The sequence below is a fragment of the Streptomyces sp. AK02-01A genome (assembly GCF_033795305.1).
Taxonomy (GTDB): domain Bacteria; phylum Actinomycetota; class Actinomycetes; order Streptomycetales; family Streptomycetaceae; genus Streptomyces.
Genome location: NZ_JARBAE010000010.1, coordinates 1 through 56,194, shown reverse-complemented (window position 1 = coordinate 56,194; position 56,194 = coordinate 1). Strand labels below are relative to the sequence as shown.

At 70.2% G+C, this 56,194-nt stretch carries 57 protein-coding genes and 1 riboswitch (1 of these 58 cut by a window edge); of the genes, 33 read left to right on the top strand and 24 right to left on the bottom strand.

Going from position 1 to position 56,194, the window contains the following annotated elements:
* A protein-coding gene (locus tag PV679_RS12815; RefSeq protein ID WP_319680284.1) for a ZIP family metal transporter crosses the window boundary here: on the top strand, window positions 1–282 show its final stretch. 450 nt of this gene lie to the left of the window's left edge; only the last 282 of its 732 coding nucleotides appear in the window; the start codon falls outside the window, past its left edge; the stop codon is at window positions 280–282.
* Window positions 283–331: 49 nt separating this feature from the next.
* On the opposite strand, the gene PV679_RS12810 is transcribed toward PV679_RS12815, so the two are convergent.
* The 7 genes from PV679_RS12810 to PV679_RS12780 all read right to left on the bottom strand — a co-directional run bounded on the left by PV679_RS12810 (window position 332) and on the right by PV679_RS12780 (window position 8,962).
* Window positions 332–1,714, bottom strand: a complete 1,383-nt coding sequence (locus PV679_RS12810) for a cobyrinate a,c-diamide synthase (protein WP_319680283.1) — start codon at window positions 1,712–1,714, stop codon at window positions 332–334.
* Entirely contained in the window at window positions 1,708–2,307 is a 600-nt protein-coding gene (gene cobO, locus PV679_RS12805; protein WP_319680282.1) for a cob(I)yrinic acid a,c-diamide adenosyltransferase, read from the bottom strand. The genes PV679_RS12810 and cobO overlap by 7 nt, the downstream gene beginning before the upstream one ends.
* The gene (locus PV679_RS12800; RefSeq protein WP_319680281.1) at window positions 2,307–4,388 is read right to left on the bottom strand and encodes a putative cobaltochelatase; all 2,082 of its coding nucleotides are present in this window, start codon (window positions 4,386–4,388) and stop codon (window positions 2,307–2,309) included. Before PV679_RS12800 ends, cobO begins: the two co-directional genes overlap by 1 nt.
* An 88-nt stretch (window positions 4,389–4,476) precedes the next feature.
* Window positions 4,477–6,075, bottom strand: a complete 1,599-nt coding sequence (locus tag PV679_RS12795) for a cobyric acid synthase (RefSeq protein WP_319680280.1) — start codon at window positions 6,073–6,075, stop codon at window positions 4,477–4,479.
* Complete coding sequence (locus PV679_RS12790; RefSeq protein WP_319680279.1) at window positions 6,072–7,082, bottom strand: cobalamin biosynthesis protein; 1,011 nt, start codon at window positions 7,080–7,082, stop codon at window positions 6,072–6,074. Before PV679_RS12790 ends, PV679_RS12795 begins: the two co-directional genes overlap by 4 nt.
* 35 nt (window positions 7,083–7,117) lie before the next feature.
* A riboswitch (cobalamin riboswitch) is annotated at window positions 7,118–7,251 on the bottom strand.
* A gap of 150 nt (window positions 7,252–7,401) precedes the next feature.
* Window positions 7,402–7,629 carry a hypothetical protein gene (locus PV679_RS12785; RefSeq protein ID WP_319680278.1) on the bottom strand — a complete coding sequence of 76 codons (228 nt, stop codon included), beginning with the start codon at window positions 7,627–7,629 and terminating at the stop codon, window positions 7,402–7,404.
* 97 nt (window positions 7,630–7,726) lie between these two features.
* Complete coding sequence (locus PV679_RS12780; protein ID WP_319680277.1) at window positions 7,727–8,962, bottom strand: inorganic phosphate transporter; 1,236 nt, start codon at window positions 8,960–8,962, stop codon at window positions 7,727–7,729.
* 173 nt (window positions 8,963–9,135) lie between these two features.
* On the opposite strand from PV679_RS12780, the gene PV679_RS12775 reads away from it, so the two are divergent.
* The 11 genes from PV679_RS12775 (at window position 9,136) to amaP (ending at window position 18,820) form a co-directional block, all read left to right on the top strand.
* Window positions 9,136–9,825 (top strand): class II aldolase/adducin family protein, encoded by a 690-nt coding sequence (locus tag PV679_RS12775; RefSeq protein WP_319680276.1) that lies wholly within the window; start codon window positions 9,136–9,138, stop codon window positions 9,823–9,825.
* A 103-nt stretch (window positions 9,826–9,928) separates the two neighbouring features.
* The gene (locus PV679_RS12770) at window positions 9,929–11,056 is read left to right on the top strand and encodes an alpha/beta hydrolase (protein ID WP_319680275.1); all 1,128 of its coding nucleotides are present in this window, start codon (window positions 9,929–9,931) and stop codon (window positions 11,054–11,056) included.
* 486 nt (window positions 11,057–11,542) lie between these two features.
* Complete coding sequence (locus tag PV679_RS12765) at window positions 11,543–12,850, top strand: hypothetical protein (RefSeq protein WP_319680274.1); 1,308 nt, start codon at window positions 11,543–11,545, stop codon at window positions 12,848–12,850.
* Between the two features lie 259 nt (window positions 12,851–13,109).
* Window positions 13,110–14,708 carry an ABC-F family ATP-binding cassette domain-containing protein gene (locus PV679_RS12760; protein ID WP_319680273.1) on the top strand — a complete coding sequence of 533 codons (1,599 nt, stop codon included), beginning with the start codon at window positions 13,110–13,112 and terminating at the stop codon, window positions 14,706–14,708.
* Between the two features lie 377 nt (window positions 14,709–15,085).
* A complete protein-coding gene (locus PV679_RS12755) occupies window positions 15,086–15,307 on the top strand; it encodes a helix-turn-helix domain-containing protein (protein ID WP_030753304.1) in 222 nt (73 codons plus the stop codon).
* 127 nt (window positions 15,308–15,434) lie between these two features.
* The gene (locus PV679_RS12750; RefSeq protein WP_319680272.1) at window positions 15,435–16,226 is read left to right on the top strand and encodes an enoyl-CoA hydratase/isomerase family protein; all 792 of its coding nucleotides are present in this window, start codon (window positions 15,435–15,437) and stop codon (window positions 16,224–16,226) included.
* Between the two features lie 263 nt (window positions 16,227–16,489).
* Complete coding sequence (locus PV679_RS12745; protein WP_416069708.1) at window positions 16,490–16,984, top strand: Asp23/Gls24 family envelope stress response protein; 495 nt, start codon at window positions 16,490–16,492, stop codon at window positions 16,982–16,984.
* A 39-nt stretch (window positions 16,985–17,023) separates the two neighbouring features.
* On the top strand, window positions 17,024–17,215 hold the full coding sequence (locus tag PV679_RS12740) for a hypothetical protein (RefSeq protein ID WP_319680271.1): 192 nt from the start codon (window positions 17,024–17,026) through the stop codon (window positions 17,213–17,215).
* 21 nt (window positions 17,216–17,236) lie between these two features.
* Window positions 17,237–17,569, top strand: coding sequence for an Asp23/Gls24 family envelope stress response protein (locus PV679_RS12735; RefSeq protein ID WP_319680386.1), 333 nt, complete (start codon window positions 17,237–17,239; stop codon window positions 17,567–17,569).
* Window positions 17,566–18,237 (top strand): DUF6286 domain-containing protein, encoded by a 672-nt coding sequence (locus PV679_RS12730; RefSeq protein WP_319680270.1) that lies wholly within the window; start codon window positions 17,566–17,568, stop codon window positions 18,235–18,237. The genes PV679_RS12735 and PV679_RS12730 overlap by 4 nt, the downstream gene beginning before the upstream one ends.
* Window positions 18,238–18,241: 4 nt before the next feature.
* Window positions 18,242–18,820 carry an alkaline shock response membrane anchor protein AmaP gene (amaP, locus tag PV679_RS12725; RefSeq protein WP_319680269.1) on the top strand — a complete coding sequence of 193 codons (579 nt, stop codon included), beginning with the start codon at window positions 18,242–18,244 and terminating at the stop codon, window positions 18,818–18,820.
* A 55-nt stretch (window positions 18,821–18,875) separates the two neighbouring features.
* Here amaP and PV679_RS12720 read toward each other — a convergent pair whose 3' ends face one another.
* The 6 genes from PV679_RS12720 to PV679_RS12695 form a co-directional block, all read right to left on the bottom strand.
* Window positions 18,876–19,631, bottom strand: a complete 756-nt coding sequence (locus PV679_RS12720; RefSeq protein WP_319680268.1) for an SDR family oxidoreductase — start codon at window positions 19,629–19,631, stop codon at window positions 18,876–18,878.
* A 4-nt stretch (window positions 19,632–19,635) separates the two neighbouring features.
* The gene (locus PV679_RS12715) at window positions 19,636–21,420 is read right to left on the bottom strand and encodes a glycoside hydrolase family 15 protein (protein ID WP_319680267.1); all 1,785 of its coding nucleotides are present in this window, start codon (window positions 21,418–21,420) and stop codon (window positions 19,636–19,638) included.
* A gap of 40 nt (window positions 21,421–21,460) precedes the next feature.
* The gene (locus PV679_RS12710) at window positions 21,461–22,261 is read right to left on the bottom strand and encodes an SURF1 family protein (protein ID WP_319680266.1); all 801 of its coding nucleotides are present in this window, start codon (window positions 22,259–22,261) and stop codon (window positions 21,461–21,463) included.
* A 162-nt stretch (window positions 22,262–22,423) separates the two neighbouring features.
* Window positions 22,424–22,657: a hypothetical protein gene (locus PV679_RS12705; RefSeq protein WP_319680265.1), complete on the bottom strand. Its 234-nt coding sequence runs from the start codon at window positions 22,655–22,657 to the stop codon at window positions 22,424–22,426.
* A gap of 63 nt (window positions 22,658–22,720) precedes the next feature.
* The gene (locus PV679_RS12700; RefSeq protein WP_319680264.1) at window positions 22,721–23,803 is read right to left on the bottom strand and encodes a DEDDh family exonuclease; all 1,083 of its coding nucleotides are present in this window, start codon (window positions 23,801–23,803) and stop codon (window positions 22,721–22,723) included.
* 174 nt (window positions 23,804–23,977) lie between these two features.
* On the bottom strand, window positions 23,978–25,510 hold the full coding sequence (locus PV679_RS12695; RefSeq protein WP_319680263.1) for a S8 family peptidase: 1,533 nt from the start codon (window positions 25,508–25,510) through the stop codon (window positions 23,978–23,980).
* A gap of 238 nt (window positions 25,511–25,748) precedes the next feature.
* On the opposite strand from PV679_RS12695, the gene PV679_RS12690 reads away from it, so the two are divergent.
* From PV679_RS12690 to moaA, 3 genes are all read left to right on the top strand, one after another.
* Window positions 25,749–26,138 carry a DUF485 domain-containing protein gene (locus PV679_RS12690; RefSeq protein ID WP_319680262.1) on the top strand — a complete coding sequence of 130 codons (390 nt, stop codon included), beginning with the start codon at window positions 25,749–25,751 and terminating at the stop codon, window positions 26,136–26,138.
* On the top strand, window positions 26,135–27,766 hold the full coding sequence (locus PV679_RS12685; RefSeq protein WP_319680261.1) for a cation acetate symporter: 1,632 nt from the start codon (window positions 26,135–26,137) through the stop codon (window positions 27,764–27,766). The genes PV679_RS12690 and PV679_RS12685 overlap by 4 nt, the downstream gene beginning before the upstream one ends.
* 175 nt (window positions 27,767–27,941) lie before the next feature.
* Entirely contained in the window at window positions 27,942–28,931 is a 990-nt protein-coding gene (gene moaA / locus PV679_RS12680; RefSeq protein ID WP_319680260.1) for a GTP 3',8-cyclase MoaA, read from the top strand.
* Here moaA and PV679_RS12675 read toward each other — a convergent pair.
* Together PV679_RS12675 and PV679_RS12670 are read right to left on the bottom strand one after the other, a co-directional pair.
* Window positions 28,914–29,225 carry a hypothetical protein gene (locus tag PV679_RS12675; protein WP_319680259.1) on the bottom strand — a complete coding sequence of 104 codons (312 nt, stop codon included), beginning with the start codon at window positions 29,223–29,225 and terminating at the stop codon, window positions 28,914–28,916. The two genes, moaA and PV679_RS12675, sit on opposite strands and share 18 nt — an antisense overlap.
* 241 nt (window positions 29,226–29,466) lie before the next feature.
* Window positions 29,467–29,853, bottom strand: coding sequence for a DUF3099 domain-containing protein (locus PV679_RS12670; RefSeq protein WP_416069707.1), 387 nt, complete (start codon window positions 29,851–29,853; stop codon window positions 29,467–29,469).
* Window positions 29,854–30,054: 201 nt separating this feature from the next.
* Between PV679_RS12670 and PV679_RS12665 the strand changes: the two genes are divergently transcribed.
* Complete coding sequence (locus PV679_RS12665) at window positions 30,055–30,333, top strand: GlsB/YeaQ/YmgE family stress response membrane protein (RefSeq protein WP_319680258.1); 279 nt, start codon at window positions 30,055–30,057, stop codon at window positions 30,331–30,333.
* Between the two features lie 79 nt (window positions 30,334–30,412).
* On the opposite strand, the gene tyrS is transcribed toward PV679_RS12665, so the two are convergent.
* From tyrS to PV679_RS12650, 3 genes are all read right to left on the bottom strand, one after another.
* Window positions 30,413–31,681 (bottom strand): tyrosine--tRNA ligase, encoded by a 1,269-nt coding sequence (tyrS, locus tag PV679_RS12660; RefSeq protein WP_319680257.1) that lies wholly within the window; start codon window positions 31,679–31,681, stop codon window positions 30,413–30,415.
* Window positions 31,682–31,744: 63 nt separating this feature from the next.
* Entirely contained in the window at window positions 31,745–33,151 is a 1,407-nt protein-coding gene (locus PV679_RS12655) for a metallopeptidase TldD-related protein (RefSeq protein ID WP_319680256.1), read from the bottom strand.
* Window positions 33,152–33,233: 82 nt separating this feature from the next.
* A complete protein-coding gene (locus tag PV679_RS12650; RefSeq protein WP_319680255.1) occupies window positions 33,234–34,757 on the bottom strand; it encodes a TldD/PmbA family protein in 1,524 nt (507 codons plus the stop codon).
* Window positions 34,758–35,076: 319 nt separating this feature from the next.
* Between PV679_RS12650 and fabG the strand changes: the two genes are divergently transcribed.
* From fabG to PV679_RS12635, 3 genes are all read left to right on the top strand, one after another.
* Window positions 35,077–35,796 carry a 3-oxoacyl-[acyl-carrier-protein] reductase gene (fabG, locus tag PV679_RS12645; protein WP_319680253.1) on the top strand — a complete coding sequence of 240 codons (720 nt, stop codon included), beginning with the start codon at window positions 35,077–35,079 and terminating at the stop codon, window positions 35,794–35,796.
* A 4-nt stretch (window positions 35,797–35,800) separates the two neighbouring features.
* A complete protein-coding gene (gene fabI / locus PV679_RS12640; RefSeq protein ID WP_319680252.1) occupies window positions 35,801–36,571 on the top strand; it encodes an enoyl-ACP reductase FabI in 771 nt (256 codons plus the stop codon).
* Window positions 36,572–36,732: 161 nt separating this feature from the next.
* The gene (locus tag PV679_RS12635; RefSeq protein WP_319680251.1) at window positions 36,733–37,137 is read left to right on the top strand and encodes a hypothetical protein; all 405 of its coding nucleotides are present in this window, start codon (window positions 36,733–36,735) and stop codon (window positions 37,135–37,137) included.
* Between the two features lie 22 nt (window positions 37,138–37,159).
* On the opposite strand, the gene PV679_RS12630 is transcribed toward PV679_RS12635, so the two are convergent.
* Window positions 37,160–37,834, bottom strand: a complete 675-nt coding sequence (locus PV679_RS12630; RefSeq protein ID WP_319680250.1) for a FadR/GntR family transcriptional regulator — start codon at window positions 37,832–37,834, stop codon at window positions 37,160–37,162.
* Between the two features lie 102 nt (window positions 37,835–37,936).
* Here PV679_RS12630 and PV679_RS12625 point away from each other — a divergent pair, with 102 nt between their 5' ends.
* From PV679_RS12625 to PV679_RS12610, 4 genes are all read left to right on the top strand, one after another.
* Window positions 37,937–39,268, top strand: a complete 1,332-nt coding sequence (locus PV679_RS12625; protein WP_319680249.1) for a CynX/NimT family MFS transporter — start codon at window positions 37,937–37,939, stop codon at window positions 39,266–39,268.
* A 4-nt stretch (window positions 39,269–39,272) separates the two neighbouring features.
* A complete protein-coding gene (locus PV679_RS12620; protein WP_319680248.1) occupies window positions 39,273–39,389 on the top strand; it encodes an SGM_5486 family transporter-associated protein in 117 nt (38 codons plus the stop codon).
* A gap of 517 nt (window positions 39,390–39,906) precedes the next feature.
* A complete protein-coding gene (locus PV679_RS12615; protein WP_319680247.1) occupies window positions 39,907–40,116 on the top strand; it encodes a hypothetical protein in 210 nt (69 codons plus the stop codon).
* A gap of 231 nt (window positions 40,117–40,347) precedes the next feature.
* Window positions 40,348–40,866 (top strand): histidine phosphatase family protein, encoded by a 519-nt coding sequence (locus PV679_RS12610; RefSeq protein WP_319680246.1) that lies wholly within the window; start codon window positions 40,348–40,350, stop codon window positions 40,864–40,866.
* Window positions 40,867–40,961: 95 nt separating this feature from the next.
* Here PV679_RS12610 and serB read toward each other — a convergent pair whose 3' ends face one another.
* Window positions 40,962–42,218, bottom strand: coding sequence for a phosphoserine phosphatase SerB (gene serB / locus PV679_RS12605; RefSeq protein ID WP_319680245.1), 1,257 nt, complete (start codon window positions 42,216–42,218; stop codon window positions 40,962–40,964).
* Window positions 42,219–42,637: 419 nt separating this feature from the next.
* On the opposite strand from serB, the gene PV679_RS12600 reads away from it, so the two are divergent.
* Window positions 42,638–45,145, top strand: coding sequence for an FHA domain-containing protein (locus PV679_RS12600; RefSeq protein WP_319680244.1), 2,508 nt, complete (start codon window positions 42,638–42,640; stop codon window positions 45,143–45,145).
* Window positions 45,146–45,253: 108 nt separating this feature from the next.
* On the opposite strand, the gene PV679_RS12595 is transcribed toward PV679_RS12600, so the two are convergent.
* Window positions 45,254–46,057 carry a transglycosylase SLT domain-containing protein gene (locus PV679_RS12595; protein WP_319680243.1) on the bottom strand — a complete coding sequence of 268 codons (804 nt, stop codon included), beginning with the start codon at window positions 46,055–46,057 and terminating at the stop codon, window positions 45,254–45,256.
* Window positions 46,058–46,616: 559 nt separating this feature from the next.
* On the opposite strand from PV679_RS12595, the gene PV679_RS12590 reads away from it, so the two are divergent.
* The 4 genes from PV679_RS12590 to PV679_RS12575 all read left to right on the top strand — a co-directional run bounded on the left by PV679_RS12590 (window position 46,617) and on the right by PV679_RS12575 (window position 49,125).
* Window positions 46,617–47,762, top strand: a complete 1,146-nt coding sequence (locus tag PV679_RS12590) for a GAF domain-containing sensor histidine kinase (protein WP_319680242.1) — start codon at window positions 46,617–46,619, stop codon at window positions 47,760–47,762.
* On the top strand, window positions 47,755–48,399 hold the full coding sequence (locus tag PV679_RS12585; RefSeq protein ID WP_319680241.1) for a response regulator transcription factor: 645 nt from the start codon (window positions 47,755–47,757) through the stop codon (window positions 48,397–48,399). Before PV679_RS12590 ends, PV679_RS12585 begins: the two co-directional genes overlap by 8 nt.
* A 138-nt stretch (window positions 48,400–48,537) precedes the next feature.
* The gene (locus PV679_RS12580; RefSeq protein ID WP_319680240.1) at window positions 48,538–48,783 is read left to right on the top strand and encodes a chaplin; all 246 of its coding nucleotides are present in this window, start codon (window positions 48,538–48,540) and stop codon (window positions 48,781–48,783) included.
* Between the two features lie 93 nt (window positions 48,784–48,876).
* Window positions 48,877–49,125 (top strand): chaplin, encoded by a 249-nt coding sequence (locus PV679_RS12575; RefSeq protein WP_319680239.1) that lies wholly within the window; start codon window positions 48,877–48,879, stop codon window positions 49,123–49,125.
* Between the two features lie 176 nt (window positions 49,126–49,301).
* On the opposite strand, the gene PV679_RS12570 is transcribed toward PV679_RS12575, so the two are convergent.
* Entirely contained in the window at window positions 49,302–50,099 is a 798-nt protein-coding gene (locus PV679_RS12570; protein WP_319680238.1) for a hypothetical protein, read from the bottom strand.
* 127 nt (window positions 50,100–50,226) lie between these two features.
* On the opposite strand from PV679_RS12570, the gene PV679_RS12565 reads away from it, so the two are divergent.
* The 4 genes from PV679_RS12565 (at window position 50,227) to PV679_RS12550 (ending at window position 53,353) form a co-directional block, all read left to right on the top strand.
* Complete coding sequence (locus tag PV679_RS12565) at window positions 50,227–51,018, top strand: ABC transporter ATP-binding protein (protein ID WP_319680237.1); 792 nt, start codon at window positions 50,227–50,229, stop codon at window positions 51,016–51,018.
* Window positions 51,019–51,068: 50 nt separating this feature from the next.
* Entirely contained in the window at window positions 51,069–51,497 is a 429-nt protein-coding gene (locus PV679_RS12560) for an NfeD family protein (protein WP_319680236.1), read from the top strand.
* A gap of 90 nt (window positions 51,498–51,587) precedes the next feature.
* Window positions 51,588–52,517, top strand: coding sequence for an SPFH domain-containing protein (locus PV679_RS12555; protein WP_319680235.1), 930 nt, complete (start codon window positions 51,588–51,590; stop codon window positions 52,515–52,517).
* Window positions 52,518–52,576: 59 nt separating this feature from the next.
* Complete coding sequence (locus PV679_RS12550) at window positions 52,577–53,353, top strand: sulfite exporter TauE/SafE family protein (RefSeq protein WP_319680234.1); 777 nt, start codon at window positions 52,577–52,579, stop codon at window positions 53,351–53,353.
* Window positions 53,354–53,440: 87 nt separating this feature from the next.
* On the opposite strand, the gene PV679_RS12545 is transcribed toward PV679_RS12550, so the two are convergent.
* Together PV679_RS12545 and PV679_RS12540 are read right to left on the bottom strand one after the other, a co-directional pair.
* On the bottom strand, window positions 53,441–53,953 hold the full coding sequence (locus tag PV679_RS12545) for an HNH endonuclease (RefSeq protein ID WP_319680233.1): 513 nt from the start codon (window positions 53,951–53,953) through the stop codon (window positions 53,441–53,443).
* Between the two features lie 275 nt (window positions 53,954–54,228).
* A complete protein-coding gene (locus PV679_RS12540) occupies window positions 54,229–55,011 on the bottom strand; it encodes a sporulation protein (protein WP_319680232.1) in 783 nt (260 codons plus the stop codon).
* Window positions 55,012–55,085: 74 nt separating this feature from the next.
* On the opposite strand from PV679_RS12540, the gene PV679_RS12535 reads away from it, so the two are divergent.
* Window positions 55,086–55,727: a DNA-3-methyladenine glycosylase gene (locus PV679_RS12535; RefSeq protein WP_319680231.1), complete on the top strand. Its 642-nt coding sequence runs from the start codon at window positions 55,086–55,088 to the stop codon at window positions 55,725–55,727.
* The last annotated feature ends 467 nt before the right edge of the window (window positions 55,728–56,194 follow it).

Genomic DNA, 56,194 nt, shown 5'->3' with positions numbered 1-56,194 from the left:
TACACGCTGACCAGCCTGTACGGGAACGCCCGGCGCAGAGCGCTCGCCATGCTCTTCGCGGACGCCGTCGCGCCGGTCGCCGGCGCCGCGTCCACGCTGTTCTTCACCCTTCCGGAGGAACCGCTCGGCAGCTATCTCGGTTTCTTCGGCGGCGCTCTGCTCTATCTCGCCGCCGCCGAGATCCTGCCCGAGGCGCACCACGAGCACCCGGCGCGCTCCACCCTGCTCTGCACGGTCCTGGGAGTGGGCTTCATCTGGCTGGTGGTGGGCGTCGCCGGCTGAGCGGCGGACCGTCCGGAGGCCGGCCACGGCATTCACCGCCGGGTCCGGCTCATGCCACACGTCTCGCGGCACATCTTTCGACGAACCGCCGTGCCATCTCCGGCGCCGCCGCCCAGTGCGTATGCAGATAGCTCGCGTGCACACCCCCCTGGACAAACCCCTCCAGCCGGCGTTCCGGCTGTGTCAGCCCCCACGCCGGGGCCGTCCCGGCGCCCGGTTCCAGCACCGTCCGGTGGAACTCGTGCCCGCGGACCCTTGTCCCGGCCGGTGCCAGCGCGCTGTCACCGACCGCCACCGCCTCCCGGTAGCCCAGCGTCAGCCGGCCCGACATCCGGGCGTCGGCGGCGAGCACTCCGCACATCGGCTTCCCGTCCAGGGAGCGCGCCAGATACAGCAGCCCGGCGCACTCGGCGGCCACCGGCGCGCCGGAGTACGCCAGTTCCGAGACGGCCTTGCGCAACGGCTCGTTGGCCGACAGCTCTGGCGCGTACACCTCGGGAAAGCCGCCACCGACCACCAGGCCGCTGGTCCCGGCCGGGAGCCGCTCGTCACGCAGCGGGTCGAACGGTACGACGTCCGCGCCGGCCGCCGTGAGCAGCTCCGTGTGTTCCGCGTACGAGAAGGTGAACGCGGACCCGCCGGCCACCGCCACCACCGGCCGGGCACCGCCCGATGGCACGACCGGTTCGAGACCCGGCGCCCAGGCCGTCGTGTCCAGCGCCGGCGCGCCGCGCGCGAGCGCGAGAAGCGCGTCCAGATCGCATCCGGCCCGGATCCGCGCGGCCAGCTCCCGCATCGAGCCCAGCGCGTCCGCGTGCCGCTCAGCGACCGGGACCAGACCGAGATGGCGCGACGGCGTGCCGACCAGATCGGTGCGCCGCAGCACTCCCAGCACCGGCACACCCGACTCGTCCAGCGCGTCGCGCAGCAGCCGCTCGTGCCGGTCCGTGGCGACCTTGTTGAGGATCACACCGCCGATCCGTACCTCCGGATCCCAGGACGCGAAGCCGTGCACCAGCGCCGCCACCGACCGCGACTGCGAGGAGGCGTCCACCACCAGCACGACCGGCGCCCGCAGCAGCTTTGACACCTGTGCGGTGGAGGCCAGTTCGCCTTGGCCGGAGGCGCCGTCGTAGAGGCCCATCACGCCTTCGACGATCGCGAGGTCGCAGCCCGCCGCGCCATGCGCGAACAGCGGCCCGATCAGCCCGGGGCCGCACATGTAGGCGTCCAGATTGCGGCCCGGACGCGTCCGTCCTCCGGCCGACACCGCCAGCGCGTGATATCCCGGATCGATGTAGTCGGGCCCGGCCTTGTGCGGAGAGACGGCGAGGCCGCGCTCCGAGAAGGCCGCCATCAGCCCCGTGGCTACCGTGGTCTTGCCGCTGCCGGACGACGGCGCGGCGATGACCAGGCGCGGGACGTTCACCACTCGATGCCCCTCTGGCCCTTCTGGCCCGTGTCCATCGGATGCTTGACCTTGGTCATCTCGGTGACGAGGTCCGCGAAGTCGAGGAGTTTCTCCGGGGCGTTGCGGCCGGTGATCACCACATGCTGGGTGCCTGGCCGGTCGCGCAGCACCTCGATCACCTCGTCGGTGTCCACCCAGCCCCAGTGCAACGGATAGGCGAACTCGTCGAGGACATAGAGCCGGTGCGTCTCGGCCGCCAGATCACGCTTGACCTGCTCCCAGCCCTCGCGCGCCGCCTCCTCGTTGGAGAGCTGCGAATCGCGCTGCACCCAGGACCAGCCCTCACCCATCTTGTGCCAGGCGACGGAACCGCCCTCGCCGCTCGCGCCCAGCACCTTCAGCGCCTGCTCCTCGCCGACCTTCCACTTCGCGGACTTCACGAACTGGAACACTCCGATCGGCCATCCCTGGGTCCACGCGCGCAGCGCGAGCCCGAACGCCGCCGTCGACTTGCCCTTGCCGGTGCCCGTGTGGACGAGGACCAGCGGACGGTTGCGGCGCTGACGGGTGGTCAGACCGTCGTCCGGTACGGTTTCCGGCTGTCCCTGTGGCATTAAGCGGCCCTCCCGCGGTGGTTGATTCCCGTGCTTCCTTCGCCGCTCCTGGTCCCCTGTACGTCCCTGACCAGACCGGCGATGCTGTCGGCGCGCAGTTCGTCGAGAGTGACGGCGGTGCCCGCCAGATCGGTGGCGAGGCTCCTGGCGAGACCGAGCCGCACCGGCCCCGACTCGCAGTCCACGACCACCGAGGCGATGCCTTCCGACGCGTGCAGCCGCGCGGCGCGCGACGCGAGCGCCACCGGATCCGGGCCGCCGGTCGCCCGGCCGTCCGTCACCACCACCAGCAGCGGACGGCGCGCGGGGTCCCGCATCCGCTCCACCCGCAGGACGTCATGCGCCTTGAGCAGCCCGGCCGCGAGCGGCGTGCGGCCACCGGTGGGCAGCGACTCCAGCCGGGCCGCGGCGGCGTCCACCGACGACGTCGGCGGCAGCGCCACCGCCGCCTCCTTGCCGCGGAAGGTGACCAGGCCGACCTTGTCACGCCGCTGATACGCGTCCAGCAGCAGCGAGAGCACCGCGCCCTTCACCGCGCTCATCCGCTGCCTGGCCGCCATCGACCCGGACGCGTCGACCACGAACAGCACAAGATTTCCCTCGCGTCCCTCGCGGGTCGCCTGCCGCAGATCGTCGCGGCGGACCACCAGACCGGGGCCGCTGCGCCCGCGCGCCCGCTGGTGCGGCGCCGCGGCCCGCACGGTCGCCGCGAGATGCAGCCGGGTCAGCGCGCCCCGTGGACGCCGGGAGCCCGTCGTCCTGCCGTGTTCGGTGCGGGCCCGCGAGCGGCGGCCGGCCGCTCCCTCACCGAGGCCCGGCACGCTCAGCGTCTTCGTACGGAACGGCTCGGCGGCCCGCACGGCGGACTGCTCACCCGCCCCGGAGGCCCGCGGCCCGCCCTCGGCCTCCGGCCGCGCGGGCGTGTCGTCCTGTCCGGAGGCCGGCTCCCGCGGCGTGTCCTGGCCTTCGGGACCGGACGCCGGCGGCCGCCCGCCACCGCCGCCGGGACCGTCAGGCCCGCCGTCGGGACCGTCCGGCTCGGGATGGTCGTCGCCGTCGCTGTCGTGCTCGCCGGCGAACTCCTCCAGCGTGTCGTCGAGCTTCTCCTCGTCCAGCCCCGGCGCGTCGAAGGGATTACGGCGCCGCCGGTGCGGCAGCGCCAGCAGCGCTGCCTGCCGTACGTCCTCCGCGAGCACCTCCGTACGCCCGGCCCAGGCGGCCAGCGCCGTCGCGGTCCTGGCCATCACGATGTCCGCCCGCATCCCGTCCACCTCGAAGGCGGCGCAGGTCGCGGCGATCTGCAGCAGCGCCGCGTCGCCCAGCCGCACTTCGGGCAGCAGCGCCCGCGCGGTGCCGATGCGCTCCCGCAGGGCGCTCTCCTCGCCGGCCCATCGCGCGGCGAAGCCCGCCGGGTCGGCGTCGTACGCGAGCCGCCGCCGTACGACCTCCACCCGCTGACCGGGCTCGCGCGAGGCCGCGACCTCCACGGTGAGCCCGAACCGGTCGAGCAACTGCGGCCGCAGCTCGCCCTCTTCCGGATTCATCGTGCCGACGAGAAGGAAGCGCGCCGCGTGCCGTACGGAGACGCCCTCGCGCTCGACGTACGAGGCACCCATGGCGGCCGCGTCCAGCAGCAGGTCGACCAGGTGGTCATGGAGGAGGTTGACCTCGTCGACATAGAGCACGCCCCGGTGCGCGTCGGCGAGCAGTCCGGGCTCGAACGCCTTCACACCTTCCGAGAGCGCCCGTTCGATGTCCAGCGCGCCGACCAGCCGGTCCTCGGACGCGCCGACGGGCAGCTCCACCATCCTGGCCGGCCGGGACGTCCCGGGCGCGCTCTCGTGCGGCCCGTCCGGGCACGCGGGGTCCGGCGCGGCCGGGTCGCAGCTGTACCGGCAGCCCGCGACGGTCGCCACCTCGGGCATCAGCGCCGAGAGCGCCCGCACCGCGGTGCTCTTCGCCGTGCCCTTCTCACCGCGGACCAGGACACCGCCGACCGCCGGACTGACCGCGTTGAGCAGCAGGGCCAGCCGCAGATCGTCCATCCCCACGACGGCGGTGAACGGAAAGGGTGTGCTCATATGCTGATCGCTCCTTCGAGTGGCCGGCGTCCGGCGGCACGGATACGACGGCGGGAACACACAGGGGCGTCCCCGCGAAAGCTGGTGATCATGGCGCTCCCGGCGGTACGAAGGGCAGGCCCGCCGGCGCCCCTTCCTCGATCAGCCGCAGCAGCGCGTCCGTGTCCGCGTGCTCCTCGACGAGATCGCCGAGCAGGTCGAGCTGTTCCTCGCGGAGCGTGCCGAAGCGTGTGTCCGGCGCCGGGACGAACCGCCGTCCCGCCGCCCGCGCCACCTCGGTCAGGAAGCGCCGCCGGAACGCGTCGCTCTCCAGCGCCCCGTGCCAGTGCGTGCCCTGGACGGCCCCTGACCGGCAGCCGTCCACCGGCCGCCCCTGCCTGTCCGAGAAGAACGTCTCGCCGCCCCGGACGTCCGCGACGCCATGATGGATCTCGTATCCCTCGACGGCCTCGCCGAGCGCCACGCCCGACGGTCTGGCCAGGGTCTTCTCCCGGTCGAAGCGGATCCGCACGGGCAGCAGCCCAAGACCGGGCACGCTGCCCGCCCGTGACTCGACGTCGTCGTCTATGCGCTCGCCCAGGATCTGGTAGCCGCCGCAGATCCCGAGCACGGGACGGCCCTCGGCGGCCCGCCGGACGATCGCGTCGGCCAGCCCGCGCTCACGCAGCCAGGCCAGGGCCCGCACCGTGCCGCGAGTGCCGGGCAGGACCACCAGATCGGCGTCGGCGAGTTCCTCGGCCCGGTCCACGAACCGCACCACGACCCCGGGCTCCGCCGCCAGCGCGTCCACATCGGTGAAGTTGGACATCAGCGGCACGGCGGGGACCGCGACCCGCAGCACGTCCTCGCCGTACGGAGCGGAAACCCGGGACTCGCGGGCGCCGCCGCGCAGTGAGACCCGCAGTCCGTCCTCCTCGTCGATCCCGAGGCCGTGCCGGTACGGCAGCACGCCCAGCGTGGCCCGCCCGGTCAGACCGCGGAGCATCTCCAGACCCGGTTCCAGCAGGGACACATCACCGCGGAACTTGTTCACGAGGTAGCCCGCGACCAGCGCCTGGTCCTCCGGGCTCAGCAGCGCGGTCGTCCCGAAGAACGAGGCGAAGACCCCGCCGCGGTCGATGTCCCCGACCACGACCACCGGCAGCCGCGCGGCCCGCGCCACGCCCATGTTCACGATGTCGGTACGGCGCAGATTGATCTCGGCCGGACTGCCCGCTCCCTCGCAGATCACGGCGTCATGGGTGCGCCGCAGCTCTTCCAGGCACTCAAGGACCGTCCCCAGCAGCGCTTCCCGTCCGCCGCCGTGCGGTGTGCTCCCGGCAGACGACGCGGCGGAGCCGGAGGCCCCGCCGGATCCGAAGAACCCCCGGGCGCTCATCTCGCCGACCGGACGGCCCATCAGCACCACCTGGCTGCTGCGGTCACCGCCCGGTTTCAGCAGCACCGGGTTCATCAGCGCGGTCGGCTCCACCCGGGCGGCCTGCGCCTGCATCGCCTGCGCCCGGCCGATCTCCGCGCCTTCGCGGGTCACGAACGAGTTCAGCGACATGTTCTGCCCCTTGAAGGGCGCCACCTTCATCCCCCGGCGTACCAGCCACCGGCAGATCCCCGCCGTGACGACGCTCTTTCCGGCGTCCGAGGTGGTCCCGGCCACCAGCAGCCCGCCACCGAGCCCGTTCCGGCTCATCCCTGTCCCTTTCCGGAAGCCGTTGCCGCGCCCGTGCCGGAAGCGGCGCGCGTCCGGCGTATCGCGCCGTACGCGAAACGGCCCGCGACACAGGCCGCCAGCGCCAGCGTGTTCACCCGGCGCGACAGACGCACCGCCCGCTCGATGTCCGCGACCTCGACGGGCCGTCCCTCGCCGTTGAGCACCGGCCGGTGCTCGATCCGGCCGGCGTACGCCAGCGTCCCGCCGAGGCGTACGCCCAGCGCGCCCGCGAACGACGCCTCCACCGGGCCCGCGTTGGGACTCGGATGCCGGCCGGCGTCGCGCCGCAGCGCGCGCACGGCTCCACGCGGGTCGCCGCCCGCAGGCACGGCCAGCGCGGCGGTCAGCCGGGCCCCGGGCCAGCCGGCGACATCGTCGAGGCGCGCCGAGGCCCAGCCGAAGCGGCGGTGCACGGCGGACTTGTGACCCACCATCGCGTCCAGCGTGTTCACCGCCCGGAACGCCACAAGACCGGGCACGCCCGCGACCGCTCCCCACACCAGCGCGCCGACGACGGCGTCCGAGGTGTTCTCGGCGACGGACTCCACGACGGCGCGCGCGATCTGCTGAGCGTCCAGTGCCTCCGGGTCGCGCCCGCACAGCCGTGGAAGCCGCTCCCGGGCCAGTCCGATGTCTCCGGCGGCGAGCGCGCCGCCGATGGCCCGCGCCTCCCGTCCCAGCGAGGTGCCGCCGACGACGGCCCAGGTGGCGGCGGCGGTCAGCGCCACGGAGGCGGCGCGACGGTCCCGTACGCCCCGCGCGGCGAGCGCCGCGGCACCGGCGGCGCCGCCGACACAGACCGCGGTGTGCAGCGCGCCCCAGCCGCGGTGGTCATGCCACAGGACCCGCTCGACGGCCGTCGCCGCCCGGCCGAACGCGGCGACCGGGTGTCCACGGCGCGGATCGCCGAACAGCCGGTCACCCAGGAGGCCGGCGGTCGCGCCGTACGCGAAGATCCGTCCGGCGGCTGAACCGCGGCCAGGCATGAAGAAGTGTCCTCACTCAGGGTCCGCGCCCCGGCTCGACGTGTTGCGGCGGCGAGAGTTCCTGGCTCCCGGGAGACCAGGCTCCCAGTGACAGTGGCGGGACCGCGCCGGATTCGCACCGGCTTCCTCTTCTGCCTCCGTAAATGGCCCCGGCAGTCCACCACGCGGCCCAAACACCCGTCAACTCATCGCTGACCTGCGACGGGACAGTGTGCCGAGACGCACATGGCGCGCCGGCGCGCCGGAGACACGGCAGAGCCGGTCCCGGCGCACCCGAAGTGCGCCTGGACCGGCCGGTGCCGGAGGAGTCCGTGGCCGCTCAGACGACGATCAGATGAATCCCGTACGCGACGGCCGCGCCGCACAGCGCGAAGCAGACATAAGCGCCCGCGCGGACCGCCGCCGCGGCTCCGCCGGAACCCGCAGCGGGCGCCGGCGGCTGCTTGGCGAGCCCCACGACGCCGAGTGTGAACAGGCCCACGAGTCCGATCGTGGCCGCGAGGCTGACGCCGAAGACGGAGCCGAGCGCCGTCCAGTCGATGTGCATGCTGCTCCTTGGAGATCGCGCGAATGAGTGAGGTGGAAGAAGGAGCGGGGCGAGAGGCGAGCCCGGCACGCGCCGCCCCGCCTGTTCGCGCGGCCTCCTACACCGTGGCGGTTCGCGCCGGCTCGCCGGAGTCGACCGCGGGGGACGGAATGGTGGTCGAGAGGTCCGGCGCGACGCCGGTCGTGTGCGGCGGGGTGACGGCGGCCATGGCGGCCGTCATGACGTCCGCCGGCTCGGCAGCGGTGACGTTCGTGTGGTCGACCGGCTGCCGGCGCGAGGCGAGCCAGATCGCTCCGGAGACCGCGACGAGCAGCACGGCGACCACCGTCACACCCCAGGCGCCCTGGCCGGTCAGGAACTCGGCTCCGGCGGCGACCAGCCCGGCGGACGGCAGGGTCAGACCCCAGGCGATGAACATCCGGGTGGCGGTGGACCAGCGGACCACGCCGCCCTTGCGGCCGAGCCCCGCGCCCATCACGGCGCCGGAGCAGGACTGCGTCGTGGAGAGCGAGAAGCCCAGGTGGGAGGAGGCCAGAATGACGGTCGCGGCACTGGTCTGGGCGGCGAAGCCCTGCTGCGGCCGGAGCTCGGTGAGGCCGGTGCCCATGGTGCGGATGATGCGCCAGCCACCGAGATACGTACCGAGCGCGATCGCGGTGCCGGCGGAGACGATGACCCACAGCGGCGGATTGGAACCGGGAGCGAGGACGCCGCCGGTGACCAGTGCGAGAGTGATGACACCCATGGTCTTCTGCGCGTCATTGGTGCCATGGGCGAGGGAGACGAGCCCCGCGGAGGCGATCTGTCCGGCGCGGTAGCCCTTGGCGGTGGCCTTCTCGTCCGTGCGGCTGCCGATCAGATAGGTCAGCCGGGTCGCGAGCAGGGCCGCGAGGCCGGCGACGACGGGAGCGGCGAGCGCCGGAATCAGGACCTTGGTGATGACCACACCACCGTTGACGCCCGACGCGCCGGCCGACATCAGCGTGGCGCCGATCAGGCCGCCGAAGAGTGCGTGGGAGGAACTGGACGGCAGGCCGAGCAGCCAGGTGAAGAGATTCCAGAGAATGGCGCCGACGAGCGCCGCGAAGATCACTTCGGTCTGGATGCCCTGTTCGTTGATGAGCCCGCCGGAGATGGTCTTGGCGACTTCCACGGACAGGAACGCGCCGACGAGATTCAGTACGGCGGACATGGCCACCGCGATCTTGGGCTTCAGTGCGCCGGTCGAGATGGTCGTCGCCATCGCGTTGGCGGTGTCGTGGAAACCGTTCGTGAAATCGAACACGAGAGCCGTCACGATCACGATCGCGAGCAGCAGCGTGATGTGTTCCATTTACCCAGGCAATCGTTTGACGTCGGTGGCCGCGGTGAACGTATGGAATCAGAGTGAACGGAAGATGAACTGGATAAGGCTTCGCGGTGCCCTCGTGTGAGGAGATGTTGCTCCGTTTGCACCGGCGGCCGGCGGCCGTGACGCCGACCCGTCCCGCCTGACAGGATCACCGCATGACCGATCACCAGCGGCAGGACGCGACGGAGAGCGATCAGCGGCGGGACGCCGTCGCCCGCGCCTGGCGGGATCTCGTGGCCACGGCCCGCAGGACGGCGGCCGAGGGACTCGTCGTCGGCACCTCGGGCAATGTATCGGTACGGGTCGGCGAACTGGTCCTGGTCACTCCGAGCGGCGTGCCGTACGACCGGCTGACGGCCGAGGACACCGTCGCCGTCGATCTCGAAGGACGGCAGGTGCTCGGCGATCTCGTCCCCACCAGCGAGCTCCCGCTCCATCTGGCCGTCTACCGCAACACCTCGGCCGCCGCCGTGGTCCACACGCACGCGGTGCACGCCACCGCCGTCTCCACCCTCGTCCCAGAACTGCCCCTGATCCACTACATGGCGGCGGCCTTCGGCGGGCCCGTCCGCGTCGCGCCGTACGCGCTGTACGGCACGGACGAACTGGCCGCCAACATGCTGCGCGCCCTGCGCGACCGCACGGCGTGCCTGCTCCAGAACCACGGCACCGTCAGCTATGGCGACACCCTCGCCAAGGCGTACGACGACACGGCCCAACTGGAATGGATGTCCCGCCTCTGGCTCGTCGCCGGAGCCGTGCCGGGCCACACTCCGGCGCTGCTGTCACCGGCCCAGGTACGCGAGGCCGGGGACAAGCTCAGAGGCTACGGCCAGCGGCCCTGAACGCCCGCGCGGCCGGCCCGTCCGCCGCCCGGCGGCACCGGGCCTTTCCCACCGACGGACGCGTCCACTGGCCGAGGCGGGCGGGCGTGACGACACTGGACCTGTGCGCCCGGCTACAGCGACGGCAGCGGCCGTCTCCACACTGATCGGGGTCGGCGCGGCTGCGGTCGCCGTCGGCCGGTACGCGGGCGACGCCGCGCTCAAGGTGTCGCCGGGCCGGCCGCTGCCCAGCGACCCCCGCCTCACCGTGCACGCCACGGCCGCCGGGCAGGTCACCCTGACCCGCTGCCTCGCCTCCCTGCGCCCAGGCACCTACGGACTCGAAGGACCCGGCGTCCACGCGGTCGTCGGCCCCGTCCTGGAGAGCGTGCCGCACGCCGCCGACACCGTCGTACGCCGGCTGGAAAGCGTCAGCCACGGGAGCCTCGCTCCCGGCACCCGGGTGCGGCTCACCCCGCAGGTGCACAGCGGCGACCCGACGACCGCTCTCGATCTCGACCACAAGGACGTGGAGATCGTCGGCGAACTCGGTTCCCTGCCCGCGTGGTTCGTACCGGGACAGCGCGAGACCTGGGTGATCACCGCACATGGGCTGGGCACCACCCGCGAGCACCCCATGAACATCATGGCGTTCCTGGCGGAACTGGAGCTCCCGGTGCTCGACCTCGCCTACCGGGGCGACCCCGGCGCCCCTCGGCCGCCCGACGGTCTCGGCCACCTCGGCGAGTCCGAGTGGCGCGACCTCGACGCGGCGATCCGCTACGCCGTCCGCTACGGCGCCGACCGCGTGATCCTGATCGGCTGGTCCATCGGCGCGTCGATGGCCCTGCACGCCGCCGTCGACTCCACGCTCACCGAACGGATCTCCGGGCTGGTGCTCGACTCACCGGTGCTGGACCCGGAGGCCACGCTGCGGGCGCTCGCCACCGCCCGCCGCACCCCCGGACCACTGCTGCCGCTCGCGGTCAGGGCGGCCCAGGGCAGGACCGGGCTCCGCGGTGACCTGCTGCGCCGGGCCACCGACACGCGCAACCTGCGGGTTCCGACGCTGATCTGCCACGGCCCGGACGACACGCTTGCCTCCTGGGACTCCTCCCGTGAGCTCGCCGCCCGGCGGGCCGACCTGATCAGTCTCCACGCCGTCGCGCACGCTCCGCACGCCGCCATGTGGAACGCCGATCCGACGGGATACGAGGAGGCGCTCCGCCGCTTCCTCACTCCGCTGCTGTAGGCCCGGTCCGACACATCCCGCCGTCCGCCCCCCGGGGTCCGGTGCGTGCGATCGCGAGGCGGAGGAGCGGGCTCGTACGGGATGTACGCGGCTGACGCCGACAGCGCCGCGAGCGGGCGTGCCGGGCGTCGCGGGCCGGGCGGGATGTGCCGGACCGGGCCTGGTGCCCCGCCCGGACCGCGTCCTCCGCCTCGCGATCCGCCAGGTCCTCCGCCGGGCCCCGGACCTGTCCTGTCCGGACCGGTCCTCAAGCCGTCCGCACGCCGCCCAGCAGGGCTTTTCCCACCCGGTCGCACCGATGCCCCGTCTCCGCCGGAGGAGCCCCTTCCGGCCGCCCCGGAGCGACGGAACAGATTCCGTTTGGGCTTTCGGGCGGTCACCGGGAAGACTGCTCTCGTGACGTCCCGAAAGCCTGATGAGCAATTGGCGCGCAACTCCAGACTCCGACTCGTCCGCCCGAGGTCGTTGGCCACGGCCCGACGGGCCGTGACCGATGGGCGCAACAGGCCGGCACCCCGGCCGCCCGAGGGCACTCCGCCTCCCGCGGAGCTGGCCCGCCAGGCGAGGGAGGTCCTCGCCGATGCCGTGCGGATCGCCCGCTGGGCGGCCGTCGACCGGGACCCGGGCGCGGGTCCACTCACCGAGGCCGCGCAGGAACGGGCCGCCACCGCACTGGAGTTGACACCGGACCAGGTGCGCGCGAGCTGGGACCGCGCCCGGCTGGCCGGACTCGTCGAGCTGCACGGCGGCACCGTACGTCCCGGCTGGCGGCTCCAGGCCTGGGACCGCGACGACAGCGCCGTCCAGCGCGGCTGGGTCGCGCTCTTCGACGCCTGGTCGCTCGTCCACCCGGCGCCCGCCGATGTCGCGCCGGCCACGGTGGCCGAGGTCGTCGAAGCCGTCCCTCAGGTGCTCTCGCTCCTCCAGCTCTCGGCCGGCCCCGTGCTCGTACCGGCCCTGCTCGATCTGCTGCGGCAGCGCGTCGCGGAGCTCCACGAGGAGCGCTGCGAGGTCCCGTACGCGCCGGGATCCGTCCCGGCCGAGCCGGCCGCCCAGGAACCACCGGCGGACGCCCTGCTCCCTCCGCTGCTCCAGTGGGCCCTGGAGGGCCTGGCCGCCGTCGGCGCGCTGACCCTCGGCGAGGGCCAGGCGACCCTCACTCCGCTCGGAAACTGGGCGGTCTGGGTCAAACTGGAGCAGATCTGTGTCGCGGCCCAGAGCCCCGCCGGCAATATCGAGCAGTCCGCCCAGGACATGCTCCGCGGCTGCGCCCGGCTCACGCCCGGACCCGCCCGCGCCGAATACCGCGCTTGGCTCGCCGCCCGCACCATCGGCAGCGCCGTCACCGAACTGCTCGCCGTCGCCCGCGGCGAGGACGCCCTTCTGCGCGGCCTCGCCTTCGAGGCGCTGCGGGTCGTCGGCGCGCCCGCCGAGGCCGGCGTACGGTCGGCGGCGGACGACAGCTCGCTGCGTCCCTACGCGCTGCTCTGGCTGGCGGAGTACGAGGGCGCCGACCCGGAGGACGCCGCCGATGTCCTGACGCGCGAGGAGTCGACCTGGCTCTGGGTGGACACCGCCGCGGCCGTCGCCGACCACGGTGAGAGCGACCTGCTGGTCCGTCATCTGGATTCCGCGGTCCAGGGCAATGTCCCGGCACTGCTCGACGAGATAAGAGCCGTGGGCCATCCGCGTACCGTCCAGGTGCTGGTCGCCCTGGCCGCCGCGCACCCGGATCCCGCTCTCGCCAAGGCCGTGCGCCGGGCGGCGTTCCAGGTGCACACCGGAGGCTCCTGACCCGGCACCGTGCTTCGGGCCCGCGCCCGGCATCACCATGGCCTCGCCGCGGGCCGGTTCCGCGCCGCGCCGGGTCCAGGAACGGAAATGATCTCTCCGGCCGGGTCCGCGGTCCGGCGGACCCGGGTACCGGGCCGGGAGGCAGTTGCGCGGCCCGGCTAGACTGGCCCGTATGGCATTTCTCCTTGTGCATTAGCCGGCGTCGAAGAATCCCTCCGCCAGCCCTCTTCCGCCGTCCATACCGCCCTGGAGTCTTTCCGTGATCACCGCAACCGGCGTCGAGCTGCGCGCCGGAGCCCGTGTCCTCATCGAGTCCGCCTCGTTCCGCATCGCCAAGGGCGACCGCATCGGTCTCGTCGGCCGCAACGGAGCCGGCAAGACCACGCTCACCAAGTGCCTCGCGGGCGAGGGCATCCCCGCCGCCGGCACGATCACCCGCTCCGGCGAGGTCGGCTATCTGCCGCAGGACCCGCGCACCGGCGACCTCGATGTCCTCGCGCGCGACCGCGTCCTCTCCGCCCGCGACCTCGACTCCGTGCTGCGGAAGATGCGGGAGAACGAGGAGCGGATGGCGAACGGCAAGGGCGCCACCCGCGAGAAGGCGATGAAGAAGTACGAGCGCCTGGAGACGGAGTTCCTCACCAAGGGCGGATACGCCGCCGAAGCCGAGGCCGCCACCATCGCCGCCGCGCTCGGACTGCCCGACCGGGTGCTCGGCCAGCCCCTGCACACGCTCTCCGGCGGTCAGCGCCGCCGGGTGGAGCTGGCGCGCATCCTCTTCTCCGACGCCGACACCCTGCTGCTCGACGAGCCCACGAACCACCTCGACGCGGACTCCATCGTCTGGCTGCGCGACTACCTCAAGACGTACCGCGGCGGCTTCATCGTGATCTCCCACGATGTCGACCTGGTCGAGACGGTCGTCAACAAGGTCTTCTACCTGGACGCCAACCGCTCTCACATCGACGTCTACAACATGGGCTGGAAGCTCTACCAGCAGCAGCGCGAGGCCGACGAGAAGCGCCGCAAGCGCGAGCGGGCCAACGCGGAGAAGAAGGCCGCCACCCTGAACTCCCAGGCCGACAAGATGCGCGCCAAGGCCACCAAGACCGTCGCCGCGCAGAACATGGCCCGCCGCGCCGAGCGGCTGCTGTCGGGCCTCGAAGCCGTGCGCCAGTCCGACAAGGTCGCCAAGCTGCGCTTTCCCGAGCCCGCTCCCTGTGGCAAGACGCCGCTGACGGCGGAGGGCCTGTCGAAGTCGTACGGCTCCCTGGAGATCTTCACCGATGTCGATCTGGCCATCGACAAGGGCTCCCGGGTGGTGATCCTCGGCCTCAACGGCGCGGGCAAGACCACACTGCTGCGGCTGCTGGCCGGGGTCGAGAAGCCCGACACCGGACAGGTGACGCCCGGCCACGGCCTCAAGCTCGGCTACTACGCCCAGGAGCACGAGACGCTGGACCCGGAGCGCTCCGTCCTGGAGAACATGCGCTCCTCGGCGCCCGACCTCGATCTCGTCGACGTCCGCAAGACACTCGGTTCCTTCCTGTTCTCCGGAGACGACGTCGACAAGCCGGCCGGAGTGCTCTCCGGCGGTGAGAAGACCCGGCTCGCGCTGGCGACCCTGGTCGTCTCCTCCGCCAATGTGCTGCTGCTCGACGAGCCGACCAACAACCTCGACCCGGCCAGCCGTGAGGAGATCCTCGGCGCGCTCCGTACGTACAAGGGCGCGGTCATCCTCGTCACTCACGACGAGGGCGCGGTCCACGCGCTGGAGCCGGAGCGGATCATCCTGCTGCCCGACGGGGTCGAGGACCTCTGGGGCGCGGACTACGCGGATCTGGTCGCGCTCGCCTGACGGCCGGCCGCCGGCCTGGCCGTCTCATGATCCAGAGGCGTGATCCACTCACGTGATCCACTCCGTATGGATCATTCGGCTCAGCAGTGATCCTTCATCTGTGTGAGTGCGTCTCGTACTGCGGCGCGCCGCGCGACGGACCGGGCCGTCCCGGCCTTGGTCCGCGCCGACCCGGCCGCACGCCGCTGACCTGGCACTTCCGCCGCACCTTCGCCCAGAGGCCGAGGCGGGCATCGCCGGAATAGGTAACTCCGCCCGTATCCGGAGCCGGAAGCCCGCCAAAGCTGGTCCCACGGACCTTGCCGAATGGGTGGCCAGGAGGCCCGCGAGGGGTGATCATGAGAAGTCCAGAGCGCACTTCCCATGAGGAGGCACGGGTGGCCGAGACTCTGAAGAAGGGCAGCCGGGTAACCGGCGCCGCGCGTGACAAGCTCGCGGCAGACCTGAAGAAGAAGTACGACAACGGTGCGAGCATCCGGGCGCTGGCCGAAGAGACCGGCCGTTCCTACGGATTCGTTCACCGGATGCTCAGTGAGTCCGGAGTCACGCTGCGGGGACGTGGCGGAGCGACGCGAGGCAAGAAGGCCGCTTCGGCCTGACGACCGAGCACGACTCCTCCGGCCACCGGTTCGGATGGTGGCCACCCGGTCGATCACATGATCGCCCAGGTGGTTACTGTGCAGTCACTTGGCTCGATGCCCTGACTGCCCGAACCGGAGGCGCCCCATGACTTCGCTCGAATCAGTACTCGACAAGGACGGCGTACGGCTCACCGTCGAGGACGCGATCGGCACGGTGACGCTCACCAATCCGGCCAAGCGCAATGCCCAGTCTCCCGCTCTGTGGCGGGCGTTGGCAGAAGCCGGAAGGGCGTTGCCGGGCAGTGTGCGGGTCGTGGTGCTGCGCGGTGAGGGTGTGTCCTTCTCCGCGGGGCTCGACCGGCAGGCGTTCACTCCCGAGGGTTTCGACGGCGAGCCGTCGTTTCTGGATCTCGCGCGGGGCTCGGACGCCGACCTCGACGCGGCCATCGCCGCATACCAGGAAGGCTTTACCTGGCTGCGGCGCAATGACGTCGTATCGATCGCGGCCGTTCAGGGACACGCGATCGGAGCCGGCTTCCAGCTCGCGCTCGCGTGCGATCTCCGGATCGTCACCACGGACGTGCGGTTCGCCATGCGCGAGACGAGCCTCGGCCTGGTCCCCGACCTCACCGGCACCCATCCGCTGGTGGGGCTCGTCGGTTACGCGCGTGCGCTGGAGATCTGCGCCACGGGCCGCTTCGTCGAGGCCGCGGAGGCCGAACGGACCGGGCTCGCCAACCTGGTGGTGGCGCCCGGCGAACTCGACGACACCGTAAAGGACTTGGCGGGCGCGCTGCTGGCCGCACCGCGAGACGCGGTGATCGAGACCAAGGCGCTGCTCCAGGGCGCGTCCGGCCGCACCTTCGAGGCCCAGCGCGCCGCCGAGCGCGCCGCACAGGCCCGCCGGCTGCGCGATCTCGCCGGCCTCGCCGACTGACAGCCGCCGCTTCCGCCGTGAGCCGGACGGGACTGTCGTGAGCCGGACGGGACTTCCGCGACACGTCCTAGCTCCACTGGTCCAGCGGGCTCCGCGGATTCCTCCGCCGTTTCCGGCAGCGCCGTCACCCACGGATCCGTTCTGACCGGCGGCGGCCCCGGCCGGTCCTCGCGCCGGCCTGCCTCATCCACGGCGCGGAACCGGACAAGCGGTCCTAATGTGAGCGACAGAGCCCATCTCCGCACGGAAAGGGATGAATGGCGATGTCAGACAGCGCGCCCCGCAATCAGGCCATGTCCTCCGGCAGAGAGCCGTCGGGCGAGGAGGCGAGAAGGCCCTCCGCCACCAAGCGCGGCGGTGGCCCTCCCGGATCCCGTGGCCGTACCACCATCGCCGACGGCGTTGTGGAGAAGATCGCCGGACTCGCGGCCCGGGACGTGCTCGGTGTACACGCCATGGGAAGCGGGATGTCGCGGACCTTCGGCGCCGTACGCGACCGCGTCCCCGGCAGCGGCAAGTCGTCCGTCAGCCGAGGCGTGAAGGCCGAGGTGGGAGAGGTACAGACAGCGATCGATCTGGAGATCGTCGTCGACTACGGAGTCTCGATCACCGATGTCGCCGTCGCCGTACGCGAGAACGTCATCTCCGCGGTCGAGCGGATGACGGGACTTGAGGTCGTCGAGGTCAATATCGCGGTCAGCGATGTGAAGCTGCCCGACGAGGACGATGACGAAGGACCGGAGACACGGCTCCAGTAGCGGTCCGGGAAGCGCGGAGGAGCGGAAGAGGAGCGCACGATGAGCATGGCTGTGGTCGGCCTGTTGGCCGGTATGGCGCTCGGATTCGCCGGTTATTTCGGCGGATTCGGAGCCTTTGTGCTGGTGGCCGCGCTGGGCGTGGTCGGGTTCGTGGCCGGGAGGTTCCTGGACGGCGATCTGGAGCCCGGCTACTTCTTCCGCAGTCGCGAACGCGACGACCGGCGGCGGTGACCTCGCGTGGCCGGTGACCGGATGGCGGCCGGTGAGCGCGGAGCGACGACCATCGCCGACCGCGTCGTCGCGAAGATCGCCGCGCAGGCGGCGCGGGAAGCGCTCGGCGGAGTGCCGGCAGGCGGAGCCGCGCCGCACGCCACTGTGACGGTGCACCACGACATCGCGCATGTGCGCGTAGGCATCGAACTGGACTATCCCTCCGACATCGGCGGCCAATGCCGCGCCGTGCGTCACCAAGTCACCCAGCGGGTACGCGCGTTGGCGGGCATGGAGGTGCCCGAAGTGGTGGTGCGTGTCGAAGAGCTGCACTCCGTCCATTCGCGAGGCGCGGCACAGGGGAGAATCCGATGAGCGAACCCGTGGCCGGAGGCACCGGACAGGACAGGGAAGACGAGCGGGGCGGCGTACTCGAACGGGACCAGTCGAGCTCCGCCACGCGGTACGAGCCGGAGCCGCCGGACGACGGCGCGGGCGGCAGGGCCGGACGCTTCTGGTCCACCCGCCGGATCCCCGCCGCGCTGGTCTCCCTGGTCGTTCTCGGCGCCGCCGGGCTGCTGTTGTACGACATCGCGGCCGTGCGGGCCGGCCATCCCGCCATGTCCTGGCGCCGCGAGCTCGCCGGCGAACTGGCCCGGCAGCCGCTCGACCAGACCTGGATGCTGGTGGCGGCGGCCGTCGCGATGGCTCTCGGAGTGTGGCTGATCGTGCTCGCGCTCACTCCCGGACTGCGCGGAGTGCTGCCCATGCGGCGGGACTTCGGAGAGGTACGGGCCGGACTGGACCGGGAGGCCGCCGCGCTGGTGCTGCGCGACCGCGCCATGGAGGTCTCCGGAGTGCAGTCGGCGCGGGTGCGGGTGGGCCGCTCCAAGGTGAAGGCGCGCGCTCAGTCCCACTTCCGTGAACTCGACGACGTACGCGCGGACTTGCGCGACGTGCTGGGCACCGGCGTCAGGGAGCTGGGCCTCGCCAGGCCGCCCGCACTGTCGGTGCGAGTCCGCAGGCCCACCAGGAAGAGGTGACGGCGTGATCAGGGTGGTCAACCGCGTACTGCTGGCTCTGATCGGTCTGGTGCTGCTCTGCGCGGGCGGCTTGGTGCTCGCGCAAGGAGTGCGGTGGCCGGTGCCGTCCTGGTGGCCGTACGGCGGACCGCACGATGTGCTGCTGAGCCGTGTGAACCGCCTCCGGTGGCGCGAGGACGGCTGGTGGTGGCCCGCCGTCATCGCCGCACTGGCGGTCGTGGTGGTGCTGGCGCTGTGGTGGCTGCTGGCGCAGCTCCGGCGTTCCCGGCTGGCGGAGGTCCTCGTCGACACCGGTGACGGTGAAGGAGCGCTGCTGCGCGGCCACGCGCTGGAGCACGTGCTGGCGAGCGAGGCCGAGTCGCTGGACGGCGTGGCCCGCGCGAGGGTCAGGCTGACGGGCCGTCGCGGCGCTCCGTCCGCACGCGTCCGGATGCTCCTGGACGCTCACGCGGCGCCGGGTGAGGCGCTCAGGCGCCTTGTCCACGAGGCGCTGGCCCATGCCCGTGACTCGGCGAACCTGAAGGCGTTGCCGGCGCAGGTCCGGCTCCGTGCGGCGAAGCACCGCGCGGAGCGGGTGAGCTGACGGCCGGTTCCGGCCACGGCGCGGGCGGCCCGCAGGGCGCAGGCCGCCACACGCTCTAGAAACCGTGGCGCGCGCCGCCGTCCACCGGCAGCATCAGGCCCGTCAGATAGGACGCCGCGGGCGAGAGCAGGAACGCCGCCGTACCGCCGAACTCCTCCGGGGTGCCGTAGCGGCGCAGCGGTATGCGCGACTCGTTTCTCGCCTTCGCCGCCGCCGCGTCGCCCGACAGGGCGTCGAGTTCGCGCACGCGGTCCGTGTCGATCCGGGACGGCAGCAGGCCGAGGACCCGGATTCCACGCGGGCCGAGTTCGTTCGCGAGGGACTTCGCGAAGCCGGCCAGGCCCGGCCGCAGACCGTTGGAGATGGTCAGGCCCGGGATCGGCTCGTGCACCGATCCCGAGAGGACGAAGCCGATGACACCGCCCTCGCCCAGTTCCTCCGCCGCCGCGCGCGCCAGCCGTACGGCTCCCAGGAAGACCGACTCGAACGCCGTCTGCCACTGCTTGTCGGTGGTGTCCGCGGCGAACCCGGGCGCCGGGCCGCCGACGCTGATCAGGATGCCGTCGAAGCCGCCGAACCGCTCCCGGGCCGCGCCGATGAGGCGTTGTGGAGTGGCCGGGTCGGCGTTGTCGGCGGCGAGTCCGTGAGCGCCGGGCCCGATCGCCTCGGCGGCCTCCGTGACACCGCTCTCGTCGCGTCCGGAGATGACAACCTTCGCGCCGTCGGCCGCGAGTGCCTGCGCGGCGGCACGGCCCAGCCCCCGCGACGCACCGGTGACGACATAGACGCGGTCTCTCAGTCCAAGATCCATGGACCTATCCTGCCGTGCCCGTCCCAGCCAGGGTCAGCGCGGTCACCACCAGTCCGATATGGCTGAATGCCTGCGGATAGTTGCCGAGTTGGCGTCCGGCCGCCGGATCGTACTCCTCCGCCAGCAGCCCGACGTCGTTGCGCAGCGAGAGCAGCCGCTCGAAGAGCTCCCTGGCCTCCTCGGTCCGCCCCGTCATATGAAGCGCGTCGGCCAGCCAGAACGAGCAGACCAGGAACGTCCCCTCGTCGCCGGGCAGGCCGTCGACCTCGGGACCCGTCGTGCTGTAGCGGCGCACGAGTCCGCTCTGTCCCAACTCCGCCCGCACCGCGTCGACCGTGCCGACGACCCGGGGATCGTCCGGCGGCAGAAAGCCGACCCGCGGGATGAGCAGCGTCGCCGCGTCCAGCTCCGCGGAGCCGTACGACTGGGTGAAGGTGTTCCGCTCCGGGTCGTACCCTTTCTCGCACACCTCCCGGTGAACCTCGTCCCGCATCGTCCGCCACCGCTGCACATCACCGCTGCGCGAGTGATCGGCCTCCAGCGTGCGTACGGCCCGGTCGGCGGCGACCCAGGCCATCACCTTGGAGTGCACGAAGTGCCGGCGCGGCCCACGGACCTCCCAGAGGCCCTCGTCCGGCTCCCGCCACTTCGACTCCAGGAAGTCCAGCAGAGCGAGCTGAAGACTCCAGGCGTGCGGCTTCGGAGAGAGTCCCGCCATCCGGGAGACATGGAAGGAGTCTATGACCTCGCCGTAGACGTCGAGCTGGAGCTGGTCGACCGCGTTGTTGCCGATCCGGACGGGCGCGGATCCCTCGTAACCGCTCAGCCAGGGCAGCTCGCTCTCCGGCAGCCGCCGCTCACCGGCGAGCCCGTACATGATCTGCAGATCGGCCGGGTCTCCGGCGACCGCGCGCAGCAGCCAGTCGCGCCAGGCGGCGGCCTCGTCCAGATAGCCGACCGACAGCAGGGCTCCGAGCACCAGAGTGGAATCGCGCAGCCAGCAGTAGCGGTAGTCCCAGTTCCGTACGCCGCCGGGATCCTCCGGCAGGGAGGTGGTGGGCGCCGCCACGATGCCGCCGGTCGGCCCGTAGGTGAGTCCCTTGAGTGTGATGAGGGAGCGCATGACGGCGGCGCGGTACGGGCCTTCGTACGTGCACCGCGCGGCCCAGGCCTCCCAGTCCTCCAGGCTGTGCTCCAGCGACTCGTACGGGTCCACGAGCGGCGGACGCGGCTCGTGCGAGGGATGCCAGGTGAGGACGAACGCCACCTTCTCGCCCTCGCCGACGGTGAAGGAGGAACGCGTACTGAACTGCTGGCCCCAGGTCTTGACCGCGGGTTCGCTGCGCAGCCACACGGAGTCGGGGCCCGCCACCGCCACCCGGTGCCCGTCCGAGCGGCGCATCCAGGGCACCACGGAACCGAAGTCGAAGCGCAGCTTCAGCGTGGAGTCCATGTCGACGGAACCGCTGACTCCCTCCACGATCCGCACGACATCGGGTGCCACATCACGCTGCGGCATGAAATCGATGACCTTCACCACACCCGTCCGGGTCTCCCACACGGATTCCAGCACCAGCGAGTCACCCAGGTAGCCGCGCCGCGTGCAGTCGCCCGCGCCCGTCGGCGCGATCCGCCAGTGGCCGTTGTCCTCGTCGCCGAGCAACGAGGCGAAGCAGGCCGCCGAGTCGAAGCGCGGAAGGCACAGCCAGTCGATGGAACCGTCCATGCCGACCAGTGCGGCGGTCTGCAGATCGCCGATGAGCGCGTAGTCCTCGATGCGTTGGGTCACGCCACCCCTGTTCCCGCACCGCGCGGAGGCTAAGCAGTGGTCAGACGGCCGCGGTCGCGGGATTGGATTCCGGTGCGGGGACTCCGTGACTCGCGGCCGCTTCCCGGTCGCGCTTCTCCCGGCGTACGAGAATCACCCAGCCGACGGGCACTCCGGCGGCGAACAGCCACCACTGGACGGCGTACGCCATATGAGGGCCGATCGAGCTGTCGTCGGGGTCCTGGATCTGTTCGGGACTGCCGCCGGCCGGCACGGGAGAGGTCTGCTCCACATAGCCGCCGAGCACCGTACGGCCGAGGTACTCGCGCTGCTGCTCGCTGCTGATCAGCATGGTCTGGCGCGGCGGCAGGTCCCGTACGTCCTTGATGCCGCTGGCCGCCGAGGTCTCGTCGGCCTTCAGCCGGCCGGTGATGGTGACCTCGCCGCCGGGAGCGGGCGGGATGTCGGGAAAGGCCCGCTGGTCGCCCGTGGCGGGGATCCAGCCGCGGTTGACGATGACCGCGCGGCCGTCTTTCAGGATGAGCGGGATCAGCACGTGGTAGCCGACCTGGTCGTCACTGGAGGTCCGGCGGCGTACGACGACCTCGTGCGCGGGGTCGAACCGGCCGGTGGCCGTGACCCGCCGCCAGTAGTCGGTGCGGGGGACGGTGTGCCCGGGTGAGGTCAGTTCCGTTATCGGGACCGGTTCGGCCCTGAGGTTGTCCGAGATCAGGGCGTTCTGGGCGACTTTGTGTTCGTGCCGGTGAAGCTGCCAGAAACCCAGCTCGATCATCGCGGGGATGAGGGCGAGGGCGAGGAGGGTGAGGATCACCCACTGCCGGGACAACAGGAAGCGGTACACGCCTTCGACGGTACCCGGCCGGTGACGGCCGCCGGACGGCGGGACCGGGCAGACGGCGGTGGGCCGCGGCCACGGCCTCGCGCGGAACCTCCTCTCGCGGGCTCTGCTGTCCCCTCTGCGGTCCCGGACCGCGTCGGCCGTGCCGGCCTCGCGGGACCGGTCTCAGACCCGGTCGACGACGCCGGTCCTGCCCGCGGCGCGGGCGCAGTGGGCGCCGCAGTACCAGTGGCTCTCGGCCTCCACCCCCTGGCCGATGATCTGCACCCGGCAGTGTTCACAGATGGGCGCCATCCGGTGGATGGCGCAGGAGAAACAGTCGAAGACATGCACCGCGCCCTGCGCGTGCACCTCGAAAGACATCCCGTAGTCGTTTCCGCAGACCTCGCAACGTGCCATGCGCCACAGGGTGGGACGCCGGGCGCCGGTGCGCGAGAGGGCCGCTGGCGCGTCGCGTGCCAATCACTCGTCTGCCGGGCGCGGGCCGGGCAGAGTGGTCCCCGGCGGCCACGGAGCGGGCAGCGGCAGCGGAGCCTGCGCGGGCGGTGGTGCGGGCGCCGGAACCGGAGCGGAACCGCGCGCCGGCGCCACGTCCCGCAGCAGTTGCGTGAAGGCGCCCTCGTCGATGACGGGCGTGCCGTACGACGCGGCCTTGACCGTCTTGGACGTCGACGCGGCCGGGTCATTGGTCACCAGCAGACTGGTCAGCCGCGACACGCTCGTCGCCACATGCAGCCCGGCCTCCACGGCCCGATCCTCCAGCAGCTCACGGTCGACGGAGGTGTCGCCGGAGAACGCCACCCGCATGCCCTGCACCAGCGGCCCGCCCGGCTCGTACCGGCCGGGATTCGGATACGGGCAGGCCGGGCGCTTGCGCGAGGGCCGCCAGCTCGCCTGCCGGTAGGTCGGCTGATAACCGGCCCGGGGCCGCGCCGGCGCGTCCGACCACTCGGTGAGCGGCAGGCATTCGAGCAGCGGCAGCCGTACGCCGTCCCGGGCCGCGGCGTGCAGACTCGGGCGGAACGCCTCCGCCAGCACCCGCGCGTCGTCGAGCGCGTGGTGCGCGCGCTGCTGGACGACTCCGAAGTGCGCGGCGAGCGACTCCAGCTTGTGATTGGGCAGCGGCAGCCGCAGCTCCTTGGAGAGCGCGATCGTGCACAGCCGCTGCCGGGTGGGCGCGGCCCGCTCCGCGCGTGCGTACTCCCGGGCGATCATCGACCAGTCGAAGACCGCGTTGTGCGCGACGAGCACCCGGCCGTCCAGCCGCTCGGCCAGCTCTCCGGCGACGTCCGGGAAGAGCGGAGCGCTCTCCAGCACATCGCTCGTCAGCCCGTGGATCCACACGGGACCCGGGTCGCGCTCCGGATTGACCAGGGTGTACCAGTGGTCCTCGACATTGCCCCGGGCGTCCAGGCGATACACGGCGGCGGACACTATCCGGTCGTCGCGGGCGAGTCCGGTGGTCTCCACGTCGACGACCGCGTACCCCTGAGGGTAGGCGGCCGGCCATGTCGTCGCAGTCGTCTGGTCGTCGAGCATGGTCACAGAGAATACGGGCCGCGACTGACAGCCCCGTCCCCGGTCCGCCTCGGGACGCCGTGCCCGGCCCGGGAGCGGTCGCTCTGTCAAGGCCCGTGCGGAGACCGCGAACGCGGGCCGTCCCTGAGGAACGGCCCGCGTACACACGGCGGTCGGCGCTGACCGCCGACCGCTGACTGTTTACCTGCGCACCGCGTCCAGAGCGTCGGCGATACCCGCACCGTAGAAGCCGTTGTGGCGCTTGCCGCCCTCACAGACGGCGTCGGCCTCGCCGTCACCGTCGATGTCGTACGGCGCCGGGCAGGCGACATCGTCGGCCTGCGCCGTGAGCAGCGCCTTGATGGTCCCGGCCGAGGCGTGCGGATGCGTGGACTTCAACAGCGCGGCCACGCCCGCGACATGCGGGGAGGCCATCGACGTACCGGCCATGTAGCCCCACGAGCCGCCCGGCAGCGGGCCCAGGATCAGACCGCTGGTCGCCGGCGGGGCCGGCGTCTGGTAGACGGTCGAGTCGCCGCCCGGGGCCGCGATGTCGATGATGCCGAGACCGTAGTTGGAGAACGAGGACTTCAGGCCCTTGGCGCCGGTGGAGGCGACGGTCACCACACCCGGCAACTGGGTCGGAATGTCGTAGCACTTGGACGGGTCGATCTCACGGTCGCCCGGAGTGGTGTCGTTCGGGCTGCTCGGGTCGATGATCGAGTCGGACGCGAGGTCGTAGTTCTCGTTGCCCGCCGCGGCCACATTGACCGTGCCCTTGCTCTCGGCGTACCGCGTGGCGCGGGTGATCGCCTCGACCAGGGCCTTCTGGTCCGGGTCGCTCTTGCAGTTGAAGTACCACGGGTCGGTGTAGTAGCTGTTGTTGGTGACGTCCACGCCGTGCTCGGCCGCCCACACGAAGCCGCAGACGACGGCCTCGGTGTAGAAGAAGCCGGCCGTCGTGGAGACCTTGATCCCGGCCACCTTCACGCCCGGCGCGACACCGGTGATACCGATGCCGTTCTTCGCCGCCGCGATCTCACCCGCGACATGTGTGCCGTGCGGGCTCTCCGCGGCGCTCGGCCGCCAGGCGCCGTCCGTCGTGTCGGGCTTGCCGCTCACGCAGTTGACCGATGCCCCGCGGTCGAAGTTCGGCGTGATGTCCGGGTGCGTGTCGTCGACGCCGGTGTCGATGACGGCGACCGTGACATTCCGGCTGCCGAGGGTCTTCTGGTGCGCCTTGTCCGCCTTGATGGCGGGCAGGTCCCACTGCAGAGCCTCCAGCGGATCCTGGCCCACGGCCTTGTCCGCCTTCGCGGCGGCGATCTGCTCGGCCGTGAGGGTCTGCGGCGCACCCATGTCCGTCGTGGACTGCGCGGGCAGCGGCGCGGTGCGGGTGGCACCGGCCGAGTCGACGCCCCTGACCTTGCGGACGCTCTTGGCGAAGCCGGGGTTCTGCGAGGCGACGACGATGACGCCTATCTGGTCGTAGGAGGTCACCACCGTGCCGCCGGCACGGTTGATGGCCTTCTTGACCGACGAGACGGTGGAGCGCCCGCCATGAGTGTTGACGACATACGAAAGCTTCGGGCCGTCCGTGGCGACCGTGGCGGCGACACCGTCGGCCTGGACGGCCGTAGCCGTACCCGCCGGCAGGAAGCCGAGCGAAGCGGTGAGCGCCAGACCTACGGGCAGCGCGAGTGCGCGCCGCCGTCTGGATCTCAGCTGAGCCATGGGTTCTCCACATCATCCGTGAGAGCCGTCCGCGCGCACGCCGCACGCGGACGGGTACATGACGAGGGAAGTTATCGCTGACTGTCGTCACTCATCAATCAATTCCAGAAGAAAAGGCTGATGTTGAACCGCTTCGCCATGCCTCCCGTGCCGTTGTCAGGGGGACGAGCATCATCCCGACTCCGCCAGGAGGTCCCCCTTGTCAGACCCCATCGCACCCGCGTCACGAGGAGATTCCGTGGCTACCGATGCACCGCCGCCCGAGGGCGGTACGGCAAGCAGCCCCGCCCAGAACACGGCGGCCCCGACCGCCCAGCCCACGACGGCCCAGTTCGTCGAGGTGCAGGAGAGCACGGAATTCGGCGAACTGCGCCGTACGTACCGCTCCTTCGCCTTCCCGCTGACCGTCGCCTTCATCGCCTGGTACCTGCTGTACGTCCTGCTGTCCAACTACGCGGGCGGCTTCATGGGCACCAAGCTCTTCGGCAATATCAACGTCGCCCTCGTCCTGGGCCTCGCGCAGTTCCTCACCACCTTCCTCATCGCCTGGTTCTACGCGCGGCACGCGGCCCGCAGGCTCGACCCGAAGGCCGACATCATCAAGTCCCGTATGGAGGCGGACGCATGAGCCACCCGGTCCAGCTACAGCTCGCCGCCGCCTCGGACGCCAGCGAGCACCGGCCGCTGATCATCACGCTCTTCGCGATCTTCGTCCTGGCCACTCTGGTCATCACCGTCTGGGCCGGCCGCCAGACCAGGAGCGCGTCCGACTTCTACGCCGGCGGCAGGCAGTTCACCGGATTCCAGAACGGCCTGGCGGTCTCCGGCGACTACATGTCCGCCGCGTCCTTCCTCGGAATCGCCGGCGCCATCGCGCTCTTCGGATACGACGGCTTCCTCTACTCCATCGGCTTCCTGGTGGCCTGGCTGGTGGCGCTGCTGCTGGTGGCCGAACCGCTGCGCAACTCCGGCCGGTACACGATGGGCGACGTCCTCGCGTACCGCATGCGCCAGCGGCCGGTACGTACCGCCGCCGGTGCCTCCACCATCGTCGTCTCGATCTTCTATCTGCTGGCGCAGATGGCCGGCGCCGGTGTGCTGGTCTCGCTGCTGCTCGGAATCACCAGCGACGCCGGGAAGATCGCCATCGTCGCTCTGGTCGGCCTGCTGATGATCGTGTACGTCACCATCGGCGGGATGAAGGGCACCACCTGGGTCCAGATGGTCAAGGCCGTCCTGCTGATCGCGGGGACACTGCTGATCACCTTCCTGATCCTGCTGAAGTTCCACTTCAACCTCTCCGACCTGCTGGGCACGGCGGCGAGCAACAGCGGCAAGGGCGCGGCCTTCCTCGAACCCGGCCTCAAGTACGGCGCCACCGAGACCTCGAAGCTGGACTTCATCTCGCTCGGCATCGCGCTGGTCCTCGGTACGGCGGGCCTGCCGCACATCCTGATCCGTTTCTACACCGTGCCGACCGCCAGGGCCGCCCGCAAGTCGGTGATCTGGGCCATCGGCATCATCGGCGCCTTCTACCTGATGACCATCGTGCTCGGCTTCGGCGCCGCCGCGCTGCTCAAGCCCGGCGACATCATCGCCTCCAACAAGGCGGGCAACACGGCCGCGCCACTGGCGGCGCTGGAGATCGGCGGCGGGGCCGATTCGACCGGAGGCGCGATCCTGCTCGCGGTGATCTCCGCGGTCGCCTTCGCCACCATCCTCGCGGTGGTCGCGGGGCTGACCCTGGCGTCGTCCTCGTCGTTCGCGCACGACATCTACGCCAATGTCATCCGCAAGGGACAGGCCACCGAGAAGGAGGAGGTCCGCGCGGCACGATGGGCGACCGTCGCCATCGGCATCGTCTCCATCGCGCTCGGCGCGCTCGCCCGCGATCTGAACGTGGCCGGTCTGGTCGCGCTCGCCTTCGCCGTGGCCGCCTCGGCCAATCTGCCGACCCTGCTGTACAGCCTGTTCTGGAAGCGGTTCACCACCCAGGGCGCCCTGTGGTCGATCTACGGCGGTCTTGCCTCGTCCGTGCTGCTGGTGCTCTTCTCGCCGGTCGTCTCGGGGAAGCCCACCTCGATGTTCCCGGACGTCGACTTCCACTTCTTCCCGCTGGAGAACCCGGGTCTGATCTCGATCCCGCTGGGCTTCCTGCTCGGCTGGCTGGGCACCCTGCTGTCGAAGGAGGAGCCGGACAAGGGCAAATACGCCGAGCTGGAGGTCAAGTCCCTCACCGGCACCGGAGCACACTGATTGGCTCCGCACCAGAGCGTTTTCCGCGGCCGCGTCGTAGAGTCCTACGACGCGGCCGCGCCGCTGGTGCGGCGGACACCTCCTGTTGTTGTCGGAGGTCTGACGTAGGCTCGACAGTGTCGCAACCGATCACAGCTCGACAGCGTCACAACCGATCACAGGGAGGGGGCCCACAGTGCTCATCGACACCTATGGCCGCGTGGCCACCGACCTGCGCGTGTCACTCACGGACCGGTGCAATCTGCGATGTACGTACTGCATGCCGGAAGAGGGCCTTCAGTGGCTCACCAAGACCGATCTGCTGAGCGACGACGAGATCGTGCGCCTCGTCCGTATCGCCGTGACGCGCCTGGGAATCACCGAAGTCCGTTTCACCGGCGGTGAACCGCTGATCAGGCCGGGCCTCGTCGGGATCGTCGAGCGGTGCGCGGCTCTGCGGCCCCGGCCCAGGATGTCGGTCACCACCAATGGTCTGGGGCTCAAGCGCACGGCCGCGGCGCTGAAGGCCGCGGGCCTGGACCGGGTCAATGTCTCGCTCGACACCCTGCGGCCCGACGTCTTCAAGGCCCTCACCCGGCGCGACCGGCACGCGGATGTGATCGACGGCCTGCACGCGGCCCGCGAGGCCGGACTGACGCCGGTCAAGGTCAACACCGTCCTGATGCCCGGCCTCAACGGAGACGAGGCTCCCGACCTGCTGGCCTGGGCCGTTGAACACGGCTACGAGCTGCGGTTCATCGAGCAGATGCCACTCGACGCGCAGCACGGCTGGAAGCGCGACGGCATGATCACAGCCGGTGAGATCCTGGCCTCGCTCGCCACCCGCTTCACGCTGACCCCGGAGGGCGAATCGGTGCGCGGCTCGGCGCCCGCCGAGCGCTGGCTGGTGGACGGCGGCCCGCACCGCGTCGGCGTGATCGCCTCCGTCACGCGTCCGTTCTGCCACGCCTGCGACCGCACCCGGCTCACCGCCGACGGACAGGTGCGCACCTGTCTGTTCGCCCGGGAGGAGACGGACCTGCGGGCCGCGCTGCGCTCCGACGCACCCGACGAGGAGATCGCCACGATCTGGAAGCTGGCGATGTGGGGCAAGAAGGCCGGCTCCGGTCTGGACGACCCGGCCTTCCTTCAGCCGGACCGGCCGATGTCAGCCATCGGCGGCTGAGTCGTGCCGCTGCCACTCCTCCAGCGTCACCACGTCCTTGAGGAAGCCGCGGACACCGAGGAACGAGCTGAGATGCTCGCGGTGTTCGTCGCAGGCCAGCCAGGTCTTGCGGCGTTCGGGCGTGTGCAGCTTGGGGTTGTTCCAGGCGAGGACCCAAACGGCCGCGGTGCGGCAGCCCTTCGCGGAGCAGACGGGCGCGGAGTCGTCGGCCGCGGAGCCGTCGGCCGGGCGGCCGACGGAGAAGAGGCCGCCTGGGAAAGGGCCGTCGGTGTCGGCGGAATCGGGGGAGTTCACCCGGCAACCTTAGTTCCGTGACCGGCGGCTTGCCGCGGCGGCGGTCCGATGAGCCAAAAGGGCGACGCCGAGCAGCCACGGGGGGAGCTGCCCGGCGTCGGTCCGTCGCTCCGACGGGGGATGCGGAGCGCCTGCAAAGTATGTCACGCGCTACGGGGTGCGGTGCACCGGAACTTCACGATTGATCTGAGCTTTTACTGTGCTTGGCGGACCGTCCGAGACCGCTTTCGCTCACACTCGGTTATGTCTGCTCGTGCTGTGGTGAAGGCTGCTCGAAGTCGCATGGCTCCGCGCCGGATTCCGCCGCGACGGGCCCTGACGAGGGCGCGATCATCGGACGCACCGGAGCGGCGACGAAGGCCGAGGGCAGCGAGGGAGCGTTCTCCCGGCCCGCGTTGGCGATCACCACGGCTACGTACGGCAGCAGTAGTCCCAGGACCAGAGTCACGATCGCGACCGGCCGTTCCACGTTCCACAGGACGGCGGTGAGGATCACCGCGACCGTCCGCACGGACATCGAGATCACATAGCGGCGCTGCCGGCCGCGCACGTCCTCGGCGAGCCCCGTCCGGGCGCCCGTGATCCGGAAGACCTCGGTGCTGCTCCGCTTCCGCGCCACGTCCACCACCCGATTCCTCTGCCGGACTCGCCCGTATCGGACTCGGAACCACCGTACGCCGAGACTCCGGCACGTACGAGAGCGGGGCACCCACCATCGTGACCGATCCCTCTCAGCACGCCACGTACGGCACCGTCCGGCGTGCGCCGTACCACTGATCAGTCCAGACTGAGCGCACCCGCGCACACCGCGCCGCACGAGGAGGCGACCGTGAACTGGTTGTGGGCGATCATCGTGGGCCTGGTGCTCGGTCTGCTCGCCAGAGCGATCATCCCGGGCCGGCAGAAGATCCCGCTGTGGCTGACGATCCTGTGCGGCATCCTTGGCGGCATTGTCGGCAACGCGGTCGCGGGCTGGCTCGGCGTCGCCCACACCAGAGGCATCGACTGGATCCGCCATGTGCTCCAACTGATCGGCGCCATCGTCGTGGTGTTCCTGGGCGACCTGGCGTGGAACGCGATCCGGCGGCCCAGAAGACAGCGGGCCTGACCGGCGCGCGGAGCGAAGACAACGGCTCCGGCCGGACACGCGTCTTCTCGCGTGTCCGGCCGGAGCCGTATGCCGTGTGTCAGCCGGCCTTGACCTCGATCGCGGCCAGGTTCTTCTTGCCACGGCGCAGCACCAGCCAGCGGCCGTGCAGCAGTTCCCCGCTGTCCGGCACGGTGTCCGCGTCGGTGACCTTGACGTTGTTCACGTACGCCCCGCCCTCCTTGACGGTGCGGCGCGCGGCCGACTTGCTCGGCGCCAGACCGGCCTCGGCGAGCAGGTCCACCACCGGGCCCAGCTCGGCGACCTCGGCACGCGGCACCTCGGACAGCGCCGCGCTCAGAGTCGCCTCGTCGAGCTCCGTCAGCTCACCCTGGCCGAACAGGGCCCGGGACGCGGCGACGACCGCCGCGCACTGGCCGGCGCCGTGGACCAGGGTCGTCAGCTCCTCGGCCAGCGCCCGCTGCGCCGCGCGGGCCTGCGGACGCTCCGCCGTGCTCCGCTCCAGCTCCTCCAGCTCGGCCCGGCTCTTGAAGCTGAGGATGCGGCTGTACGTCGAGATGTCGCGGTCGTCCACGTTCAGCCAGAACTGGTAGAACGCGTACGGCGTGGTCATCTCCGGGTCGAGCCAGACCGCGCCGCTCTCCGTCTTGCCGAACTTGGTGCCGTCCGCCTTCGTCATCAGCGGCGTCGCCAGTGCGTGCACCTCGGCGCCCGGCTCCAGCCGGTGGATCAGGTCGAGGCCGGCGGTGAGATTGCCCCACTGGTCGCTGCCGCCCTGCTGGAGGACGCAGCCGTACCGCCGGTACAGCTCCAGGAAGTCCATGCTCTGGAGGAGCTGGTAGCTGAACTCGGTGTAGCTGATGCCCTCGTCGGACTCCAGCCGGCGGGCGATGGAGTCCTTGGTGAGCATCTTGTTGACCCGGAAGTGCTTGCCGATGTCCCGCAGGAACTCGATCGCGGAGAGGCCCGCGGTCCAGTCCAGGTTGTTGACCATGGTGGCGGCGTTCGGGCCCTCGAAGGAGAGGAAGGGCTCGATCTGCGACCGCAGCCGCTGCACCCAGCCGGCCACCGTCTCCGGATCGTTCAGCGTCCGCTCGGCGGTCGGCCGGGGATCACCGATCTGGCCGGTGGCCCCGCCCACCAGCGCCAGTGGCCGGTGCCCGGCCTGCTGGAGCCGGCGTACGGTCAGCACCTGCACGAGATGACCCACGTGCAGGCTGGCCGCCGTGGGGTCGAAGCCGCAATAGAACGTGACGGGACCGTCCGCGAGCGCCTTGCGCAAAGCGTCCTCGTCAGTGGACTGGGCGAACAGCCCGCGCCACTTCAGCTCGTCGACGATGTCCGTCACGGTCGTTTCTCTCCTCGTACGGTGCATGGGTGAACGGGGGTACCACCGGCCAGTCTATGGGCGTCACACTCCCTGGCTGACCGAGCTCATATTGAAATCGGGGATACGCAGGGCGGGCATGGCGGCCCGGGTGAACCAGTCGCCCCATTCGCGCGGCAGGGTCTTCTCCGTGCGTCCGGCCTCGGCGGCCCGCGACAGCAGGTCGACGGGCGACTCGTTGAACCGGAAGTTGTTCACCTCGCCCACGACCTCGCCGTTCTCCACGAGATAGACGCCGTCCCTGGTCAGCCCGGTCAGCAGCAGGGTCGCCGGGTCGACCTCGCGGATGTACCAGAGGCAGGTCAGCAGCAGCCCGCGGGCCGTCGCCGACACCATCTCCTCAAGCGAACGCTCGCCGCCGCCGTCCAGGATCAGATTGTCGATGGCGGGTGCGACCGGAAGGCCGGTCAGGGACGCGCTGTGCCGGGTCGTGATGAGATGACGCAGCTCGCCGCCGCGTACCCAGTCCGTCGCCGGAAGCGGCAGACCGTTGTCGAATACGGACGCGTCGTCGCCGGAGGCGTGCGCGATCACGAAGGGCGCGGACTCCAGGCCCGGCTCGTTCGGATCGCTGCGCAGCGTGAGCGGGAGCCTGGAGAGGGTCTCGCCGACCCGGGTGCCGCCGCCGGGGCGGGAGAAGACCGTACGGCCCTCCACCGCGTCGCGCGCGGTCGAGGACCAGAGCTGGTAGATCAGCAGGTCCGCGACGGCGGTCGGCGGCAGGAGCGTCTCGTACCGCCCGGCGGGCAGCTCGATCCGCCGCTCGGCCCAGGCCAGCCGCTGGGCCAGCTCGGCGTCGAGGGCCGCGGGGTCCACATCCTTGAAGTCACGCGTGGCACGGCCCGCCCACGCCGAACGGGTGCGGTCGGGCGACTTGGCGTTCAGCTCCAGCGTGCCGCTCGGCTGGTCGTGGCGCAGCCGTACGCCTGTCGACGTACCGAGGTAGGTCGAGGTCTGCTCGTGGTTGGCGAAGCCGTACAGCTCACGGCCACCGGCGCGGGCACGGGCGAACGACTCACCGAGCGCCGGCGCGAAGTCCGCGAAGACGGCGGAGGTCGTCTCCGCCGGCGCGTCCGTGAAGTCCCCGGACGCCTGACCGGCCTGGTCGGGGCCGACCAGCGGCTGGGCGTCGTCGGCGGGGCCCGCCGCGCGCGCGGCGGCCTCGGCGGCGCGTACGAGCGGCTCCAGATCGTCGGCGGTGACGGCGGAGCGCGACACCACACCGGACGCGGTGCCCCGCGAGCCGTCGACGGTCGCGATGACGGTGAGGGTCCGGCCGCGGGTGACCCCGTTGGTGGTCAGCGCGTTGCCCGCCCAGCGCAGATTGGCGGAGGACTGTTCGTCGGCGAGGACCACACAGCCGTCGGCGGTGGACAGTTCGAGAGCGCGCTCGACGATCTCGTGCGGCTTGCTGATACGGCTCGCGGTCATCGTCCGGCCTCCTGCGTGGTGTTCAGGCTGTGCTGTTCCGGGGGACAACCCCCGGACCCCCGGCCGGTGGTGGTGGTCCAGCTCATCGTCCGGCCTCCTGCGTGGTGTTCAAGATGTTGACGCCGCGGAACAGCGCGGACGGGCAGCCGTGGGAGACCGCCGCGACCTGGCCCGGCTGGGCCTTGCCACAGTTGAAGGCGCCGCCCAGGACATAGGTCTGCGGTCCGCCGATCGCCTCCATGGAGCCCCAGAAGTCCGTGGTCGTCGCCTGGTAGGCGACATCGCGGAGCTGGCCCGCCAGCTTGCCGTTCTCGATGCGGAAGAACCGCTGGCCGGTGAACTGGAAGTTGTAGCGCTGCATGTCGATCGACCACGAACGGTCACCGACCACATAGATCCCGCGCTCCACTCCGCCGATCAGGTCCTCCGTGCTCAGCCCGCCCGGATCCGGCCGCAGTGACACATTCGCCATGCGCTGTACGGGGACATGGCCCGGCGAGTCGGCGTAGGCGCAGCCGTTGGAGCGGCCGAGCCCGGTGAGCTTCGCGATCCGGCGGTCGAGCTGGTAGCCCACGAGCGTGCCGTCCTTGACCAGGTCCCACGACTGGGCCTCGACGCCCTCGTCGTCGTATCCGATGGTCGCCAGACCGTGCTCGGCGGTCCTGTCACCCGTCACGTTCATCACCGACGAGCCGTACGCCAGCTTTCCGAGCTGGTCGAAGGTGGCGAAGGAGGTGCCGGCGTAGGCCGCCTCGTATCCCAGCGCCCGGTCCAGCTCGGTGGCGTGGCCGATCGACTCGTGGATCGTCAGCCAGAGATTGGACGGGTCGACGACCAGGTCGTACGTCCCGGCCTCGACGCTCGGCGCGCGCATCTTCTCGGCGAGCAGCCCAGGGATGCGCTCCAGCTCCGCGTCCCAGTCCCAGCCGGTCCCGGTGAGGTACTCCCAGCCGCGGCCGGCCGGCGGAGCGATCGTCCGCATCGAGTCGAACTCACCGCTCTTGCCGTCGACGGCGACGGCGGTGAACTGCGGATGCAGCCGTACCCGCTGCTGGGTGGTGACCGTGCCCGCGGTGTCCGCGTAGAACTTGTTCTCGTGGACGGTGAGCAGCGACGCGTCCACATGCGCGACGCCCTCGGCCCGCATCAGCCCGGCGCTCCACTCCGCGAGCAGCGCCGACTTCTCCTCGTCGGGCACGGAGAACGGGTCGGTCTCGTACGCCGACACCCAGGTCTTCTCGGCGTGCACCGGCTCCTCGGCCAGTTCGACCCGCTCGTCGGAACCGGCGGCGGAGATCACCTTCGCGGACAGCTTCGCCATCGCCACGGCCTGTCCCGCGACCCGCGCCGCCGCGTCCATGGACAGATCGACGCCGGACGCGAATCCCCAGGCACCGCCGTGCACCACCCGCACGGCGTAGCCGAGATCCGTGGTGTCCGACGACCCGGCGGGCTTGGCGTCCCGCAGCCGCCAGGCCGCGCTGCGTACCCGTTCGAACCGGAAATCGGCATGCTCGGCCCCGAGCGCCCGCGCCCTGGCGAGCGCGGCGTCGGCGAGCGCCCGCAACGGCAGTGCAAGGAACGACTCATCTACCTCATGGGGCACGTCGGCCTCCCCTTCTCACACCTGTGGGTATATGTCCGCAGTGAATCATGCGGCGGAGGCGGCCCGAGCCCCAGTGGTTTTGCCCGACGAACCCCGAGGAACCCCGACGAACGCGGAGAGCGCGTTCTTCTGGTATCGCCGGACGCACCGCCGGAGCCGTCGGATGGGCCGCGCCTCCCACCTACCGGCCCTCCGGCGTGGCTTTCTGTAGGGATCCAACAGGGACCGTACCGAGGCGCTGTCAGAGGCCGATTCTCCTCGGAGCGGACGGTACCGATAGATTTTCGAGGTACCAGACCGCTAGGGAAAGGCTGATCCTTTGAGCCGCTCGGTTCTCGTCACCGGAGGAAACCGGGGCATCGGCCTCGCCATCGCCCGCGCCTTCGCAGACAACGGCGACAAGGTCGCCATCACCTACCGCTCCGGCGAGCCGCCGGAGGAACTCGTCAAGCTGGGCTGTCTGCCGGTCCGCTGCGACATCACCGACGCCGAGCAGGTGGAGCAGGCATACAAGGAGATCGAGGAGAAGCACGGTCCCGTCGAGGTGCTGGTGGCCAACGCCGGTATCACCAAGGACCAGTTGCTGATGCGGATGTCCGAGGAGGACTTCACCTCCGTCCTCGACACCAACCTCACCGGCACCTTCCGCGTCGTCAAGCGCGCCAACCGCGCCATGCTGCGCGCCAAGAAGGGCCGTGTCGTCCTGCTCTCCTCCGTGGTCGGGCTGCTCGGCTCGGCGGGCCAGGCGAACTACGCCGCGTCCAAGGCCGGTCTGGTGGGCTTCGCCCGCTCCCTCGCCCGCGAACTGGGCTCGCGGAACATCACCTTCAATGTCGTCGCGCCCGGCTTCGTCGACACCGACATGACGAAGGTACTCACGGACGAGCAGCGCGCGGGCATCGTCTCGCAGGTACCGCTCGGCCGCTATGCGCAGCCGGAGGAGATCGCCGCCACGGTGCGGTTCCTCGCCTCCGACGACGCCTCGTACATCACTGGAGCCGTCATTCCCGTTGACGGCGGATTGGGCATGGGTCACTGATCACATGAGTGGAATCCTCGCCGGCAAGCGCATTCTCGTGACGGGCGTCCTCACCGAGGCGTCCATCGCCTTCCACGCCGCCAAGGTGGCGCAGGAGGAAGGGGCCGAGGTCATTCTCACCGGCTTCGGCCGGCTCACCCTCGTCGAGCGCATCGCCAAGCGGCTGCCCAAGCCCGTCCCGGTCATCGAGCTGGATGTCACCAACCAGGAGCACCTGGACGGGCTGGCCGACCGGATCCGTGAGCAGCAGGGCGAGGGCGCCGGGCTCGACGGCATCGTGCACTCGATCGCCTTCGGCCCGCAGGGCGCCTTCAACTTCCTGGAGGCGAGCTGGGAGGACGTCGCGACCGCGGTGCATGTCTCGGCGTACTCGCTGAAGTCGCTGACGATGGCCTGCCTGCCGCTGATGGGACGCGGCGGCTCGGTCGTCGGCCTCACCTTCGACGCGCAGGTCGCGTGGCCGAAGTACGACTGGATGGGTGTCGCCAAGGCGGCCCTGGAGTCGACCAGCCGCTACCTCGCCCGGGACCTCGGCGCCAGCAATGTCCGCTCCAACCTGGTCTCGGCCGGTCCGCTCAAGTCGATGGCCGCCAAGTCCATCCCGGGCTTCGAGTCGCTCGCCGACGTCTGGAACCACCGCGCGCCCATCGGCTGGGACCTGACCGACCCGGAACCGGCCGCCCGTGGTGTCGTCGGACTGCTCTCGGACTTCTTCCCGAAGACGACCGGCGAGATCATCCATGTCGACGGTGGCGTCCACATGATGGGTGCCTGACCCGGTAGTCACGCGCCGGAAGCCGCGCGACCGTCCAGACGAACGGCGCGCGGCTTCCGCGTATTGACGGAACGTGTTCGTCCGAGTCGAAAAGAGCGACGATTCCCCGCAGACTGGGCAGACCGGATCATTCCGGTCACCTTTACGGGGGAGGAGTACGCATGCGACCGACCGGCCGTCGCGCGACGGCGCTCATGGCAGCCGCGCTGATCACGACGGGACCCGCCGTCGCTCCGGTACTACGGGGCATATCCGAACCCGAGCCCACCGCCGTGGCCGTCCCGCCCGTTCCCGGGCGGCCGGGAGCGGCCGCCGACCGTGGCGATCCACGCCGCTTCCATGCCACCTGCCGTACGAAGACCGAAGGCTCACACGCCACCGTGTCCTGCCACAACCCGTATCCGTACATCGACCGGGTGCGGCTGCACATCGAGTGCGAGCGCTGGTGGGACATCGACGTCGACAGCGCTCCCGTGAAGATCCTGCCGGCCGGCTACGCCGCGCTCACCGACCGCTGCTGGAAAGAGATCCGGGCGGTATGGGTGAGTCACGAAGTGGAACGCTGAGGGTCTTACGACGCCGCGCCGCTCAGACCTGTTCGCCGAGGCAGTGCAGAGCGTGGCTCGCCGCCTCGGCACCCGCCGTCCGCGCGTCGCCCGCCCTGATCGCCGCCACCAGCCGTCCATGGTCCATATGGTCCTCCGGCCGCAGCTCCCGGCCCACGTCCTCACGGATCCCGTCCCGCAGCAGATGGCCCAGGTCCGCGTAGAGCGCCGTCAGCACATCGTTGTGGGAGGCGGCGACGACCGCCATATGCAGTGTCGCGTCGGCGGCGACGAACCGGTCCGCGTCGCCCGCCGTCCAGGCGTCCTCCCGCCGGGCGAGAAGCGCCTCAAGCTGGCGCAGATCCCGCGCCGTACGCCGCTCCGCCGCCAGCCGCGCGGCCGAGGACTCCAGCGTGGAACGCAGCTCCGCGATATGCCGCGGATCCGCACCGGCGAATCTTCGGTGCATCACGCCGGCCAGCTCGCTCGTCGCGACGACATACGTGCCGGAGCCCTGCCGGATGTCCAGGAGCCCGTTGTGCGCGAGCGCGCGCACGGCCTCACGGACGGTGTTACGGGCCACTCCGAGCTGCTCGACCAGCTCGGGTTCGGTCGGGATACGGGATCCCACCGGCCATTCGCCCGAGGTGATCTGGTTCCGCAGCTCCGTGATCACCTGGTCGGAGAGCGCGGAACGCCGGAGAGAGGTCAGCGCCATGGTGCTCCAAGTCTCTGTGAAGGCGTCTCTGTGAGAGGCGTCTCCGGGAAAGGCCGAAAGGAGATTGGACAACCAATCATCCCATGATTCTATGATGACCACATGTCCGACGAGACCCAGACGCAGTCCCTGAGCCCAGCCGGCACCGGCCCAGCATCCGCGTCCATATCGGCGTCCACCTCCATAGCGTCGTCCGCGACCGCGCCGGCGTCCGCCGATTCGCCGGCGCCGCGTATCCCGGCCTGGAGCACCAGGCTTCTTGTCGTCGGACTCGTCCTCGCCGCGCTCAACCTGCGACCGGCCATCACCAGCCTCGGAGCGCTGCTCGAAGAGGTACGGGACGGGCTGCACATGAGCGGCAGCGTCGCGGGAGTCCTCACCTCCGTACCGCCGTTCTGTTTCGCGGTCTTCGGTTTCGCCGCGCCGCGACTGGCCCGTCGCTTCGGCCCCAAGGCCGTCGTCCTCGCCGGCATGGTGGCCATCACGACAGGACTTCTGATCCGGCCCTTCGTGAGCGGCACGGTCGGCTTCCTCGCCGCCAGCGCCTTCGCGCTGATGGGCATCGCCGTCAGCAATGTGCTGATGCCGGTGATCGTCAAGCGGTACTTCCCCGACCGGGTCGGCACCATGACCGGGCTCTACTCGATGGCCCTGGCCTTCGGCACCGCCGTCGCGGCCGCCGTGACCGTCCCCATGACAGAGGCGCTGGGCGGCAGTTGGCGTACGGGACTCGGTGTCTGGGCGGTGCTCGCGGCCCTCGCCGTACTGCCCTGGCTCGGCCTTGTACGCGACCGTGACACCACCGCGCCGTCGGCCGTGGCGCGGCAGCGGGTGACACCGGGGCTCAGGCTCGGGCGCAGCCGTACCGCCTGGGCGCTCGCCTGCTTCTTCGGCCTTCAGGCCACCGGCGCGTACATCACCATGGGCTGGATGCCGCAGATCTTCCGGGACGCCGGGGTCTCGGCGGGCACGGCGGGCCTGCTGCTCGCCGTGACCATGGTGATGGGAGTGCCGCTGGCCTTCGTGATCCCACGGACCGCGGCGCGGATGAAGAACCAGGGACCGATCGCTCTCGCCCTGGGCCTGTGCGGGCTCACCGCCTTCGCCGGCCTGTACGTCGCACCGGCGGAAGGGGCCTGGGCCTGGGCCGTGCTGCTGGGAGTCTCGAACTGCTCCTTCCCGCTCGCGCTCACCATGATCGGCATGCGGTCGAGGACCGGCGCGGGCGTCGTACGGCTCTCCGCCTTCGCCCAGAGCACCGGCTATCTGATCTCGATCCCCGGCCCGCTGCTGGTCGGCGTGCTCTACCAGCACACCGGTGGCTGGGGGCTGCCGATCGCGCTGATGGCGGGTTTCCTCGTGCCGCAGATGGCGGCGGGCGTCATCGCGGGACGGGACCGGACGATCGAGGACGAGGCGCGGATGGGACACTGACCGTATGCCTGTCCTTGACCCGAATCCTCAGAACGGCCAGCAGAAGCTGCTGATCATCTTCGGCACGATCATCGGCATCCTGGTGATCATCGGCATCATCGCCTCCATCGCAGCGCCTTGATTTTTGGGGCTCGGTTCGCCTCCGGGCGCGCGCCTCTTTTTTGGGCTCGGTTCGCCTCCGGGGCGCTTTCAGTCGGCGCCGACAGTCGACCGTGCTCGACCACTCGTACCTCGTGGCCTCCGCGCGCTCTCCTTTTCGGCGCCGACGCGCCCCTTCGGCTCACTCGCCACGCGGTCGGCAGCGGCAAACCCACGCGGCCGAGCAGAAGCCGCAGAGTCGCCCGCCTCCTGCCGACCGCCGGCGAGTGAGCCGAAGGGCGCGCCGCTGTCGTGAGGGAGAGCGCGCGGAGGTTCGCGAGGAACGAGTGAATCGAGCACGGTCGACCGTCGGCAGTGGCATAAAGCGCCCGGAGGCGAACCGAGCCCCAAAAAAAGAGCAGTAGGGCTAGCACCACTGTCCCCTAGGGGGTCAGGTTCAGGGTCAAGTGGGTGGGTCACCGGATGGGACCGGGACCGCATGATCCGTAGGTTTGAGGCACAGCGCACCGCAGACCTCTCGCAGACCTCCGGAGGCGGCCATGCCGGCCCGAACGCATTCGCGGTCCCATCCTCAGACCTCCTCCGACAGGATCGAGATCCAGCTTCCGTGGTGGGCGGTCGCTCTGCCCGCGGTCGCCTTCGCCGCGCTGCTTCTGCTGATGGCGGGTCCAGGCCAGGCACACGCGGCGGCGGACGATCCCTCGGTCGGCCGGATCCTGGAACACATCCAACTGACCTTGTCCCGCTAGGGGCTGTTGCGAATGTAGCGCCGTCCGGCCGAAGGGCGGGGCCCGCGGTGCCGTGCCAGGCGTTCCGGGCCCACCAAGATCGACCGGACAGGGCCTTGCCTCTTGTGTGGAGCGTGCCGGGCGTCGGGGCCGGGCGGGACTTTCGCGACACGCCTCAGCACTGCCATCCGTCCTGGATCCGCCCGTCAACACTCTGCGCCCTGTGGCGCATTTCATGCGAAGCTGGGATGCATGAGCGTCGATACACCCCGCAGGATCGTCCTACTCCGGCACGCGAAGGCCGACTGGCCGGAGGTGTCCGATCATGAGCGACCGCTCGCTGAGCGTGGCCGCATGGATGCCTCCGTGGCCGGCCGGAGGCTCGCCGAAACCGGTATCGCCTTCGACCTGGCTCTCTGCTCGACCTCGGCCAGGACCCGTGAGACCTGGAAGCTGGTCGTGCACGAGCTGCCGCACCGGCCCAAGACCGTCTATGAGGAGCGGCTCTACGATGCCACGCTCGGCGATCTTCTCGCGCTGCTGAATGAAATCCCGGACGAGGTGAATGATCTTCTTCTCGTCGGCCACAATCCCACGGTCCACGCTCTCGCCGACGCGCTCTCGGGCGACTCGGAGGGCGACAGCGTCGGCCGGATGACCAGGAGCGGATTTCCGACCGCGGCTTTTGCCGTCATCGCCTTCGACGGCACCTGGAAGTCGGTGGAGCACGGCGTCGGCAAGCTCGTGGACTTCTGGGCCCCGCACGACTGATCCGGCGCGCTGTCCGGTCGCTTTTCTCCTGACGAGGCCCCGGCTCGTGTGCCCGGCCGGGGCCTCTCGTGCTCTGTCGCCGGACGCCGCCCGGATCAGACGCGGTGGTCGTCCTCGGTATTCTCGCCGTTCTCGCCGTTCTCGCCGTCGGCCGACTCGACCTCCTCGCGCGTGATGCCGAGCAGATAGAGGACGGTGTCGAGGAACGGTACGTTTACCGCCGTGTGCGCGGCCTCGCGGACCACCGGCTTCGCGTTGAAGGCCACACCGAGCCCCGCCGCGTTCAGCATGTCGAGATCGTTGGCGCCGTCGCCGATCGCGACGGTCTGCGCCAGCGGTACTCCGGCCTCGGCGGCGAAGCGCCGCAGCAGCCGGGCCTTGCCCGCGCGGTCCACGATCTCGCCCACCACCCGTCCGGTGAGCTTTCCGTCCACGATCTCCAGCGTGTTGGCGGCGGCGAAGTCCAGTCCGAGTTGCTCCTGGAGCGCGTCGGTGACCTGTGTGAAGCCGCCGGAGACGACTCCCACCTGGTAGCCGAGCCGCTTGAGCGTACGGATCAGGGTGCGCGCGCCGGGCGTGAGCCGGACCTCCGCCCGCACCTTCTCCACCACCGACGCGTCGAGCCCGGCCAGCAGGGCCACGCGCGCGTGCAGGGACTGCTCGAAGTCCAGCTCACCGAGCATGGCCCGCGCGGTCACCTCGGCGACCTCGGCCTCACACCCGGCGTGCGCGGCGAAGAGCTCGATGACCTCGTCCTGGATCAGCGTCGAGTCCACGTCCATGATTACCAGCCGCTGGGCCCGGCGGTGCAGCCCGGCGGAGACGACGGCGACATCCACGCCGATCCCGGCGGCGGCGGTGGCCAGCGCGGTGCGCAGCGGCTCGGTCTCCACTCCGGACACCGCGAACTCCACGGCCGTGACCGGATATTTCGCCAGCCGGAAGATACGGTCGATATTGCCGCCGGTCGATGTGATGCTGGCCGCTATGGCGGCCGTCGACTCCGCGGTCAGCGGGTTGCCGAGCACGGTGACATGGGAACGGCCGCTGCCGCGCGGCCGGTTGTCACCGGTGCCGGAGATGATCTCGGCCTGGAGCTTGAGTGATTCCGTCCAGCTGTGCACGGTCGCCCGCAGCTCGCCCTCGCTGGTACCGCCGGCGGTGGGCGCGGTGATCAGCGCGCACAGGACGATACGGCCACGGGTGACGACCTGCTCGATGTCGATCACATCGACGGAGTAGGCGGCCAGGGTGTCGAAGAGCCCTGCTGTGATCCCGGGGCGGTCCTTCCCGAAGATCTTGACGAGCAGAGTGGGGACGTCGGCGCTATGAGGGGGCTGCGATGCACTCATGGTGATCCCACCGTATCCGGCGGGACAAGGGACCCGCTCACTGTCCCGCGTACCGGACACGGAGGGTGCCGGACCGCCCGCCGGTCCGTGTTCGCGGGCCCTGCCTGGGCCGCCGGTCGCGCCGGACGGTGACCGGGCCGGCCCTTGTGCGCACCGGCAGGACGCCTCACGATTCCTGTCGCCGCCCGGTCGGCACTCATGGGCGGTCACGGCCGGTGGATACGGCTCTCCGGAGCCGCCGATTCCGCGCCGACATCTCGTCAACGGCCTTTCCGTACAAGCTCTACGGGAGTCGACGGACCTTCGCGAGGCCCGGTTTTCGCAAGGAGGTCCGAGCCTGAAATAGTTCCCCACGATGTTCGCCATCCCTAGACTCCCCGCGACGCGGGAAACTCGGGGGACAACAAGTGGGGCATGGAGTGCCGGAACTCGTACTGGAATTGAACGGAAGAACCTGGACGCTCGATCCGTCCAGGTCATACACCCTCGGGCGTGATCCGCAGGGCGACCTGGTGATCGAGGACGCCAGGGTTTCATGGCGTCACGCCACCATCAGCTGGGGCAACGGCGGTTGGGGGATCCAGGATCACGGCAGCACCAACGGCACGTATGTGCAGGGCCGGCGCGTCCAGCAGACGGGCATAGGTCCCGGGTCGGCCGTGTATCTCGGCAATGCCACCGACGGACCCAGGCTGAGCCTCACCGGCGCCGCGTACAGCGCGCGGAGCGCGGTTCCGCAGCAGGCCCATGACCCGGCCCAGCAGCAGGACGGTCAGGGCTGGCCGGCCCAGCAGGACTGGCAGCGGCCGCAGGTCCCGCGGCAGGGCGGCGCCGGTGCTCCGTTCCACCAGCAGCAGGCGCCGGGACCTCAGGAGACACCGGGCTCGGGCGGTGCCGCGGGGGCCCCGCCGGCGCACGGCGACCGTAGCCCGACCATGTTCCATCAGCTCTCTCTCGGCCGCGTCATGCGCATCGGCCGTGCGCTGGAGAACGAACTGGTCGTCTCCGACCTCCAGGTCTCGCGCCACCACGCCGAGTTCACCGCGACGCCCGACGGCCGCAACGAGATCCGCGACCTCGGATCCCACAACGGCACCTATGTCAACGGCCAGCCGATAGCCAAGTCCGGCACCGTACTCATCGGTCCCAATGACATCGTCGGCGTCGGCCACTCGACCTTCCGGCTGGTCGGCGACCGGCTCGAAGAGTTCGTCGACACCGGCGAGGTGTCCTTCTCCGCCCGTCATCTCACCGTGACGGTCGACGGCGGCAAGCAGATCCTCAAGGACGTCTCCTTCGGTGTGCCCGAGAAGTCGCTGATCGCGGTGATCGGTCCGTCGGGCTCCGGCAAGTCCACGCTGCTCAAGGCGCTCACCGGCTACCGCCCGGCCGACCAGGGTGATGTCCTCTACGACAACCGGAATCTGTACAAGCAGTTCGCCGAGCTGCGCCAGCGCATCGGTCTGGTCCCGCAGGACGACATCCTGCACAAGGAGCTGACCGTCAGGAAGGCGCTCAAGTACGCGGCCAAGCTCCGCTTCCCCGGCGATACGGCCGACGCCGAGCGCGAGGCCCGGATCGACGAGGTACTGCGCGAGCTCAAGCTGGACATCCACAAGGACAAGAAGGTCACCTCCCTCTCCGGTGGCCAGCGCAAGCGCGTCTCCGTGGCCCTGGAACTGCTGACCAAGCCGTCGCTGATCTTCCTGGACGAGCCGACCTCCGGCCTCGACCCGGGCATGGACCGCGATGTCATGCAGCTCCTGCGCGGCCTCGCCGACGACGGCCGTACGGTCCTCGTCGTCACTCACTCCGTGGCCGAGCTGGCGAGCTGCGACAAGCTGCTGGTGATGGCACCCGGCGGTTCCGTCGCGTACTTCGGCCCGCCGGAGGAAGCGCTCAACTTCTTCGGCTACACCACCTGGGCGGATGTCTTCTCGGCCTTCGAGAACTACCGCGACTACGACTGGGCCGGCCGCTGGCGCGGCTCGCAGCACTACCAGATGTACGCCGCGGACATCGACGCCGTCGCCGCGCAGTCCGTACAGCCGCCCGCGCAGCAGATGCGCCCACCGAAGCCGCAGAGCTGGGGCTCCCAGCTCTGGACGCTGATCCGCCGCTACTCCTCGGTGATCGCGTCCGACAAGGGCTTCATCGGTCTGATGCTGATCCTGCCGGCCGTCCTCGGCGTGGTCAGTGTGGTCATCCCGGCCGACTTCGGTCTCGCGGCACCGACACCGCCGGCCAAGTTCAATGGCAAGGCCGGCACGATCATGCTGATCCTCGCGGTCGGCATGTGCTTCTCGGGCGCGGCCAACTCAGTCCGTGAGCTGATCAAGGAACGGGTGATCTACGAACGGGAACGGGCCACCGGCCTGTCCCGCTCCGCCTATCTGATGTCCAAGGTCATCACGCTCGGTGTGATCACGGCTCTCCAGGGTGTCATCCTCTGCGCCATCGGCTTCGCCACGCGCGATATGCCGGACGAGGGCCTGATCATGCCGCCGGCCGTGGAGATCTGCCTGGTCGTGATCGCGCTCGGCTTCACCTCCATGATGTTCGGCCTGGTCATCTCGTCGCTGGTGAAGACCGCCGAGAAGACGATGCCGCTGCTGGTCATGTTCGCGATCATCCAGGTCGTCTTCACCGGCATCCTCTTCCAGGTCTACGGCTCGCCGGGCCTGGAGCAGTTCGCCTGGCTGATGCCGTCCCGCTGGGCCATCGCGGGCGCGGGCACGACGCTCGACCTCGCGCATCTCATGCCGCCGTGGGACCCGAGTAACCCCGACGACCTGGACCCGCTGTGGGACCACTCGGCGAGCCAGTGGGGCATCGACATCGGAATCCTGCTGCTGATGGGCGTCGTCTGCGGTGTCGTCGTGTCGCGTCTGCTGCGCCGCCACGAGCCGGAGGTCATGCGCAAATAGCGCGACGGACATCTGACGCCGGACACGACGAAGGGCGGCACCCCTGGATACGGGGTGCCGCCCTTTCCGGCGTCGGTGCGCGTCAGCGCGCGCCAGTACGCGTCAGGCTCAGTAGGCGCTGTTGACGTTGTCGATCGAGCCGTACTTGTCCGCGGCGTAGTTGGCGGCGGCCACGATGTTCGAGACCGGGTGGTAGATGTTGTTCGGCGTTCCGGCGACGTGGTAGGCCGCGAAGGTCGGCGGGATGACCTGGAGCAGGCCCTTCGACGGGATGCCGTTCTGGGCGTTGATGTCCCAGTTGTTGATCGCGTTCGGGTTACCGCTCGACTCGCGCATGATGTTGCGGTGCAGACCGTCGTACGAGCCGGGGATGCCGTGGGCCTTCATGATGGCGAGCGACTCACGGATCCAGCCGTCCAGGTTGTTCGCGTAGACCGGCTTGCTCGCGGCCTTGGTCGCGGTGTGTCCCTCCGCGGCCTTCGTCTTCGCCTTCGCCACGGCCTTGGCCTTGGCCGCCGCCTTCGCCTTGAGCTCGGCCTGAGCCTTGGCCTTCGTGGCGGCCTTGACCTTGGCGGCTGCCTCGGCCTGTGCCTTGGCGTCCGCTTCCGCGGCGACCTTGGCGGCGGAGTTCGCCTTCGCGGCGGCCTTCACCTTGGCCGCGGTCTCGACCTTGGCGACCTTGTCCGCGGTGACGTGCTGCTGAGCGATGCTCGCCTGCACGGCCGAGGCCTGGGTGCTGTCCGTGGTCGTGCTCCATGCCACCGGGGTGGTGGCGAGGGACTGCTCGGCGGAAGCGTTGCCGGGAACCAGCGAGAACGCGAGAGCCGCGACACCCGCGGCGGCGACGCCGGCGATGGATGCCTTGTGGGTCTTGTTCAGGCGACCGAGGTCAGGGGTGCGTGACGAGAACATAGAGACGTACCTCTTCGAATAGCGGGAGTCGCGGAGGCCGGGCGGCCAGCCTGCTTGGCGGCGACGAACGCAATTCTTAGCGGCAGCAAAATCTTGTGGCAAAGGTGTGACGTACGACCCTGGATAGTGGAACAGGGCAGTGCGGAACCATCCCAATTCGCCCTTATCGCAAGCTCACAGCCCTCTCTTTTGTCGACTAGTGACATTCGTAAGTGATGTACGTCCTATGCGCGGGCTCACACGGAGGGCAGGTCGACCTCACGGTTGGTTGCTCAAGCAATGCACAGCGTGAGCGGTCTCATCCGGAAGGATGAGACGGTCGTTCCCGGTCTGCTGCCGGAGGCGCAGCCCGCGCGGCGCCCGCGTACGACCGGCCCTCGTACCGCTCACGGCTCCGCTCCGCCGCGCCGCTCTCGCGCGTACGCGGAGCGAGCGACACGCGAGCCGCACGCGCCGGCACCGTCTCCTTCACCGCCGGACAGGACCTAAGCCATTGGTCCTGATCGGAGGCGGTCCCGGGGCCGATACGGCCCGCTCCGCCCGCCGGTACGGTGAAGCAATGAGCCACCGACCGAGCTCGGGCCTCGCGGCCGTGAGCACCGCGCTCCTCGCGATGAGCCGGCATCTGGAGGTGCGCGACGTCCTCAAGACGATCGTCGCCTCGGCCCGTGAACTGATCGACGCCGAGTACGCGGCCCTCGGAGTGCCGGACGATCACGGAGGCTTCGCGCAGTTCGTCGTCGACGGGGTGAGCGACGAGCAGTGGAAGGCCATCGGCCCGCTGCCGCGCCAGCACGGCATCCTCGCCGCGATGCTCCACGAGGAGAAGGCCGAGCGCCTCGCCGACGTACGTAAGGACACCCGCTTCGAAGGCTGGCCCGCCGCCCACCCGGACATGTCCGACTTCCTGGGCCTGCCCGTCAGGGACGGCGACGAGACCATCGCCGCGCTCTTCCTCGCCAACAAGCGCTGTCCCAAGCCGGAGGGAGGCTGCGGATTCACCGAGGAGGACGAGGAACTCCTCTCGATCCTCGCCCAGCACGCCGCGATCGCTCTCACCAACGCCCGGCTGTACGAGCGCAGCCGCGAACTCACCATCGCCGAGGAACGCTCGCGCCTCGCCCACGAGCTCCATGACGCCGTCAGCCAGAAGCTCTTCTCGCTGCGTCTGACGGCCCAGGCGGCGGCCGCACTGGTGGACCGCGACCCGGACCGTGCCAAGGATGAGCTCCAGCAGGTCGCCCTCCTCGCCGCGGAGGCGGCCGACGAACTGCGCGCCGCCGTTGTGGAGCTGCGTCCCGCCGCCCTCGACGAGGACGGTCTGGTCAATACGCTCCGCAACCAGATCCAGGTGCTCGACCGCGCCCACTCCGCCCGGGTCACCTTCACCGGCCGTGCCGTCCGGGCCCTGCCCGCCGCCCAGGAGGAGGCGTTGCTGCGGGTGGCTCAGGAGGCACTGCACAACGCACTGCGCCATTCCGGCGCCGACCACGTCGATGTCACTCTCTGCCGCCGCGGCCAGGGCGCGGTCCTCAGCGTCACCGACAACGGCAAGGGCTTCGACCCCAGGTCGATCCGCCGGGCCGGCCGCCATCTGGGCCTGGTCTCCATGCGGGACCGGGCGAGCGGCGTGGGCGGCGGACTCACCGTGGAATCGGCGCCCGGAAGGGGCACCACGATCGAGATGGAGGTGCCCGGTGGCTGACAAGACCGTTCGTGTGCTGCTGGTGGACGATCACCAGGTGGTCCGGCGCGGACTGCGTACGTTCCTGGAGATCCAGGACGACATAGAGGTGGTCGGCGAGGCGTCCGACGGTGCCGAGGGGGTGGCCCGCGCCGAGGAACTCCTGCCCGATGTCGTCCTGATGGACATCAAGATGCCCGGCACCGACGGCATCGAGGCGCTGCGCAAGCTCCGTGAGCTCGACAACCCGGCCCGGGTCCTGATCGTCACCAGCTTCACGGAACAGCGCACCGTCGTTCCCGCGCTGCGCGCCGGAGCCTCCGGTTATGTCTACAAGGACGTCGATCCCGAGGCGCTGGCCGGTGCCATCCGCTCCGTCCACGCCGGGCATGTGCTGCTCCAGTCGGAAGTCGCGGGCGCGCTGCTGGCGCAGGACGATCCCAGCGGCGGCCACGGCAGAGGAACCTCGCTGACCGAGCGTGAGCGAGAGGTGCTCGTACTGATCGCCGACGGGCGCTCCAACCGGGAGATCGCCCGGGCACTGGTGCTTTCCGAGAAGACTGTCAAGACGCACGTTTCGAACATCCTGATGAAGCTTGATCTCTCGGACCGTACGCAGGCGGCGCTCTGGGCCGTACGACATGGGATTACCGGCTGATCCGGAACGCTGCCCTCCGGTCTGAGATTCATACCGTCGTGTGTATGTCACTCACACGGCGCATCCTGATCGCCGGTCGGGCGTTCTCCATGGCGTGCTGCGGCGTAGCGCCGCAGTCAGCGCGAGGAGGATCAAGAAGTGAAGAACCTGAAGCAGGCCGCCGCCCTCACCATGATCGCCGGTGGCATCGTCGCCGCCGGTGCGGGTGTCGCGTCCGCTCATGACGGTGCGCAGGCCCACGGTGCGGCCGTCAAGTCCCCGGGCGTTGTCTCCGGCAACCTCATTCAGGCCCCGGTGCATGTCCCGGTGAACGCCGTCGGCAACACCGTGAGTGTGATCGGCGCCCTCAACCCGGCGTTCGGCAATGGCGGCCTCAACCGCTGACGCGCTTCCGCGCGCCCTTCGTATCCCGCCGTTATGGAACCGGCCCGGGAGCTTCGTACCGAGGCCGTTCAACACTCGATTAAGGAACATGCCATGAAGGCTGCCAAGAAGGCCGCTCTGGTCCTCGTCACCGCCGGTCTCGCCGCGGGTGCCTCCGCCGGCGCGGCGTTCGCCACCGACGGTGGTGCCAACGCCCACGGTTCGGCCAAGCGCTCTCCGGGCGTGATCTCCGGCAACGCGATCCAGGTCCCGGTGCACATCCCGGTGAACGTGACCGGCAACACGATCAATGTGATCGGCCTGCTGAACCCGGCGTTCGGCAACCACTCGGTCAACCACTGACGCGCTGACACAAGCGCGCGTCAGGTGCTCCCGAGGCCCCGCGGCCCCCGCCGTCCCGGCGAGGGCCCGGGGCCTTGCGCCGTCTACGGCGTATCCCGCCCCGGGCGAGCGAGCCAAAGGCATGAGCCGCTCCGGAGGCGAACCGAGCCCTGCAACAGAACTGTCGGACCGAACCCTCACAGAAGAGGCGGCCGGCCGCCCTCCCGCTCCTCCACATACGCGTTGTACGAGGCCACCTGTGCCCGCCGCGCAACCCGTTCCACCGGCCGCAGCGCGGCGCTCCGCGCCGCCATCTCCGACGCGCTCACCGCGCCGCCGTGCCCGTGTTCGTAGGCCAGCGAGACCAGCAGCCCGATCCGCTGCGCCAGCTCCAGCACCCGCATCGCCCGTGGCGGATAGCCGGGAGCCAGTACCTCACGGCCGCGGCCCGCGCGCGCCCGATAGGCGTCCAGGGCCGCCTCGGCCACCGGCCCCGAAGCCGCCACATCCAGCCGCGAGAGCACCTCCGTCGCTTCCCGCAGCGCCTCGGCCAGCTCGCGCTCCGCCTCTCCGAGCGAGGGCACGTCCGCCGGCGGAGCCTCCCGTACCGGCAGACAGTGCCAGAGGACCTCCACATGCAGGTCTCCGTCCGGGCCCACCGCGGTCACCTCGGGCACCAGCCCGTACGGAGCGCCCGTGGCGATCACCGCTTCCTCCGCCTCCAGCGCCCGCCCATTGAATTCCGGCGGTCCGCTGAGCCCCAGCGGATGACCCGGTACGGGCAGCGCGACCCGGTATCCGGTCACACCGAGCGCCCGCAGCCGCCCCAGCGCCAGCGTGAGCCCGACGGGCCCTGTCTCGCCGGGCAGCCCCTCCACCCGGTGCACCGCGTCATCGCCGACCACGGCGAGTGCGGCGTCATCCGGAGATACAAATCCAGCCAAAAGGGCATTTCCCCAAGCGGCCAGCAGTCCTGAGCGTGGTTGCGAAAGCATGGCCCCAGCCTAGGGAACGGACCTCAGGGCCGGACCACCCGACCGGTGGCGTAGGTTTTCCTCTGGGAGCCGCGCCTACAGGCGCACCCGGTACCTCAAGACGATTGCATGGGGAGACAACGCGCTCATGAGCGATGTACTGGAGCTGGTGGACGTATCCGTGGTCCGCGACGGACGCGCTCTGGTGGACGATGTCTCCTGGTCGGTCAAGGAGGGAGAGCGCTGGGTGATCCTCGGGCCCAACGGCGCCGGCAAGACCACTCTGCTCAACCTCGCGTCCAGCTACCTCTTCCCGACCACCGGAAAGGTGCGGATCCTGGGCGAGCGGCTCGGCAAGGTGGACGTCTTCGAGCTCCGTCCGCGCATCGGTGTGGCAGGCGTCGCCATGTCCGAAAAGCTTCCCAAGCGCCAGACCGTTCTTCAGACCGTCCTCACGGCCGCGTACGGGATGACAGCCACCTGGCACGAGGACTACGACGAGGTCGACGAGCAGCGCGCCCGCGCTTTCCTCGACCGCCTCGGCATGACCGACTACCTGGACCGTAAGTTCGGCACGCTCTCCGAGGGCGAGCGCAAGCGCACCCTGATCGCCCGCGCGATGATGACCGATCCCGAACTGCTGCTCCTGGACGAGCCCGCCGCGGGCCTGGACCTGGGCGGCCGGGAGGACCTGGTACGCCGTCTCGGCCGGCTCGCCCGCGACCCGTACGCTCCCTCCATGATCATGGTCACGCACCATGTCGAGGAGATCGCACCGGGCTTCACCCATGTCCTCATGATCCGGCAGGGCAAGGTGCTCGCCGCCGGCCCCATGGAGACGGAACTGACCTCCCGCAACCTCTCGCTCTGCTTCGGCCTCCCGCTTGTCGTCGAGCGCAACGGCGACCGCTGGACGGCACAGGGTCTTCCGCTCGGCTGACCTGAACTCACCCCTGTCCGTACGGGGATCGCCGGACCTACCATGAACGCGTGGAAATCGACGCATGGGTGTGGTGGCTGATCGGCGCGGTCGGGCTGGGGATCCCGCTCGTCCTGACGGCGATGCCCGAATTCGGCATGCTGTCGGCCGGAGCGGTCGCCGGCGCGGTGGTCGCGGCGCTGGGCGGCGGGGTGGTGGCCCAAGTCCTCGTCTTCGCCGCGGTGTCCGTCGCGCTGATCGCGGTGGTACGTCCGATAGCGGCTCGTAACCGCGGAGGGCGCCCCGGACTGGCCACCGGAATCGACGCGCTGAAAGGCCGTCAGGCTCTCGTCGTGGAACGGGTCGACGGGCGCGGTGGCCGCATCAAGCTGGCCGGTGAGATCTGGTCGGCACGCGCGCTCGACAGCGATACGGCGTTCGAACCAGGGCAACAGGTCGATGTCGTGGAGATCGACGGAGCGACAGCCGTGGTCATGTGAGCCAACCCGGCCGAACAGTCCCCACGTTGGCCCTCGGTCTGAGAAACTCGATCATCGGAACATCCGGCGGCGAAGGGCCCGAGAAACGCGATGTCATCAATCATCATCGTCCTGGTCATCCTGGTGGTGCTTGTATTCATCGCCTTGATCAAGACGATCCAGGTCATCCCGCAGGCAAGCGCCGCCATCGTGGAGCGCTTCGGCCGCTACACACGCACGCTCAACGCGGGCCTGAACATCGTCGTCCCGTTCATCGACTCGATCCGTAACCGGATCGACCTCCGCGAACAGGTCGTCCCGTTCCCGCCGCAGCCTGTGATCACCCAGGACAACCTGGTCGTCAACATCGACACCGTCATCTACTACCAGGTGACCGACGCCAGGGCCGCGACCTACGAAGTCGCCAGCTACATCCAGGCGATCGAGCAGCTCACCGTCACCACCCTGCGGAACATCATCGGTGGCATGGACCTGGAGCGCACGCTCACCTCCCGCGAGGAGATCAACGCGGCCCTGCGCGGTGTCCTCGACGAAGCCACCGGCAAGTGGGGCATCCGCGTCAACCGCGTCGAGCTGAAGGCGATCGAGCCTCCGACCTCCATCCAGGACTCGATGGAGAAGCAGATGCGCGCCGACCGGGACAAGCGCGCCGCGATCCTCACCGCGGAAGGCATCCGCCAGTCGCAGATCCTCACCGCGGAAGGTGAGAAGCAGTCCGCCATCCTGCGCGCCGAAGGTGAGGCCAAGGCCGCGGCCCTGCGCGCCGAGGGCGAGGCCCAGGCGATCCGTACCGTCTTCGAATCGATCCACGCGGGCGACCCGGACCAGAAGCTTCTCTCGTACCAGTACCTCCAGATGCTGCCCAAGATCGCCGAGGGCGACGCCAACAAGCTCTGGATCGTGCCCAGCGAGATCGGCGACGCCCTCAAGGGACTCAGCGGAGCCTTCGGCAACCTCGGCTCCGGCGCCCCGGGCTTCAACACCGGTAAGGAACGCCGCCAGGACCCCCCGGTGGAATGATCCACCGGCCTCTTCGTGCATGATCGGTGCACCTTGCATCGATCACCGAAGGGGAGACCGTGACCAACTGGGAGATGCTCGCCGTCCTCATCGCGGGCATCAGCGCCGGAACCATCAACACCATGGTGGGCTCCGGCACGCTGATCACCTTCCCTGTCCTGCTCGCGACGGGCCTCCCGCCGGTCACCGCCACCGTCTCCAACGCACTCGGCCTGATACCGGGATCGATCAGTGGAGCCATCGGCTACCGGGCCGAGCTCGTCGGCCAGCGCCGTCGTGTGCTGCGTCTGAGCGCCGCCGCTCTCATCGGCGGACTCAGCGGCGCCACGCTGCTGCTCGTCCTGCCCTCGACGGCTTTCGAGACGATCGTGCCCGTCCTGGTCACGCTCGCTCTTGTCCTGGTGATCCTCCAGCCCCGGCTCGCCAGGGCCGTCCAGGCCCGCCGGGCACGGACCGGCGTCCGGGCACGGCCCAACGGCGGCCCGCTGCTGTTCACCGGGCTCCTGCTCGCCAGCGTCTACGGCGGCTACTTCACCGCGGCCCAGGGGATCATCTATCTCTCCCTGATGGGCATGCTGCTCGACGACAGCCTGCAGCGGCTGAACGCCGTCAAGAACATCCTCGCCGCCGTCGTCAACGGAGTCGCCGCGCTCTTCTTTCTCTTTGTGGCGGACTTCGACTGGACGGCGGTCGTGCTCATCGCGGTCGGCTCCGCACTCGGCGGCCAGCTCGGCGCCAGGCTCGGCCGCCGGCTGCCGCCGGTGGCCCTGCGCGCACTGATCGTCGTCGTCGGTGTGGTCGCCATCGTCCAACTGGTGGTCCGCCGGTACGGCTGAGGCGGCGGCCGGTGCACGCGTGAAAGCCCGCCCCGGCACGCGGGCGGGCTTTCCTGAGGCATCCCGGGATACGGGAGCGGGCAGGCGTTACGCGGCGGGCTGGACCCCCGCCAGCCAGCTCGGCAGCTCCGAGCGCTCACCGGCTCGCAGCGACAGCAGCATCGCGTCCGCCGGGGACGGCACGAAGGGGTGGTGCAGCAGCGGCATTCCCGCCTGCTCCGGCGTACGGTCCGCCTTGCGGTGGTTGTCCTCGGCACACGAAGCGACCGTATTCAGCCAGCTGTCCGAGCCGCCTCGGGACCGCGGCACCACATGGTCCACCGTCGTCGCGCGCCTGCCGCAATAAGCGCACCGGTGTTGGTCCCGTATCAGTACACCCCGTCTCGACCACGGAGCTTGTCTTCGGAAAGGCACCCGGACATACCTGCAGAGCCGGATCACTCTGGGCACCGGAAGCTCCACCGCGGCCGCACGCACACGAAGACCGGGATGAGCCTGCTCGACAACGGCCTTGTCCTGCAGCACCAGCACCACCGCACGGTTGAGAGTCACCGTCGACAGCGGCTCGAAGCTCGCATTCAGTACCAGCGTGTCCCGCATCCCGCCCACCTCCCGTGTGCCGGCCCGCCGCCTGGCGGGCTTGGATCAACTCTGGCCGGGCACGCCGAGAGGGACAACACAATAAAAAATGCCCTGCCCTGATCTCTCCAAGACCAGGGCAGGGCAAACAAAAGACAAACGGTCGGCTCCCGGCGGCAGCGTCGAACTCCTCGACTGAGCCGCGCGCACGCCGGCGCGTGGACACGGTTCGAAGCCGATGAACGCCGGCGACGCGGCGCTGTCCGCCGGCCACTCGCCGGGCCCGGGACGCGTACTCAGAACCAGTTGCGGCGGCCGCCCACCTCGGCGAGCCACTGATTGAGATAGCCGGCCCAGTCGGTGTTCTGGAAGTCGTGGAGGCCCACCTGGAAGGCCCGGAACGAGTCGCTGCCCTCGCTGAACAGTCCCGGCTTCTTGTCCATCTCCAGGATGACGTCCATCTCGCGGTCGTCCGCGACAAAGGTCAGCTCGACCTGGTTCAGCCCGCGGTACTGCTGCGGCGCGAAGAACTCGATCTCCTGGTAGAACGGCAGCCGCTGGCGCGTCCCGCGCACGACCCCGCGCTCCATGTCCGCGCTCTTGAAGCGGAAGCCGAGCTGGACGAAGCCGTCCAGGATCGCCTGCTGCGCCGGCAGCGGATGGACATTGATCGGGTCCAGGTCGCCGGAGTCCACCGCCCGCGCGATGTCCAGCTCCGTGCTCACGCCGATGTTCATCCCGCGGAGCTGCTGCCCGCCGATGGTCGTGATCGGCGTCTCCCAGGGGATCTCCAGACCGAACGGCACCACATGCACCGCTCCGGCCTGCACCTCGAAGGCGCCGCCGACCCGCTCCTTGGCGAACTCGATGTCCTGCTTGAGCTCCTGGTCACCGCCTTCGACCTCGACGCGTGCCTGAAGGCCGACGGAGAGTCCCTGGATCTGCTGGTTCACGGAACCGCCCTGGAGGCGTACCTCGCCCTGAACCACGCCACCGGGTACGACGTTCGACTCGGTCAGCTCCGTCTCGACGGACGCACCACCGGCGCCCAAACTCGCGAGCAGCTTCTTGAAGCCCATCTTCACTCCTTCTAGATCCTGACCCCTACATACGCGCCACGACGGTAGCCGGTTCCCCGGTACCCTCAGAAGCCATGATCGAGAGCGCCGACCGTGACCCGCTGCCCCGGGAGTTCTTCGACCGCCCGGTCCTGGAGGTCGCACCCGACCTGCTCGGCCGCACGCTGAGACGCAACACGGACGACGGTCCCATCGAGCTCCGGCTGACCGAGGTGGAGGCGTACGCGGGCGCGATCGACCCGGGTTCGCACGCCTTCCGTGGTCCCACGGCCCGTAATGGAGTGATGTTCGGGCCGCCCGGTCACGCGTACGTCTACTTCACCTACGGCATGTGGTTCTGCCTCAACCTGGTGTGCGGCCCCGAGGGCCATGCCAGTGGAGTCCTGCTGCGGGCGGGGCAGATTCTTGTCGGCGCCGAGCTGACCCGGAAGCGTCGGCTCTCGGCCCGTCATGACAGAGAACTGGCCAAAGGCCCGGCTCGGCTGGCCACCGCTCTGGATGTGGACCGGTCCCTCAACGGCACGGACGTGTGCGCCGGTCCCGACGCCCCGCTCTCCGTACTGGCAGGCGCTCCTGTCGAGGACCATCAGGTCAGCAACGGGCCCCGCACCGGAGTGGGCGGCGACGGTGCCGCTCACCCGTGGCGCTTCTGGATCGACGGCGATCCCTCGGTGAGTCCCTACCGCGCCCACGCGCCACGACGCCGCCGAACTTGACTTGTCCCGTTCATCCGCCTAACGTAGCCCAAGCCGCTTGACACGGGTCCTGCTGTTCAGCAGCCTCCGGAGCGGCCACCCACCACTGACGACCAAACCCCAACGGGTATGGATTTCGGCATGCCGGAATTCAGATTCGATGGCTCGATTATGAGAGTCACCGGGAATCGGTTAAAGTGGTGACAGCCGAAAGGCAAAAGGCCAATCCAAAGGCCACCGGAATTCAAGCGGCAAGAACAGCCAAATGAGTCTGGTAGAGTCGGAATCGCTGGAAAGGGAAACGCGAAAGCGGGAACCGGGAAGGCGGCCCCGCCGGCCGGGGAAATCGGATACGAAAGCATCTGATAGAGTCGGAAACACGAAGTACGGAACGAAATGAAGTACCGGAGGGAAGCGCCCGGAGGGCCCGGAGACGGGACTGAAGGAAGCGTCCGTTCCTTGAGAACTCAACAGCGTGCCAAAAGTCA

Coding starts and splice junctions, on each gene's coding strand:
- cobO (WP_319680282.1), bottom strand. CDS start 2,307: ATGCCACAGGGACAGCCGGAAACCGTACCGGACGACGGTCTGACCACC.
- PV679_RS12800 (WP_319680281.1), bottom strand. CDS start 4,388: ATGAGCACACCCTTTCCGTTCACCGCCGTCGTGGGGATGGACGATCTG.
- PV679_RS12795 (WP_319680280.1), bottom strand. CDS start 6,075: ATGAGCCGGAACGGGCTCGGTGGCGGGCTGCTGGTGGCCGGGACCACC.
- PV679_RS12790 (WP_319680279.1), bottom strand. CDS start 7,082: ATGCCTGGCCGCGGTTCAGCCGCCGGACGGATCTTCGCGTACGGCGCG.
- PV679_RS12785 (WP_319680278.1), bottom strand. CDS start 7,629: ATGCACATCGACTGGACGGCGCTCGGCTCCGTCTTCGGCGTCAGCCTC.
- PV679_RS12780 (WP_319680277.1), bottom strand. CDS start 8,962: ATGGAACACATCACGCTGCTGCTCGCGATCGTGATCGTGACGGCTCTC.
- PV679_RS12775 (WP_319680276.1), top strand. CDS start 9,136: ATGACCGATCACCAGCGGCAGGACGCGACGGAGAGCGATCAGCGGCGG.
- PV679_RS12750 (WP_319680272.1), top strand. CDS start 15,435: ATGACTTCGCTCGAATCAGTACTCGACAAGGACGGCGTACGGCTCACC.
- PV679_RS12745 (WP_416069708.1), top strand. CDS start 16,490: ATGTCAGACAGCGCGCCCCGCAATCAGGCCATGTCCTCCGGCAGAGAG.
- PV679_RS12740 (WP_319680271.1), top strand. CDS start 17,024: ATGAGCATGGCTGTGGTCGGCCTGTTGGCCGGTATGGCGCTCGGATTC.
- PV679_RS12735 (WP_319680386.1), top strand. CDS start 17,237: ATGGCGGCCGGTGAGCGCGGAGCGACGACCATCGCCGACCGCGTCGTC.
- PV679_RS12730 (WP_319680270.1), top strand. CDS start 17,566: ATGAGCGAACCCGTGGCCGGAGGCACCGGACAGGACAGGGAAGACGAG.
- PV679_RS12720 (WP_319680268.1), bottom strand. CDS start 19,631: ATGGATCTTGGACTGAGAGACCGCGTCTATGTCGTCACCGGTGCGTCG.
- PV679_RS12705 (WP_319680265.1), bottom strand. CDS start 22,657: ATGGCACGTTGCGAGGTCTGCGGAAACGACTACGGGATGTCTTTCGAG.
- PV679_RS12695 (WP_319680263.1), bottom strand. CDS start 25,510: ATGGCTCAGCTGAGATCCAGACGGCGGCGCGCACTCGCGCTGCCCGTA.
- PV679_RS12685 (WP_319680261.1), top strand. CDS start 26,135: ATGAGCCACCCGGTCCAGCTACAGCTCGCCGCCGCCTCGGACGCCAGC.
- PV679_RS12655 (WP_319680256.1), bottom strand. CDS start 33,151: ATGACCGCGAGCCGTATCAGCAAGCCGCACGAGATCGTCGAGCGCGCT.
- fabI (WP_319680252.1), top strand. CDS start 35,801: ATGAGTGGAATCCTCGCCGGCAAGCGCATTCTCGTGACGGGCGTCCTC.
- PV679_RS12635 (WP_319680251.1), top strand. CDS start 36,733: ATGCGACCGACCGGCCGTCGCGCGACGGCGCTCATGGCAGCCGCGCTG.
- PV679_RS12630 (WP_319680250.1), bottom strand. CDS start 37,834: ATGGCGCTGACCTCTCTCCGGCGTTCCGCGCTCTCCGACCAGGTGATC.
- PV679_RS12625 (WP_319680249.1), top strand. CDS start 37,937: ATGTCCGACGAGACCCAGACGCAGTCCCTGAGCCCAGCCGGCACCGGC.
- PV679_RS12620 (WP_319680248.1), top strand. CDS start 39,273: ATGCCTGTCCTTGACCCGAATCCTCAGAACGGCCAGCAGAAGCTGCTG.
- PV679_RS12615 (WP_319680247.1), top strand. CDS start 39,907: ATGCCGGCCCGAACGCATTCGCGGTCCCATCCTCAGACCTCCTCCGAC.
- PV679_RS12610 (WP_319680246.1), top strand. CDS start 40,348: ATGAGCGTCGATACACCCCGCAGGATCGTCCTACTCCGGCACGCGAAG.
- serB (WP_319680245.1), bottom strand. CDS start 42,218: ATGAGTGCATCGCAGCCCCCTCATAGCGCCGACGTCCCCACTCTGCTC.
- PV679_RS12595 (WP_319680243.1), bottom strand. CDS start 46,057: ATGTTCTCGTCACGCACCCCTGACCTCGGTCGCCTGAACAAGACCCAC.
- PV679_RS12590 (WP_319680242.1), top strand. CDS start 46,617: ATGAGCCACCGACCGAGCTCGGGCCTCGCGGCCGTGAGCACCGCGCTC.
- PV679_RS12575 (WP_319680239.1), top strand. CDS start 48,877: ATGAAGGCTGCCAAGAAGGCCGCTCTGGTCCTCGTCACCGCCGGTCTC.
- PV679_RS12570 (WP_319680238.1), bottom strand. CDS start 50,099: ATGCTTTCGCAACCACGCTCAGGACTGCTGGCCGCTTGGGGAAATGCC.
- PV679_RS12565 (WP_319680237.1), top strand. CDS start 50,227: ATGAGCGATGTACTGGAGCTGGTGGACGTATCCGTGGTCCGCGACGGA.
- PV679_RS12555 (WP_319680235.1), top strand. CDS start 51,588: ATGTCATCAATCATCATCGTCCTGGTCATCCTGGTGGTGCTTGTATTC.
- PV679_RS12545 (WP_319680233.1), bottom strand. CDS start 53,953: ATGCGGGACACGCTGGTACTGAATGCGAGCTTCGAGCCGCTGTCGACG.
- PV679_RS12540 (WP_319680232.1), bottom strand. CDS start 55,011: ATGGGCTTCAAGAAGCTGCTCGCGAGTTTGGGCGCCGGTGGTGCGTCC.
- PV679_RS12535 (WP_319680231.1), top strand. CDS start 55,086: ATGATCGAGAGCGCCGACCGTGACCCGCTGCCCCGGGAGTTCTTCGAC.